The sequence below is a fragment of the Flavihumibacter fluminis genome (assembly GCF_021491375.1).
Taxonomy (GTDB): Bacteria; Bacteroidota; Bacteroidia; order Chitinophagales; family Chitinophagaceae; genus Flavihumibacter; species Flavihumibacter fluminis.
In genome coordinates, this window is the sequence record NZ_JAKEVY010000002.1 from 689,750 (window position 1) to 747,420 (window position 57,671).

The following is a 57,671-nucleotide window of genomic DNA, read 5'->3' on the forward strand; positions in this document are numbered from 1 at the left end:
TCCAGTTAATGGAAGCGGATGCCTGGCTGCAGTTTCAGAATGCCGGACTGGAATTATCGAATTATTTATGGCTGGAAGAAAGCCAGCCTTTTGCCTGGAACGATCGCATTGTTCCGGATAGTAGCTGGATGACGATCAACGATTGGAATAATGACCTGCCTGCTTTAGATGAGCTGGTTCGGACCGCCAGCCTGGAGCATCCCAAATTACAGTCCTATCAATTTAAACTGGGAGTTCAGGAAATTGAGCGGCGTCTGAAATTTCAAAGTCTGTTACCAAAGGCGGATCTCAAATACAATCTCCTGAACAAAGGGTACAATGTGCTTGATAAAGTTGACCGTGCTTTTCTGGAGAACAATTATAAGGTCGGGATTTCTTTTCAGATGCCACTGTTTCTTCGCCAGGGCAGAGGCGCCTACCAGGCAGCGCAGATCAAGATCCGTCAAACCAATCTGGAAATTGACCAGGTTAGATTAGAGATCGAAAACAAAGTGCGAAACTATTATAATGAACTCATGACCTTGCGAAAGCAGATCGGCATCAATGAAAATTCGTACGAAAATTATCTTCGTTTGTTCCGTGGTGAAAGTCTGCGATTCGAAGTAGGAGAGAGTACTCTTTTCCTGCTGAATGCACGTGAAAACAAAGTGCTGGAATCACTCCAGAAACTGGTTGAATTAAAGACCAAGTGGTATAAGTCGAAAGCCAGCCTGGTATGGGCAGGTGGAAGATGGGGCGTGCTCCCTTACACCGCCGCTTCGGAATAATCCTGGATCACATTATACAAGGTATCACGCTCAACAGGCTTTCTTCTGGCCTGACGGATCAATTGAACCAGTTCATTGGTGGTCATGGTGGGCGTTTGTTCTTCTGAGCCTGCCATGGAATAGATCTTGGTAGAATCATCGATGGTTCCATCAATATCATTCACCCCAAATGAAAGCGTGAGTTGCGCATTGTTTCTTCCCAGCATAGGCCAGTAGGCTTTCAGGTGCGGGAAATTATCCATATAGAGACGGGCTATCGCGTACATCCGCATATCTTCCACAATAGTACTTTCAGGAACATGACTCATAGCATTGTCCTTATTGCGGAATTTAAGCGGGATGAAGGTGTTGAAACCACCAGTCTGGTCCTGCAATTGCCGCAGCCTTTCCATGTGATCGATGCGGTGATGAAAACGTTCGATATGTCCGTATAACATAGTGGCATTGCTGTGCATTCCCAGTTCATGCGCAATACGGTGAATTTCCAACCAACCTTCCGCATCTACCTTATCAGCACAGATCTGTTCCCTGATTTCAGGTGCAAAGATTTCAGCACCACCTCCGGGCAGGGATTGCAGGCCTGCTTCCTTCAGGAATTCCATGCCTTCTCTTCTGCTCATCTTTGCTTTGCGGAACATATAATCCAGCTCCACAGGAGTAAATCCTTTTACATGTAAATCGGGGCGATGCGCTTTGATCTTTTTCAGCAGGTCTGCAAAAAAATGAAGGGTCAGTTTGGGATGAACGCCCCCTACGATATGAACTTCCGTCACCGGCTGGCCATCGTATTTTTTTACAATATCCAGCATTTGCTCTGCTGTCAGTTCCCAACCTTCTTCCTTGTGCGCATACAGCCGCGAATAAGAGCAGAAATCGCAGCTGAATACACAGATATTAGTAGGTTCAATATGAAAGTTGCGATTGAAATAAGTGGTATCGCCATGTTTCTGTTCTCGTACATGATTGGCGAGTGCACCTAACCAGGGCAGACTTGCTTTTTCGAAGAGTTGTATACCTTCTTCCGGGCTTATTCTTTCTCCTCCAAAAACCTTTTCAGCTATGCGTTCCAGTTGTTTGTCTGACTGATTGCCATAAAGTTGTTCAAATACTGCTTGCGTCATCTTATCGGGTGGTCTTTATGATTTTCGTAGTACGAGCTCTGTTCGTGTAGATCAATCGCACATAGTAGGTACCTGCTGCCTGCCTGCGGATGTCCACCGGGATATAACTACTGGCATTTCCGTTATAGGAAGCGGACCAGACTGTTTGTCCCGCTGTATTAACAACTTCAATGCGGCGAAGGTTCTCAAGATCCCGATAATGCCGCACCACCAGCTGTCCGTCGGTAGGGTTCGGAACCACGAGGTACCCCTGCTCTTTTAATATCGGCGGCAAAGTTATGCTATAGAGCTGGATGTTATCCAGGTAAAGATTGTTGCCCTGCTGGTTGATATTCCTGAAAAATACCTGGAAAGGTTGATTCGCACTGACCAATCCTGTTAAATCAATGGAATCAGTTCGCCAGTGACTGCGTAGAGAAGGTACAAACTCTACTGTTCCGGGTGTATTGGGATCCGTTATGGTTTGGAGATCCTGGCCCCACTGGCTGAATAATAGCACGGAATCCCGCCCACAGTTGGTTGTCAGCCAGATTTCAAGTGTATCTGTAGGCGATCCTGCTGGTTTTGACGACAAGTAGGCAAGATCAAATTTCAGGAATACAGAATCAAAGTTTCCTGTAAGCATGGGCGGTAAAAAAAGTTCATCCCTGTCTCCCGGTACCGGGTTGATATAATTCCTCATAAGGGCGGATCTCAATCCGGTAGTTGCCGGCCCGGCTGCCACCTGCCACCCCGGAGTACCTTCCCGGCCTTTTACAGCCAGGTTGGGAGGTGGGAAATCGCCCTGTTCAAAGCTTTCTGTAACCGGTAAACTGGTTGTTTCAAACAGGAAGAAGTTGCTGACAAGCGTATCATTGGCCGGCAGCAGATCGGGCTGGTTATTGGGCCGGTCTGTATATACCACAAAGCGATTGTTTCCATTCGCAAACCCAATAAAACTGCTGTCATAATTCAACTGGAAACTACCTCCGGAGGGTATGTTGAGGCCGGTAATGGTTCGGCTGACCACGGTCTGCTGATTCAGTTGTAAGAAGATCCGGAAACTGTTAATGGCGGTACGTCCGCTGTTTACCAGTTCAATAACCGGACTAAATTGATCTGAACAGAGCCGGTCTTCAGGTTGCAAAATACTGCGTACCGAAAGATCACGCAAGGGCAAACTGAAAGGAGCCAACTGAATATCATCGAGGAAAATGTTCTGACCGAATTTATTAACGCTCACAAATGCAAAACGAACATTTCCGGCACCATTGAATCTACTAACCGGAATGCTGATTCGATTATTCCTCCATTCTCCTGCTGCCGGTATCCAGTTCAGATCACCGGTGGTTCCAGTGGTAGATGCCAATCCGGCTCCTCCTTCCTTCCAGACCAGTTCCGTGAAACTGTTTCCGCAATCGAGGGAAGCCATCAGCATCAGGGTGTCTGCAAATTCAGCAGAGTTGGAATAGGGTTTATAAGCATGCGCAAAACGAACAATGACGGAATCAACATTATTGAGCTGCATGGCGGGTGCGATCAGGTAATCCAGATCACCCGGACTGTTATAATTGAACACATTCAGAAAAGCGGAAGCTGTACCACTGTTACTGGCAAGTGTAGAGCGTGCCCAGGTTATACTGCCGGTGTTTGGATTCAATACATTCCAGCGGGCAGGAGGGAAGCTAGCCCCTTCAAATCCCTGCGTAATAGTACCAGTAACAGGTGGTTGTAAAATAAAATCAACCGAAAGACTGTCATTGAAACTACGCTCATCTGCCACACCGTTCGGCTGGCTTACAAATACCTGGAGCCGGTAATTCCCTTCAGTGCTAACAGTAATGGGTAGTTGAAGATTTACTGTTTGGCCAAATGCCAGGTTTCCATTGTAATTGATAAATTGAATCGCACCATTGTTGAGTCGCCAGTTAATACGGGCGCTGGTTAATGGCAGGTTTCCGCTGTTGGATAGCTGTATGGTTGCCTGGAATCCGGTGGCAGTACAAAAAATCTGACCGTTTAACGGAGCATTGATCGCTGCGAGTTTGGCATCGTTGTTTTTATTCGGCGCCAGCTTGATGGCGGCTACTTTTGTTTTCCAACCACCCTGGGAGCCGTACATGGAGGTGAGCCAGAAAATCGAATCTTCCAACGGATCGGGTGCAATCATGTTGTAATCGCCCCACCGCGATGAAAAGGTTCCATAACCGGATCCTGTAACGATGGATGTTTCATCCGCCGGCAGGGTGCCGGGAGCATCATTCTGATTTCTTCCGGTTACCCGAATAGAGGGCCAGAGTGTACTGGAAGATGCATTGTAAACAGCTGCAATTTGTCCCAATGCATTTATATTCATGGATGGGTAAAAACGATGAGTGGCATCAGGAGAATAGGTGCCCTCCTGGTGGAGGGTCCAGTTTGATCCGGATCGCCTGAGTTCATGCCAGCGAATGCCAGCCACACCCGGATTACCAGCGTTTACCGTATGATAAATCAGAATGGATTCATGGGTTGGGAAACGGCGGTAAATGGGTTTATCCATCACGAAATTGGTGGTGGCCATCAGGCGATTGTTATTACCGGGAGTGGTAATACAAGCCTGGAAATATCCTCCATCCTCGCAAATGGTGGTATTAAAGGGGGCAGTTAAAATAGAGCCTGCATTCGTTAACCGGCTGTTTGCTACGTTGTTGAAATCAACCTGAAAGGATAGCAGACCAATACTGTCGACATCCGATTGGGTGGTGCGGGCATCATCATTCCGGTAAGCAAATAAACCAGGGCTACCGGCATCCGGCATTTCTGCGCCGAATGCATTCACTGGCGCGATGCCATCATATTTATTCACATCCGCGAGGCGAACCCTTTGCATCTGGATATTGGTTTCCCCATTCAGCATCTGGTTTTTATTGAATGCAAAAAGGGAGTTCCCTGCAAATATGTTCTCGGGCAAACTGAAATCCCGGGATGTTGCATACCAGGCATCCGGCCAAACTGAAATTTTGGGGTAATCCGGAAAGAAACTGGCGTCGGTAAATTTGTAAATATTCCAGGCCCCCAGTGGGTCTGGGGTTTGAGAAACATAAAAAATCAGGGTGTTGATATCGCCGCTTCCAACGGGGGTGCCGAACTCCATCATCACAAAACGATTGGCATATTGATCGTACAAACAGATGCCATCACCCGCACCGCTGTAGCCCGAGGCTTGAGTAAGGTTATCAAGATAAACCGGCTCGGTCAATTGGGCTCCAGCTTTACTAAACACCTGGAAATAGGCGCCTGATGGGCCATTTACCATCTGGATAATATGATTGGGACCTACACAAATTGTAGGATCAGCCGGGGTAAGTTCTGCGGCTGACATGCCTTCACTGTTCACACTTATTTCCGGCGACAATATGATGGAGGAGGAAAGCGGTTGGGGTTGCCTACCGGGTTGCCCGAATCTCAAAGGATCTTCCTTGAGGTAGAGCGCAGTAGGGTCTTTTGGAGGGCGGGGGCCTTTGCGTTTACCCCGGTTCCAGAGTAGTCCGTGCCGGTCGCGAACAACCGTATTTTGCTTGCCGGGAGGGATGACCAGGTTGCGTATGGTAGGCGTATTTCCGATCTTCTGGCCCATGCCCGATCGGATCACGGGTTGCTGCGCCTGAAGGGAAGCAAATAAACCCTGAATACAACAAATAATAATAAATAAATTCTTGAGCATGAACAGCTTTTCCCTTGGCCGAAATACAAATATAACTTACAGAAGCCAAGGATTGAAAAAACATATATCTTGCTGCCACTAAAAACTGCTGTTCATGCATCGATTCCAGGGTCTCATTGGTATCGTTCTCATTTTAGGGATCGCTTATTTATTCTCCAATAACAAAAAGAAGATCAATTTACGGGTGGTAGGCAGCGGAATTGCCTTGCAATTACTGATTGCCATCCTGGTTTTGAAAGTGCCGGCTGTTACCCGGTTTTTTCAGTTATTGGGGAAAGGCATGGAAAAGATAGAAATATTTGCCAGGAAGGGGGCATCCTTCGTATATGGCGGAATTGCTACCTATCAGCCAGATGGCACAGTTGGAAATTATGTGGCAGGCGGATTTGTTTTTGCCTTTAATGTTACGGCCACAATCATCCTGGTTTGCGCACTGGTAGCCGTTTTTTATCATTTCGGGGTCATGCAGCGTATTGTGGCTGTGATCGCCAAAGCCATGAATTTTGTGATGCGGGTAAGTGGTGCGGAAGCCTTGAGTAATGTGGCTTCTGCATTTGTTGGCCAGGTAGAGGCACAAGTTATGATCCGTCCTTATCTACAAACCATGACCCGAAGTGAACTGCTGGCCAGTATGAGTGGAAGCCTGGCCTGTATTGCGGGTGGGATTCTGGTTGTTTATGCCAACATGGGGGCACAGGCCGGATTGGATCTTGCTCCCAAATTGATTATGGCAAGTCTGATGGCAGCTCCCGGCGCACTGGTGATCTCTAAAATTGTATTCCCCGAAACCGAAGAAAGCCAGACCATGGGTAGGGTGAAACTGGAGGTTAAAAGCCATTATACTAATGTGGTAGATGCTATTTCGCATGGTGCAGGTGATGGATTCAAAATTGCCATGAATGTTATTGCCATGCTGATTGGGTTTATTGCCGTGATTGCCTGTATTGATTGGGTACTGATCAAAATCGGACATATTTTCAACCCGGAGTTTGAACTCAGCCTGAATTATATTTTCGGAAAGATTTTCTATCCTTTCGCATGGGCCATGGGAGTACCCCTGGATGATGTTGACAATGTGGCTACCTTACTGGGACAAAAACTTACCATCAATGAGTTCGTAGCCTTTCAGAACCTGACCAACCAATCTGTGCCAGTAGTATCTGATAAAGGATTGCTGATCGTAAGTATTGCAATTTGTGGTTTTGCTAATTTCAGTTCGGTTGGCATGCAGATCGGTGGTATCGGTGAAATTGCTCCGGGAAGAAGAAGTGATCTCGCTAGGCTGGGATTAAAAGCCCTGCTCTGCGGAACCCTGGCCTCTTACCTGAGTGCTACCATTGCTGGCATCCTGATGTAAACCTTACTGGTTTCGGATTACTTTGAACCGAAAATTAAAGGGCAGGGTACGATTGCTGCTTAGATCACGCATATTCCCGTTTGCAGTTCCTTCAATGTATTCTCCCACCTTTCCGAACTGGGTGATTTTAACCAGCCAGGTACCTGCACTGGTAAGCTGTGTTTTATTCTGGCTGAACTTTAGTGTAGTTACGGGGTATTCACCGGGGTTTTCATTACCTGAAAAACTCAGGCTGAAAGCAACAGCAGTTGGATCATTTGCTTTGTAACAGTTGATCACATAGGTTCTCTCACCATTCGCTTTAGCCTGAACCAGTGAATCGGTTGGAGCTTGCAAGAGATAATTGGTTCCGTTCAGCGTATAGCTGATATACTGCATGTTTCTTTTATTACAGGTGCTCAGTAACCCGAGGTCAACCGATCCTGTAGAAACTTCCATCATGATTGAATTACTTTCCTGGTTGCCCTCTTCATCCACTGCCGTTATTTTCGCATAGGTATTGGTGTTATAGCAGCGATTCAAGTTCAATTGAAAATTGCCGTTGTTGATACTGGCTTTGTATTGCTGACCATCAATTACCACATTCACCCAGCCCTTGTAAACCGGAGCTGCTTTGCAGTTTTGCACTTTGCCTGAAAGTACCAGGTTGTTTCTGCCAGTAGTACCGGCCTTAATAGTGCCGAGCCAGTTGTTGGAAGAACCGGTATTGATTTGCTGACTTGCCAACACTTCATCACAGGAATTAATGATGCGGATTTCCATTGCCTGGTTGCTCGGCGCATTCATTAAAAGATCCCCTTTATTGTTCGTGTGAACAGGGCTGCCAAGCAGTTGTTTTCCATCCGCCGTATACAATTGAATTCGGGCAAAAGAAAATGCTTCACCGGCTATATCGGTAACAGTAGCCTTAAGAGGAGCAGCAGGAAGTGCTGTACCTACAGCCCATGTTGAAAAATGCGGAACCTGGGCGATATAAAAATTTCCATCGCGGCGGGCTTTCCCTTCTTCTTTCCACTCGGTGCTGATGGGGTCATAGGACCAGAGAGAAACTGCTCCTGGCAGATTCATCTGCCTGGTTGCGGGAATGGGGAAACGCACAGTTGCAGCTTTACCTGTTTTCAACTGAAGTTGTTGACCTGCGTCACCGGTTAATTCGGTTACCACTGCGCTTATAAATTGGATAGATACTGCTTTGTTTTGTAAGTCTCTGCCCTTGGACCCAGGAATTACTCCATAAAAGGTTGGGTCATCTGAATCTTTACTGAAGGCGTTTGCCTGTACGTTTCCTGAATACTGCTGCCCATTTGCTGCTTCTGCAATAGCATCCGGACCAAACTCAATCCCTGAACCGGATGGCAAGGTATAGGATCCACCACTGGCGGCTGCAAAACGTACACCGCTGTTCAGGGGCTCCAACTGCATCCGAACATAATGTTCTGTTTCCGGCATCACCTCAAACCCTTTGTACTCGCGGAAAAAACCGTTTACCGAAACCTCCACCAATCCGCTGTTGGGTTTTACCCGAATGGACGAAAACCGATAATTTCCATTGATATCAGTGGTGGTTACATGATTTCCGGAACGTACCACTGCGCCAGCTACCGGGGCAGTCTGCTGATCCGTAATCCTCCCCTGAAGGGATATAGTAACCAGTTCCGTTTCTGTGGATTTGCCTACAGGCGGGAGATCTGCCTGTTGATCGGGCTTTGTACAGGCATTTAACAGGACAGCGCAAAAAAGCACAATCCAGCCTTTACGGATGATTGGATTTGACATAGGGTATGAATCTTAATCTTGAACGACCTTAAACTTCAAATAGTATGCCGTAGACGCCAGTTTCCTGCCATTCGTCGAATAAATTCTGCGGTCATTGACCCGGATCAATAAAAACTAAGAGGTCCCCCTTATGGAAGACCTCTTATTATCCCTGGTATCTGAATTTTATCAGATATGAGCTTCGATTTTCTTTACAAAATTGGACTTTGGTTGAGCTCCAACCAGCTTGTCAACCACCTGGCCGTTCTTCACGAACAGGATTGCCGGAATGGAAGTAATGCCATAATTAATGGAAAGTTGCGGGTTATTGTCCACATTTACTTTTCCGATCTTAACCTTTCCATCGTACTCTTTGGAAAGTTCTTCGATAACCGGACCAATAGCGCGGCAAGGGCCACACCATTCTGCCCAAAAGTCAATAACACTTAATTTATCAGACTCCAGTACTTCAGTCTGGAAATTGGAATCGGTGAATTCTAAAGCCATGATTCTGTATTTTATGATGTTTATTTGATAACTCTTTAAACGCAAAAATAGTTCCGTTGGTTGAAAGGGGCTGTTATGACATAGCCAATTGTTAAGTACTGTTAAGTTGTGTCAATTTTTACCTCGATTTCAGGTCTGCCCTGAATCCAAACCGCCAATTCGTCATTCATATTGAGTCCCGGCCCAAGGCTGTACAAACTTGTTAACCGCTGGTTCTTTACATCCATCAAATTGATTCTCAGTGAAGTGCTTCCGCCTTTGTACTTGACCAGGTTTCCTTCGAGGAAACTGATCATTTCCTCCGTTACATGCCTTGGTTCCACAAAGAGCGTTACCTGCTTGGTCATACCATGTTTGATGGATTCCAAAAGGCTGATCCGCTCCACTTTGAACTCATATTTATCGGAATTGAATCGGTTTTTAAAGGACCCTACTACAAAGATAATCTTGCCCTTTTCAAGGTAGTCCTTGAATCGCATGTAATCATCGCCCCATAACATGATCTCCGTTTTGCCGGAGTAATCTTCCACACTCAAAGATCCAAAGCTTCTACCGGTTCGGGTTTGCCGGTGTTGACCGTCCAGTACGAGACCTGCCAGACGGTATTGCTTACCGCTTGCCTGAAGGGTAGTGCTTTCGAGCACTTCCAGGAATTCCGAAATCGGTGTAATGCCGTAATGTTTCATCTCGAACCGGAAATTATCCAGGGGATGTCCACTCATGAAGATGCCCGTTACTTCCTTTTCCTTCTCCAACCGGTCTGTCAGAGACCAGAGATCACAGGCTGGGATTTTGGGGGCCGGGATGTCCAGTACAGCAGGCAGATCACCAAATAAGGTGTTGGTAGTACCCTGCGACTGAGCCTGGTAAATATTCCCGTATTTGATGATCTTTTCGAGGCCCGTGCTGGTATCGCCCTGCGGGATAAAAAAATACTGGGCCCGGTGCAGTTCGGGGAAACAATCAAAGGCACCCGCGTAGGCCAGACTTTCCAATGTTTTTTTGTTTACCGAACGCTGATTGATACGTTTGATCATATCGAAGATCGAAATGTATGGACCGGCCTGTGCTCTTTCACTGATAATGCTGTCTACCGCTGCTTCTCCAACGCCTTTCAATCCTCCCAGGCCAAAACGGATGGCACCTTCCCTGTTCACAGCAAATCCCTTTTTGGATTCGTTGATGTCCGGTCCCAATACCTCCAGTCCCATACGCTTACACTCTTCCATAAAGAAGGTGATTTTTTCAATACTGCCGGCGTTATTTAATACGGCCGCCATGTATTCAGAGGGATAATGGGCTTTCAGGTAAGCGGTCTGATAAGCCACAAATGCATAACAGGTGGAATGCGATTTATTGAATGCATATTGAGCAAATGCTTCCCAGTCTGTCCAGATCTTTTCCAGTTTGTCTTTGGGATGGCCTTTTTTCATGGCGCCTTCCACAAACTGGGCTTTCATTTTGTCCAGTACTGCTTTCTGTTTTTTACCCATCGCTTTTCGCAGTACATCGGCATCCCCCTTACTAAATCCGGCAAGGCTCTGGGCCAGCAACATTACCTGTTCCTGGTAAACGGTGATACCATAGGTTTCCTGGAGGTATTCGGCCATTTCCGGCAGGTCATAAGCAATTTCTTCCCGGCCATGTTTTCGGTCGATGAAATTCGGAATATAAGCCAAAGGTCCCGGTCGATACAGGGCGTTCATCGCAATCAGGTCAGCAAACTGGTCGGGTTTCAGATCGCGGAGGTACTTCTGCATACCCGGACTTTCAAATTGGAAGGTCCCGATCGTGTCTGCCCGTTGATAGAGTTCAAAAGTGGCTTTATCGTCTAATGGAATATCGTCGATCACAATATCCACCCCATGATTCTCTTTGATCATGGCGAGGGCATTTTTGATAATGGTCAGGGTTTTCAATCCCAGGAAGTCCATTTTGATAACCCCTGCATCCTCAATGATGCTGCCTTCGATCTGGGTTACCAGGAGATCAGAGTCTTTGGCGGTACAAACCGGGATGATGTTCATCAAATCATCCGGTGCGATGATGATACCTGCTGCATGCAACCCGGTGTTTCGGACAGATCCTTCCAGGCGTTCCGCTTCCTGCAAAACATGTGCTCTTAAATCGGTGCCGCTGTAAATCGCACGAAGTTGGCGCACATTCTCCATGTCTTCCGGCGCCAACTGTTCCTTTGCTTCCAGTGATTTTTCTCCGTCTTTTTCCGTGAGCGGTGCTTTCAGTACCCGACCCAGTTCAATGCCCGGTTTATCCGGCACCAGTTTGGCCAGGGCATTCGATTCCGAAAGTGGCAGATCCAAAACGCGTGCTACATCCTTTATACTCATTTTGGCGGCCATGGTACCATAAGTAACGATTTGTGCTACCTGGTTTTTGCCATATTTCTGAACCACGTAGTCAATCACTTTCTGTCGGCCGTCATCGTCGAAATCGGTATCGATATCGGGCATGCTCTTACGATCCGGGTTCAGGAATCTTTCGAACAGCAGGTTGTATTTGATTGGATCAATATTGGTGATCCCGATACAATAGGCTACCGCACTACCGGCTGCTGAACCGCGGCCCGGTCCCACAAATACGCCGAGATCTCTTCCCGCACGGATGAAATCACTTACGATCAGGAAGTAGCCGGCAAACCCCATGGTCTTGATTGTAAACAATTCAAAGTCGAGCCGTTCCTGGATATCAGGGGTGATATCCGTGTATCGCATCTTTGCACCTTCATAGGTCAGGTGACGGAGGTATTCCCACTGGTTGAGATTGGAATCTGCGTGCACCTGAAATTCTTTTGGAATCGGGAAGGCAGGTAGCAGGATGTCTTTCTTGAGGTTCAGCAATTCTACCCGGTCAACGATTCTATTGGTGTTGTCAATCGCTTCCGGAATATCGCTGAAAAGCGCCGACATTTCTTCCGTGCTCTTAAAGTAAAACTGATCGTTGGGAAATTTAAAACGACGGTTTTTTACTGCTGCATCATCGTTCACAAAGTCATCAAAGCCAGGCGTGCTCTGCTTTTCACCTGTGTTGATGCAAAGCAGGATATCATGCGCATTTGCATCGTCCTTATCCGTATAGTGGCTATCATTGGTTGCGATAACCGGAACATTGTATTTTTTTGCAAACTTCAGGAGTGTCTGGTTGATCTGTTCCTGCTCCTTCATATTATGGCGCTGCAGTTCGATGAAGTAATCTTCGCCAAACATATCGAGCCACCATTTGAATTCTTTTTCTGCCGCTTCTTCTGATTCGTGCAAAATGGTTTGCGGTACATAGGCGCCAATGCAACAGGTGGTAGCGATCAGGCCTTCGTGATACTTCTCAATGAGTTCCTTATCGATGCGTGGATATTTGGAATACATGCCTTCCGTATATCCGAGAGAAGTTAATTTGATCAGGTTTTGATAACCCACTGCGTTTTTGGCCAGCAATACCTGGTGATACCGTTCGTCTTTCTGTTCTTTGGTAAAGGTTTTACGATGACGGTCCTTCACTACATAGAACTCACATCCCACTACGGGTTTTACAAGCGGTTTGCCATCCTCACCCTTGTGCTTATAGGCTTCGGATACAAATTCAAAAGCACCGAACATATTGCCGTGATCTGTAATGGCAATAGCGGGCATATTGTTCTTGATCGCTTTTTTATAAAGTGACTGGATATTGGCCGCACCATCCAGCAGGGAATATTGGGTATGGCAATGAAGATGTGAAAACCTGGACATAGTCCTGCAAGTAACAAATTTTTACCGCCCGCCCGTAAAATACTAATTCGTTATTTTTGCACAGTTGTTTTTAAAATTGATATTCTTGAGTAAAATTGTTTATATAATCAGCGCTGCATTTCTTATGGTAAGTTGTGGTGCTACGAAGTCTCCGCAAACCAGTGGGGCATCGCCAACCGTAAAGCGAACCAAACCCAGTGTCCCCGGAGATCCACGCTTTATTGATGGTATTACAATGACGCCGGGAGAGGAAGGTCCTTCTGATCCCAATCATCCCAATACCGGCTGGTTCGGATCTCCTGCTGAGGCAAGGTCTACTGGTGTATACGGAAACATTGAAAACAGTACAGAACTGCATTTTAAATATGCTGTATTACTGGATCAACCGGTGGAATACCTGACCAATTTATCCTTATTGCAATTTATAGAAGACTGGTATGGAACCCGTTACAGGTTTGGAGGCAATACTAAACAGGGTGTGGACTGTTCAGGATTTACCTGTAATCTGTCCAATTCCGTTTTTGGTAAAACCCTTCCACGTACTGCCCGTGAGCAATACGATGCTGCACAAAAGATTCCCGTTGAATACCTGCAGGAAGGTGATCTGGTTTTCTTTAATACAAGGGGTGGGGTTTCACATGTTGGCATTTACCTGGCCAATAACAAGTTCATTCATGCATCCACATCCAATGGGGTTGTCATCAGTGATCTGAATGAAGAATATTACCGTAAACGATTTATTGGTGCAGGGAGACTTTGATCAGGGAATTTGTTTTACCGTGATATAAAAATTGGAATCCGGCAATAGTCCGGATTTTATTTTACCCGGATGTTTTTTCCATCCGGTGCCCGGATGAATCCAATGCTGTTTTTCATTGAACTCCACTTTTATGGGCATGTCAAAACCAGCCACGCAGTTGGTCCAGCGATAGGAGAGGTGTCCTTTATGGATTTTGTATTCCAGTACCGGTATTTGGATGGTACGCAGGTACTGATCGAAAATTTTATTAAAATCCTTGCCTGCAAAGCGATTGATATATGCTTCAATTTCAGCGGAGGTCGTGGTCTGGTGGTAATAGGTTTTATTCAGGCTCCGTAACAGTTGCCTGAATTTTTCATCATCACCCATGATCTGGCGGATGGTATGAATTACGCTGGATCCCTTTGAATACATATCACCGCTACCTTCTTTGTTTACGCCGTATGGACCAATAATTGGAATATCGTTGTCAATATTTTTTCTGCTGCCAATCTGGTATTCATTCCCTGCCTGCGCATTATTCTGGCATTGCGTGAACAGGGTTTCACTATAGTTGGTAAAACCTTCATGCACCCACATGTCTGCAATGTCTTTGGTGGTGATATTGTTGCCAAACCATTCGTGACCGGTTTCATGAATGATGATGAAATCCCATTTCAACCCCCAACCGGTGCCCGAAAGATCATTTCCCAGATAGCCATTTTTATATTGGTTTCCATATGCAACAGCACTTTGGTGTTCCATGCCCAGGTGGGGCGATTCCACCAGTTTGTAACCATCTTCATAGAATGGATAGGGGCCAAACCAGTGCTCAAAACACTGAAGCATGGGTTTCACCTGCTGAAATTGTTTTTTTGCTTTTTCCAGGTTTTCTTCGAGTACCCAATAATCGCAGTCCAGTTTTCCTTTTTCACCATCAAAGGTTTCCGAGTAATGTGCGTATTTGCCAATGTAAGGAATGATGTTATAGTTATTGATCGGGTTTTTAACTTCCCAGGTGTAGACTGTCCGACCGCTATCCAGGCTCGATTGGTTGATCAACCGGCCATTCCCAACCGCGGTTAATCCCTCTGGTGCAACAATCCGCAATTCTGCACCTAGCTCCGGTTCATCACTCTGGTGATCTTTGCAGGGATACCATACCGAAGCACCCAGCCCCTGGCAGGCCACACTCATCCAGGGATTTCCGGACTTATCCTTTCTCCAGATCCAGCCACCATCCCAGGGGGGACGGATGGCTTCAGTGGGTTTGCCGGAGAAGTGTACCACAATTGTCTGGTGTGTTTTTTCCGGAAATCCACCTGGAATGTTTACAAAAAAATGATTGCCATCCCGGGTATAGGTAAATTGCCGGCCATTTGATTCGATGCGATCAATCTGCATGGGTTGTTGCAAATCCAGTTGCATCAGGGTATGATTTTTTACTACCTCTATATTGAGTTGTACATACCCTTTAATGGTTTTAGCGGCATAATTGGGTTCCACGTAAATCGTATACTTTTTCACATCCCACCAGGTGCGGTTTTCGTTTAAGCTTCCCCGTAAGCTATCCTGGCGTGTGATGGCCTGGTTACCGGATAAAGGTTGTGCAAAAAGGAAAGTGGAATTGGTAACAGTTGCCGCCAAAAGGAGAAAAAATATACGCTTTAACGTAAGTTGCATAGTGAACCGAATTTTCAATAAATATACTCGCTTCAATCCGGATGCGCACATATAGGAATTACCGTTTATGTATTTGGATCTTCCTGATAAGCCTGTGTTGCTGGTCATGTAGTTCCAGGGATGCTGGAGACGCCGGTTATTTTTGTTACAATGAATCAACCGGCATCGCTAGCCTGGATCCTGCATTTGCCAAAAACCAGAGTATCATGTGGGCGGTGCACCAATTATACAACACACTGGTGGAGGTGGACAGCAATCTGCAAATCAAACCTTCATTGGCAATCCGGTGGGAGATCAGTGAAGATGGGTTGGTGTATCGGTTTTTTTTAAGGCCCGATGTCGTTTTTCACGATGATCCCTGTTTCCCGGGAGGTAAAGGCAGGAGGATGCTGGCATCAGATGTGGTGTATAGCCTGCAGCGGATTATGAACCCGGCAACAGCCAGCAGCGGAGCCTGGATATTTAATGACCGGGTTAAAGAGAAAGATGGTTTTCTAGCTGTAAATGATACTTTACTCGAAGTGCATTTGATCGCACCTTTTCCCCCAATACTTGGCATTTTAAGTATGCAGTATTGCTCTGTATTGCCAAAGGAGGCGGTGGATTTTTATGGCCCTGATTTCAGATCGCATCCGGTTGGAACCGGGCCGTTTCAGTTTGTTGCACTGGAAGAGGGACAGGCTCTTTTAATGAAGCGAAATTCATCCTATTTTGAAACGGATGAAAGGGGCAGACAGTTACCCTATCTGCACGGCATCAAAATAAGCTTCAATGACAGTAAGGCAACTGAGTTTTTATTGTTCCGCCAGGGTAAACTACATTTTGTAAATGATATTGATGCTTCCTTCAAAGATGAGATACTGACAAAAACAGGACTCCTGCGAAAAGACTGGGAAGGGAAAATCACACTTAATAAACATGCTTACCTGAATATTGAGTACCTGGGTATATTGGTGGATAGCAACAATGCTCTTGTTAAAGTTTCTCCACTTCGTTTAAAAGCTATCCGACAGGCTCTGAACTATGGTTTCGATCGGCGTAAACTGATGCTCTACCTGAGAAACTCCATTGGTATTGCCGCTGAATCAGGGTTTGTTCCAGCGGGCCTTCCCTCTTTCGATTCACTGGAAGTGCGGGGTTACAGGTTTGATCCGATAAAAGCACAAAAACTATTAGAAGAAGCTGGATTTCCGGGCGGAAAGGGATTGCCTGAAATAAGATTACTTACTGTTCCTATTTACAGTGAACTGGCAAGTTATATTGTTCGCGAATGGCAGGAACTTGGCATACCCGTTAAAGTGGAAGTGGTACAGAAAAGTTTTCTGTTGGAGCAGACGGCTCAATCACAGGCATTGTTTTTCAGGGGCAGCTGGATTGCCGATTATCCGGATGCAGAGAATTACCTCAGTGTTTTTTATGGAAAAAATCCTGCACCACCGAATTATACGCGTTACAATAATCCTGCATTTGATCGGTTGTATGAAAAAGCACTAACAGAAACGAACGATAGTTTGCGTTTTGAGCTCTACCGGCAAATGGATCGGATGATTCTGGAAGATGCGCCCGTGGTGCCACTTTGGTACGATGAGGCGATTCATCTTGTTCAACCTTTTGTTAAAAATTTTGAACCAAACTCACTCAATTTACTGGAACTCAGAAGGGTGGAAATTAACGAAAACTGATTTCAAATTAGTGTATCTTTGACCCTCAATATTTTCAACATTCAGAGATGACGGTTATTTTAATTTTCTTTTTTTCTCATTGGTTTTTGTCCCTGTTCTTTCACACATTCTTCCTGCATCGGTTCGCTTCCCATCAGATGTATACTACCAGTAAAGGTTGGGAACGCATGTTTTACCTGATGACCTGGTTTACCCAGGGATCTTCCTACCTGGTTCCGCGTGCTTATGGTGTTATGCATCGTATGCATCATGCCTACAGTGATACAGAAAAAGATCCGCACAGTCCGCACTTCTTTAAAGATGTTTGGGGCATGATGATGCATACCCGGAATATATACAACAGTTTTGTTACTCGTACAAATATGCCGGATGCGGAGTTTACCAGCTCCTATCTGCCGGTTTGGGAAAAACTGGACCGTTTTGCGGATCACTGGCTAACCCGTTTAAGCTTTGGAGTAGCGTATACATTGATCTATGTGTATTTCGCACCCAGCTATTGGTGGTTCCTGTTGTTGCCTATCCATTACCTGATGGGACCCGTGCAGGGCGCTATCGTAAACTGGTGCGGTCACAAGTATGGTTATGCGAATTTTAAAAATGGGGATCATTCAAAAAATTCAGAACCCTGGGGTATTTTCTTGCTGGGAGAATTGTTTCAGAACAATCACCATAAGGATGGAGAGAATCCCAACTTTGCCCGCAAATGGTTTGAACTGGATCCTACTTTTTACGTGATGCGGTTCATGAACTTTATTGGTATCATTAAATTGAAACCTGCTGTTATTGAACGTGGTCATCACCACCATCATTAATAAAGATATCATTCAATAAAAAAGCCGGGCTTCTTCAGGAGCCCGGCTTTTTTATTGAATGATAAAATCTTATCTGTTCTTCGTTTGTACCTGTGTGTTACGTTTTAATTTATCCTTAAATACTTTTTCGAATTTCTCCAGTTTAGGACGTATTACAAAATAACAATAGGGTTGTGATCCGTTGTTCAGATAATAATTCTGGTGATAATCTTCGGCCACATAGAAAGCTTTGAACGGAGCAATTTCAGTTACGATTGGTTTATCCCAGGCGCCGCTTTTTTCTAATTGCTCTTTATAATAAAGTGCTTTCTTTTTCTGATCATCGTTATGGTAGAAAATGGCACTTCGGTACTGCGGTCCAACATCATTTCCCTGCTTGTTCAGCGTAGTTGGATCATGGGTTTGCCAAAATACTTCCAGCAATTCATCAAAAGTGATCATGGAGGGATCAAACACCACCTGGATTACTTCTGCATGACCAGTATTCTTTTCTGAAACCTGCTCATAAGTAGGATTGACTACATGTCCGCCAGAGTACCCGGAAGACACTTTGAGTACACCCTGTAATTGCTGGAATACAGCTTCCACACACCAGAAACAACCGGCGCCAAGGGTAGCGGTGTCAGTTACCTGCTGGTAACCAGCATAAACTACATCATTGCTCATAGACCTGTTAGGGTTTTCTTTCTGCGCGCAACTGCTGCTTAGTAGCAGGTAACAGGACAGTAAAGAAAACGTTGTAAAAAGTTTCAAATGCGACATTTTAGTTCAACACGATTGGACCTGCAAGTTACAACCGCAAGTGCTGTTGGGGTATGGATAAAACGTTAAATTACCTCAAAGACAACCAGGAGGGCCAAACCTGCTGCAAGCAGCCAGAAGAAAGGCAGGGCGGAAAATACGATCAGTCCGGTTGCCAGCAATGCAATACTTGCCCAGAAAGGCCAGCCAAGGGTCCGTTCCTTCAGGTATATAGCAAGTGGTGGTACCAGAATACCCAGAATAATCAGCAGAACCTGGCTGGCATCTGCCTCATCTGCCTGGCCACGCCGGAGGTCTTTCCTGTACTCACGCAAAACCGATTTGGCTGCTTTAAAACGTGATTTACGCTCTTTTCGGTCAAGTGATCTGAAGGCGTCCAGCTCCTTTTTAAGATCCGGGGCTGAAGAGGTTGCGGTTACCTCATTGGGTTCCGAAAGGGAGGGATGGGCTGCTGAAAGAGGTTGTACGAATAGAGTGGTCATGCCGGTCAAAAGCATGATAACAGCTGATTTCCAATACATAAAATAGAATTGAAGGTATGAAAATAGGACTTTTAGCATATACTCTTATCTTTGCGCGCTATGACACAGGAACAATTGAAATCATTACGGGAACGGGTTACTGTTCTAAGGAGGTTTCTTTGACGTCGCTAACCGCGAAGCAAAGATCCAGCAGGATAAACAACTGACCCTGGCTCCTGGTTTTTGGGATGATAACCAGCGGGCCACTGCCATTTTAAAAGAAATCAAAGTTCACGAATACTGGCTCGAACTGTTTCATTCTGTTGAAACAGCGGTAGAAGATTTTGCCGTTTTGTTCGAATTCTGGAAAGCCGGTGAGGCTTCAGAAGAAGAAGCACGGGAAGCCTACGACAAAGCGCTTGAAAACATTGAAGAGGCAGAGTTCAAAAGTACTCTTAATCAGCCCGAGGACGAACTGCCGGCGGTGGTTCAGATCAACAGTGGAGCCGGCGGAACCGAAAGCCAGGACTGGGCCCAGATCCTTTCCCGTATGTACCGAATGTATGGTGAAAAGCAGGGTTGGACAGTTACTGAGCTCGACTGGCAGGATGGGGACGGCGCAGGCATTAAAAGTGCCACTTTCCAGTTTGACGGTCCTTTCGCATACGGTTTTCTCAAAGGAGAAAGCGGCGTTCATCGACTGGTGCGGATATCGCCTTTTGATTCCAATGCGCGCCGCCATACTTCTTTCGCTTCCGTATTTGTTTACCCGCTGGTTGATGATACCATTGAAATCGAAGTGAAGGACAGCGAAGTGAAAATGGAAACTGCCCGAAGTGGTGGTGCCGGTGGGCAGAACGTAAACAAGGTGGAAACCAAAGTAATGTTGACGCATATCCCAACTGGTATTGTTGTAATCTGTCAAACGGAGAGAACCCAGTTAGGCAACCGGGAGAAAGCCATGCAGATGCTGAAAAGCCGTTTGTATGAAGAAGAATTGAGGAGGAGAGAAGAAGCCAAAAATTCAGCCAATGCCAGCAAGAAAAAAATTGAATGGGGAAGCCAGATAAGGAGTTATGTATTCCATCCGTATAAAATGATTAAAGATCACCGGACTGATTTTGAAGTAGGTAACGTGCAGCCGGTGATGGACGGAGAACTGGATGGATTCATCAAGGCTTACCTGATGAGTCAGAAAGAAGAAGAACCTGCCAGCTAACACAAAAACACATACCATGAGTATTGGAACTTTCTCTTATCCACTACCCGTGAACGAGCCCGTTTTAAATTACGCGCCCGGATCACCGGAAAAGCTTCGCCAGAAAAAAGTACTGGAGGAGCTCAAGAAAAAAGAAGCAGATATTCCCATGTATATCGGAGGAAGAGCAGTTAGAACCGGTATCCGGATCGCCATCAATCCTCCGCATGAAAGAGCTCACGTGCTTGGCTATTTTCACCAGGGAGATAAAAAGCATGTGCAGCAGGCCATTGATGCAGCACTCAAAGCGAAAGCTTCCTGGGAAGCGATGAGTTGGGAAAACCGTGCTGCCATCTTTTTGAAAGCGGCCGATCTGATTGCTACCAAATACCGTCCCTACCTGAATGGTACTACCATGCTGGGACAAAGCAAAAATATTTACCAGGCTGAAATCGACAGCGCCTGCGAAATCATCGATTTCCTACGCTTTAATGTTCATTTTTTAAGTGAGATATACAAGCAACAGCCTATAAGTGCTCCGGGTATCCATAACCGTTTGGAATGGCGCCCTCTGGAAGGATTTGTACTCGCGATTACACCGTTTAACTTTACAGCTATTGGCGGTAACCTGCCAACATCTGCTGCCATGTGCGGAAATACCGTTGTGTGGAAACCAGCCAACACGCAGGTGTATTCTGCACAAATGTTCATGAAAATCCTGATGGAAGCCGGTCTGCCGGATGGAGTAATCAATCTGATTTATGTAGATGGACCAACTCTTGGAGAAGTATGTTTCCAACACCGCGATTTTGCAGGTGTACATTTCACCGGATCCACTGGTGTATTTAATCAGATCTGGACAACTGTTGGAGCCAATATTAATAAATACAGAACCTATCCCCGTATCGTTGGTGAAACAGGTGGTAAAGATTTTGTACTGGCGCATCGTTCCGCAGATCCGGATGTGGTGGCAACTGCCCTGGCAAGAGGAGCTTTTGAATTCCAGGGACAGAAATGTTCCGCAGCCTCCAGAGCCTACCTGCCTTCCAATATTGCGGATGCGGTGAAGCGTAAACTGATCGCGCAGATCGAAACTATGAAAATGGGTAGCGTGGAGGATTTCAGCAATTTCATCAATGCGGTGATCGATGAGAAGAGTTATGATAAGCTGAAAAAATATATTGATAATGCGAAGAAAGATCGAAAAGCAAAAATCCTGGTGGGTGGGAACTGCGACAAACGTAAAGGATTTTTTATTGAGCCAACCGTTATAGAAGTGCGTGATCCGAAATACGTAACTATGTGTGAGGAACTGTTTGGGCCTGTACTTACTATATATACCTATGATGCGGATCAGTTTGAAAAGGCATTGACCCTGGTGGATACGACATCAGATTATGCACTGACTGGTTCCATAATTGCACAGGACAGAGCCGCGGTTGAATTGGCGGTGAACCGGTTGAGAAATGCTGCAGGTAATTTTTACATCAATGATAAACCAACCGGTGCAGTTGTAGGTCAACAACCCTTTGGTGGTGCCCGTGCCAGTGGAACCAATGATAAAGCCGGTTCTATGCTGAACCTCTATCGTTGGTTAAGTGCAAGAACAATCAAGGAAACGTTTAATCCTCCTACAGATTATCGGTATCCGTTTTTACAGGAGAGTTGATTTATCAGATATATTTGATCCGGCTGCTGTTACAGGCAGCCGGTTTTTTTTAACGGGGTTGAAGCCTTATTTTAGCGTAAAATTGAGCGAGTGAAAACCATACTCAGTGAAGATCAGATCAATTTAACGGTAAAAAGACTGAGTCATCAGATTTTGGAGAACTGTCCGGATTTGAGCAAAGCCTGTATCATAGGGATACAACCCAGGGGTAAATGGTTGAGCGACCGGATCATTCGGGAAATCCGATTGATTTCTCCGGCTTCATCTGTTTCGTATGGAATCCTGGATATAACTTTTTACCGGGATGATGTTCGCAATGAGATACGCCTTGCCAACGAAACGGATATTCCGTTTTCCATTGAAGATAAACAGGTGATCCTGGTGGATGATGTATTGTATACTGGCCGCACGATCCGTGCCGCCATGGATGCGCTCCTGGATTTCGGTCGCCCGGCCAAAGTGGAACTCTGTGTTTTGATAGATCGGAGGTTTAGTCGCGAGTTGCCCATCCAGCCTGATTATGTAGGTAAATCCATAGACTCCATTATTACCGAAAGGGTGAAAGTAGGCTGGAAGGAAAATGAAGGAAAGGATGAAGTGGTATTACTCTAACAATTAACTTTGCACCCTAATGCAACTAAGTACAAAACATCTGCTGGGCATTAGAGAGCTGGTTCCACGGGACATACAACTGATTTTAGACACGGCCACCCAATTCAAGGAAGTTTTACAGAGACCTATCAAAAAAGTTCCCTCGTTGCGTGATGTAACGATTGTGAATCTTTTTTATGAAAACTCCACGCGTACAAGAATTTCATTCGAGTTAGCCGAGAAACGCCTGAGTGCGGATACCATTAATTTTTCAGCGAGTGGTTCTTCGGTGTCCAAAGGAGAGACGCTGCTGGATACGGTGAACAATATCTTAAGTATGAAAGTGGATATGGTGGTGATGCGGCATAGTGCCAGCGGAGCACCCCATTTCCTGGCCAAACATATTCCGGCTGCTATTGTGAATGCAGGGGATGGTATCAACGAACATCCAACACAGGCATTGCTGGATGCATTTTCCATTCGGGAAAAATTGGGAACCCTGGAGGGTAAAAAAATTGCCATCATCGGTGATATTATGCATTCCAGAGTGGCTCTCAGCAATTTATATCTATTAAAAAAAATGGGTGCGGAAGTAATGGTTGCCGGTCCGCCCACCCTGATCCCCACCTACATGAAAGAAGCCTTTGATGTTCGGGTGGAATATAATCTACAAAAGGCATTGGAATGGTGCGATGTTGCCAACGTATTGCGCATCCAGTTAGAGCGGCAGAACCAGGTATTGTTCAGTTCACTTCGGGAATACAACCTGGCTTATGGAGTAAAAAAATCACTTTTGGACCGATTGGATAAAGAGATAATCGTTATGCATCCCGGACCTATAAACAGAGGTGTTGAACTGGACAGCGATGTGGCGGACAGTAAACAATCCATCATTCTGCAACAGGTGGAAAATGGAGTAGCCGTTCGGATGGCTGTACTCTACCTGCTCGCGGGAAGGGGAGAATCACAAAACAATTAATCACCATGAAGATCTGCCTCTTTCCCGGGACGTTTGATCCCATTACACTGGGCCATGTGGATATTGTAACGAGAGCCTTGCCGTTATTTGATAAAATCATCATTGGTGTGGGCCTGAATGCTGCCAAAGCGCCGATGTTTTCAGCGGAGCAAAGACTTTTGTGGATTAAAGAGATTTTCAAGCATGAACCCAAGGTGGAGGGCGCTTCTTACGAGGGCCTAACCGTAAAGTTTTGCCAGGAGATCGGTGCCAACTTTATATTAAGAGGTATACGATATGTAAGCGATTTTGAATATGAAAAAACAATCGCAGACGCGAACCGTACCCTGGATAAAAATATTGAAACCATTTTTCTGACGGGAGAACCCAAATATACATCGGTAGCTTCTACCATTGTGCGGGATATCATCCGTAACAACGGCGATGCCTCTCCCTTTATACCAGCTGCAGTATTTAATAGTTTACAACAAAACAGTTGAGCATGCCTGTTATATGGTTTAATCCAGAATTGCGCCTGGCTGATTTGTTGCCGCTTGGCCAGGGTACAATGGGTGAACACCTGGGTATTGAGTGGATGGAGCTTGGGGAAGACTTTATCAAAGCCCGGATGCCTGTTGACCATCGGACCAAACAGCCTTATGGTTTGCTGCATGGCGGCGCCTCTGTTGCACTGGCGGAAACCCTGGGCAGTGTAGGAGCTGCATTATCAGTTGATCCAACCCGTTATATAGCCGTGGGAATGGAAATCAATGCGAATCATATACGATCCGTTCGCGATGGGTTTGTAATTGGTACAACCCGGCCGGTTCATAGGGGTGCAACCACACAGGTATGGGAAATCCGGATTGATGACGAGCGAGGCAAGTTGGTATGCATAAGCCGCCTGACGGTTGCGATCCGAAAAATCACGGGTTGAGTTTTTCAAGCACGTCCAGGATGGAAGGGAAGCTGTTTTCTTTGACCTTGTCCCACTGATCAGTCGCCAGCCAATTGATTTCGGTGATCTGTTCTTCCTGTTGCGGGATCAGTTGCTGTTGTCCCCCTGCTTTCATTTCATACCAATAGGATTCTTTCAGTATGTGTTTTCCACTTTCATGGTAGGTATGATAGGTGGTAAGCAAATGGCGAATCAGGTGGGGCGCTTTTATGCCGGTTTCCTCTTCTACTTCCCTGACAGCGCATTCCTCAATGGTTTCTCCATCGTCTAATTTTCCTTTGGGCAAATCCCATTTACCCCGACGGAAAATAAAGAGCAACTCTTTCTGATCGTTCCAAACGGCACCCCCTCCGGCTTTCAGTACGGTGAATTTTTTCCAGAATGTATGTTGAAGGGAATTAAGGTCGGAGTGCAGCAGGATACCTGCCTTAAATTTCGGCAATTCAATTTCATGAATCAGGGATCTTATCGCCGGGGCGCTGTTTTCTTCAAGGAAAATAACATCATCCTTGTGCAACAGGGGCTCCAGCTCAGCGCTTATCGAATCACACAAAAAAACAGGTTTATTCCCGAAATAGATTTTGATGTACATAACTTTACAGGTCAGGCAGGTTTAGCTCGTCCAAATATAATCAGATCATTGAACCAAGCCTGACCGACACCTAAATTGTTGACATGAAATCAAATGAAAAGGCGATAGCCGAGAAATTGTTACAGACGAATGCCGTTCGATTGAGTCCGGAGCAGCCCTTTACCTGGGCAAGCGGTTGGAAAAGCCCGATTTACTGCGATAACAGAAAGGTATTATCTTTTCCTTACATCCGGGATTTTATCAAGTCTGAAATGTGCAACCTGATATTCGAACGTTATCCGGATGCGGAGATGCTGGCAGGTGTGGCAACAGCAGGGATTGCCTGGGGCGCAATGGCCGCAGATCAGTTGAAGCTGCCTTATATCTATGTTCGCCCCAAGCCGAAAGAACACGGACTGGGAAATCAAATTGAGGGGGCTTATGAACCCGGACAAAAAGTTGTAGTGATTGAAGATCTGATATCTACCGGAAAAAGCAGTCTGCAGGTAGTGGATGTGTTGAAAGCGGCCGGGTTAGAAGTGCAGGGTATGGTATCTATTTTCACTTATGGATTTCCGGTAGCCGATGAAGCGTTTGCAAAGGCGGAAGTTCCTTTTCAATCGCTCACGAATTATAATCAACTGATCAGCCTGGCCCTTGAAAAGGGAATGTTTGACCGGAAGTTGGAGCCGATACTGTTAAAATGGAGGGAAGATCCCGCAAACTGGACAGGAGTTTAGTAAATTAGTACATATAAAAAATCGAATATGAAGAAACTATCCGTAATGCTGTTATTCCTTTTTGGTATTTCAGCCGGACTTCTGGCTCAGTCTAAAAAAGCGATCCAGACTGTAACCATTAAAACTCCAAGTGTGCAGTGTGAAAGCTGTAAAAAGAAAATTGAATCCTTCCTGGCCAGGGAAGAGGGAGTTGAAAAATCTGTGGTAGATTTTAAACGCAAGACAACCAAAGTCACTTTTTATACGGATCGCACCAATATTGAAAACATCAAAACGGCGATTGCCAATGCAGGGTATGATGCCGATGATGTAACCGCTAATGAGGAGTCTTATCAAAAATTACCGAAGTGTTGTAAGAAACCTGAAGATGGTGGTGGGATGAAAAAACAGTAGATAGTATTTATTCTAATATATCCGGTTCCGTTTGGAACCGGATTTTTTTTTCCCTCCTTACGCCGGCGTGAATGCCACCTTCAAGTGGACGATGTATCACCATTCGATTTTTTGCTTGCCCTGGTAATTGACCGGAATATTCATAAAGAAGCCGGATCGTCCCATCCGGATGGTGCCATTCACTTTAATATCCAGTTCATCATTCATGAGCAATGTCAGTGCATTACCAAGCAGTTGCTTCAGATTGACCTTCATCTGAACTGGCACATAAAACGTATCCTTTTTTGGAATTCGGATCAATGTGTCCAAAACTGTATTACCAACCGCCCGGTCATTAATGGCAATTGCGAGGTCTGCCCTCCGAAATTGTAACTCATAATTATTTGGGTTGTAATATTTCAAATCTGCCGAAACGACAGTTTCCTTCATTCCAATTTTTCCCAGACTAAAGTTTTCCAGTGCCTGGTATTCCGGAATCTCGGGTTGCCGGCAAGCCATCATGCCTGAAAAGGAGAGGATCAGAAAGACCATTAAAGGCGATTTAACGCCGGATTTAATTGAAGGTATCATTTGCAGGCAAAATAGGGGATTTGCCGTTTATGCGCAAATTCAATTGATTGAATTAACCTATCTTTAGTGCCAAATAAATTGGCATAGAACCTATCTATCTGCAGATTAAATAAGGATAATAAGCGCTATTAATTTTAGCTAAATTAATTTTATTTAAATAATTGTTTTACAGTTTATTACATATATTATATTCTGATTAAAAATAGTTATTCAAAGTACATTAATTGCAATTAGGCCATTGAAATAGTAAAATTCCATATTGTATTGTTATATATTTAATATGAATTCATTAAAAATTGATTTACAATATTTTGCAAATGTTAATTGGTATAAAAAAGCATATAAATATAAATATGTTTATTTATCATCATGTGATATGCACACTAAAATGAGTTTTCGTAACCGTACTATGATTGCGGGGGCTACCGGACCACTCCGTTTATCTGTTCCGATTGTGGATGGAAGGAATGAACGACAATTTTATAAGGAGGTAAAACTGGTGGATGGAAGATGGAGGATGGAGCATTTCAGGGCGATTGTTTCCTGTTATAACCGTTCGCCCTGGTTTGAATACTATCGAGACGAAATGTCAGAATTATTCCAACACCCTTTTGAATACCTGTTCGATTGGAATTTGCACTGCCATGAGTGGGTAGTAAAAAAGTTGGGCTTGGAAAATCCTTTTAAGATTACGAACGGGGATGAATTAATCACTGGTGACTTTGAAAATGCCGTCAATGAATTTGCGCCCGGTACTTACTCCAACCAGATTAATCTGCCTGTTTACACGCAGGTATTCAAGGAAAAAACCGGCTTTATAGCCGGTTTATCCATACTTGATCTGTTATTTTGTGAAGGGCCATCGGCCGTTGTATGGTTAAAAGAACCTTAGATGTGAACGATTTTGTGCTTTTTACGTAGCTCTGCTTCTTTCTTTCTTAACTGTTTTTCTTTGATTTCCAAGGCCTTTTGTAAAGACTCTTCCAGTTTCTTCAGCTCCTGATCCAATTGCTCCAGTTGCTGCAGCGCCTGTTGGTAAGAAGCCGCAAGTTGCTGTTGGTTGGCCTGTTTCTGAAGCATTTCCTGGCGGATTTGATTTTGTAATACTCGTTCGGCTTCCTGCTGAACAGCTGTCCAGTTGATCTTTGCCAGTTCGTTTTCCAGCAAGGATTTGATTTCTTTTTCAGATCCGGACTGATGGCCAAGCTCCAATAATTGCTGCTGAAGGTTTACCCAATTGATTTTATTTAACGCCAATTGAGTCTGAAGGGCGGCTTCCATTTCCTTTCTTTCTGCAAGTAGTCTTGCCTCAAGCGCTGGCAACGTGTCGATGGCGGCAACTATTTCGAAACTCTTTTTTGGTACATAGGGCAACATATAAAAGCTGGCTGCTTCTTCGGGAATGCTCAGGGTTGCCTGCGACCTTTCGAAGGAGAAAGCTTTCATCTCCTCTATTACTTCAGCAGCTGCAGAATGCATAACAGGGGCTGCATCCGTTTCCTGGCTTACCCATGTTAATTCATTGGGAGGCAGTTTATCGTCTATTTGAATTACAGTTTCAATTAATTGATTATCAGTTTCTGAAATAGATTTATCGGTATTTTTTAAAACTTGAACTTGAACAGATTCTGGGCGTTCAGCGGATTGCTTTTCAAATATCGTAAGGTAGGTAGGTTCTGCAGGAAAAAGCTGGTTCCAGGAGGAGATCCCGGCATTCCATCCGTTCAAAATTTTTGCTTCAGCCTGCTTTTTAGCCACAGTCCCGGTATCGGTCCTTCCGGTAGAAGGAAAAAACGGACCAATGAATGTGCTAGCCAGGATCAAAAACAGGAGACCGGCTGAGAGTTGTTTTTGTTGATTTTTAAACGGAAGTTGAAGCATTCGTTTTACCCGGTTCAACAATAAAGTGCGATGGGAGCCACCGGCTGCCAAAACCAGGCTCAGGGATTTGCTGTTGCGTTTTTGCTCAAGGAGCAATAAGGCTTCTGCATATTCACTGGGAGTAAATGGAAACTGTAATACCCAATCATCGCATGCATGCTCCCTTTCCTCCCGAATAACAGAAATAAATAATTTGACAAATGGATTGAAAAAAAACAGATTTTCTAATATAGAAACTATCCAATTAAATATATAGTCATTTCTCTTTATATGTGCTAATTCATGAATCAAAATAGCTTCTATCTGTGCTGGACTTAGTTGATTAATGGCTGAAACAGGGAGCAGCACGATGGGTTTTATCCAGCCCATGATCTGGGGGCTGTCGATTTTATCAGAAAGCCAGATCTCCACTTTTTTGCCCAATGTCATACGACTGCTCATCGTATCAACAAATATCCTCAAGGTAGCAGGTGATTTGTGAAGTCCCATACGTGCATCTCTTCTCAGATCCTGGTATTGAAACGCCAGCTGGGTAAAACGATAAGCCAGCCAAACCAGGTAAAAAAGAGAGATAAAGGAAAATAACTGGTAAAAACCCCTTTGCAGTTGCTCCCACCAGGATATCCCAAGAAGAGCAGAATTGTCTTGTGCAAGACCTGAATACAATTGGTCACTGGCTTCAAAGGTGAATCCAGTTGAAACAACCCAGGCAGAGCCAAGCAACAGTAGCGCCATTGCCAGGTTATATTTTGAAGCGGCTGAGGGTAGGGGCCAGAGTTTTTGAACGAGCAACCAAACAATCCACAGAATTCCAAACTGCCACCAGCTGTTAACTATAGCCCATCCCAGTGCCTCTAACCAGGCATTCTGGGGGAGCAGGTCCATATTATTGTTTTTTAAGATTATTCAATAAACGCTGGATTTCCTCCAGTTCCGCCTCAGAGGCTTTGTGATTACCCAATGCCTGCAGTACAAGCTGGGTAGGGGATCCACCAAACAAGCCGTCAATCATTTTATTAAGGAGGTGCTTTTGCGTCTTTTCCCGACTTACCGCGGCCTGGTAAATATGGGTTTTTACTGAATCGTCTCTTCTAACAAGTCCCTTCTCATTCATAATCTGCATCAACTTCAGCGTAGTGGTATATCCCACATCCTTGGTTTTTGAGAGTTCTTCATGTACTTCCCGAACACTGGCTAACTCCTTTGTCCAGAGTACCTGAAGAATCTCCAGTTCACTTTCGGTAGGTTTGATATACTTGGTTGAAGCCATGGTAAAAGATTTGAATCCGAATATACGATTGTTTTCGTAAAGCCTTGTTAAGGTGGTGAAAATTTTATTCATGGCGATTTCTTTGAATCAAATTTAAGTCATAATATTGATATATCAAATAATGATTTATCAATATTATTATGACAGAAAAACTGAATGCGACTTTTTTTTACATCCTGGAAAAATCAATCAAATCCTACCGCCAAATGGCTCAGCGTACTATTTCAGACGAGTTCGGGAGCATCACAGTTGACCAGCTCCTGGTTTTGCAAACGATGAAAGACCAGCCGGAGTTGACGCAGCAGCAGATTGCTGCAGCGGTATTCAAGGATTTTGCATCCATCACCCGGATTATTGACTTGCTGGTTCGAAAAGGATTTCTGAAACGTTCAGATCATCCTACCGACCGGCGCCGTTTTGAACTGACTTTAACCACTGAAGGGATTGATCTGCTGGAGCAGGTTAGACCAAGAATTCTTAAAAACAGACGAGTCGCATTAGAAGGAGTGGAAGAGGAGGAAATGGCAATCGCCCGGAAAGTGCTGGAAAAAATTGTTGAGAATTGTTCTAAATAAAAAAGCCCCGGCGTAGACACGTCGGGACTTTTGGTATTTGGATCTGATTAGTTTCTGTGGTAAAGATAGAATAAATATCTATCTGGTTGTCAGCTTATCCATTTTCTTGATCAGAATTAAGAAATTTTAGTCTTTCTTAACGAGTACCTTGGGCGCTTCGCTTACGGTAACTTCAATTTTCTGTTCAACCGGACCAGCATGGTTCTGAGATTTCGTGTCGAACATATCGGCCAGGGTAGGCGCAATAACCAGGGACACAATACTCATCAGTTTAATCAAAATATTCATAGAAGGACCAGATGTATCCTTGAATGGATCACCTACGGTATCACCAGTAACAGAGGCTTTGTGCGGCTCAGATTTTTTATAATACATCTCGCCATTGATTTCAACGCCTTTCTCAAAGGATTTCTTTGCATTGTCCCATGCACCACCGGCATTGTTCTGAAACATTCCCATCAATACGCCACTCACGGTTGCACCTGCCAGGAATCCACCAAGTGCTTCGGGGCCCATCAGGAAACCAATGATCAGCGGAGAAACAATCGCGATAGCACCCGGCAACATCATTTTTTTGATGGAAGCTTCGGTTGAAATGGCCACACATTTATCGTATTCCGGTTTACCGGTTCCTTCCATGATGCCAGGGATGGATTTGAACTGGCGACGCACTTCTTCCACCATTGCCATGGCTGCTTCACCCACTGCGCGAATAGCCAGGGAAGAGAAGATGAAGGGTATCATGCCGCCTACAAACAGACAGGCCAGTACATCCGCGTGGTAAATATCAATTCCGCTAATGCCGGATACACCTACGAAAGCGGCAAAAAGTGCAAGAGCTGTAAGGGCTGCAGAGGCAATAGCAAAACCTTTACCGGTTGCAGCAGTAGTATTACCAACGGCATCGAGTACGTCGGTTTTTTCGCGAACTTCTTTGGGCAGTTCACTCATCTCGGCGATACCACCTGCGTTATCAGCAATCGGACCGAACGCGTCAATTGCTAGCTGCATTGCAGTAGTGGCCATCATACCGGCGGCGGCAATAGCCACACCGTATAATCCGGCAAACCAGTAAGATCCATAGATACCACCTGCCAATACGAGGATGGGAAGGAACGTAGATTCCATACCCACTGCGAGACCACCAATTACGTTTGTGGCGTGACCGGTTGCAGACTGGCGAATGATACTTAATACCGGACGTTTTCCCATTGCAGTAAAGTATTCGGTAATAATACTCATCAGGGTTCCTACCACCAGGCCAACAACAATGGCGTAGAATACATCCATACGGGTGAATTCAAAACCACGGAGGCTCATGGTAGTTTCCGGTAAAATATATTGAACCAGGAAGAAAGAAGCGATAGCTGTAAGAATAATGGAACCCCAGTTACCCATATTCAGTGCCTTCTGTACGGCATCGGTACTGATACCGGCGCTATCAGAGATTCTGACAAACCAGGTACCAACAATGGAAAAAAGAATTCCTACACCGGCAATTAGCATCGGCAGCAGGATAGGAGAGAAACCGTTATAGGCATCTGCTGCGATGGTTTCCTGTCCAAGTACCATGGTTGCCAATACGGTTGCAACGTACGAACCAAACAGATCGGCACCCATACCAGCCACATCTCCTACGTTATCACCAACGTTATCCGCAATGGTTGCCGGGTTACGGGGATCGTCTTCGGGAATGCCCGCTTCCACTTTACCTACGAGGTCAGCACCCACGTCAGCAGCCTTGGTATAAATACCACCACCTACACGGGCAAAAAGAGCGATGGATTCTGCACCCAGTGAAAACCCGGTCAATACTTCAATGGCTTTGGCAACCAGCATATCGTTTGCTGCTACTCCAGGAGCAAATGCCTGAACCAGCACAATGAAGAGTCCGCCAAGTCCCAGCACTGCCAAACCGGCAACACCGAGTCCCATTACAGAACCTCCGGTGAAAGATACGTTCAGCGCTTTTGATAAACTGGTTCTTGCCGCCTGTGCAGTACGCACATTGGATTTGGTAGCGATACGCATGCCAATGTATCCGGCAAGTGCACTGAATACGGCACCAACCACAAAAGCAAGCGCGATGGTCCAGTGTGAATGTTCATTTCGGCTGGCCATAAAACCTAAAAGAATGCCTACAATCACTACGAAGTAGCCAAGGATTTTCCATTCTGCCTTCAGAAAGGCCATGGCACCTTCAGCGATGTAATTACTGATTTCTTTCATGCGGTCGGAACCTGCATCCTGTTTGGATACCCAGGCAAATTTTACAAAGGTGTAAAGCAAGCCTATCACACCCATTGCCGGAACCAGGTAAAACAATTTGTCCATAATGAAGTACTTGTTAACAAAATTTTAGAGTGGGCAAAAATAGGGGAGAAAACGCAAAAAAGCGACCCCGAAGGCTTTCGGGAGCGCCTTTTATTTTCACCCGACCGGTGCCACCGGTCGGGTAAACAGTATCTTATTGATTTTTTGTAGTGTCTGAGGCGGGCTTTTTCTTTTTCCTGAGTAGGTCATTCAGAATACCTTTTGCAGCCTCTTCGGCCCTTTTTGGGGTACTCGTTTTTGCGGAATCGCCGGCTGCGGTGGAATCTTTCGCCCCCAGCAATTTTTTGGTAAGCTCTTTTTGAGCATCTTTCAATACCTCCGCTTTGATCGCGGCAAGACTGTCTTTAGCCCGCTGTTTAGCAACATCCAGGGCGGAATCCGCTTTGGCTTTCTGTTCAGCGGCAATGTCCTTCACTTTAGACTCGAGTTCGCTGGCAAGGCTGGTGCCCGCTTGCGAAAGGTTATAATTCAATTGCGGATTGGTCAGAGAACCACCCATATTCACTTTCAGATTTACGGTTTCACCCGGATTAACTGCCAGCCCTTTTTTTGTCAGTTCTGCAGCCAGTCCGTTGATCAACTGATTGGCATCTGTTCCCAGTTTCGCACGTGGAACTTTCATATTGACCAGGTAATCCATGCTTTGGTCAAAGCCATGCATACCCCCAATCTCCATTTCGATGTCTTTGATCTTAACTGTAAATGGCTTGACCAGCACTTTCCCGTTTACGAATTCGAAATATTGTTTGATGTCTTTGACACTGATCTTTTCCAGTTCCGTAAGCTTCAGTTTGCTGGCCAGCATTTCCACTGGTTTGAATTTGGCAAGAAAACCTTCGATCAGCATCACAACCCCGTTCCCGGTAAGTGAACTCAGTTCGGGCATCATTTGCTCACCCAGCCGGCCATTAACCGTTAAACTTGAATTCAGTTTTCCGGAAATGAATTCTCCAATTGGCATCAGGTATTTTACGGTATTAAAGGCCTGAAAGGTTTTGGCTACATCCAGATTTTGCAGATTGTAAGAAAAACTGATGGCAGGTTTTAGTTTGTTATCCCGGGTGGAGTAGGAACCGTTGAGCCCGATTGTACCATCCAGTGCCTGCATACTCAGGTTCTGCAGCGTTACGGTTTCATTGGCGATATTCAACTGTCCCTTTACATTATTATAATTGACTTTGTCATAGACTACCTGGTCAACATTGGCATTTACACCGAAGCGAATATTGGAGGGAACAGCAAAGGGTTGGCTGCTGCCGGCGGTTGGTTCTTCTTCTGAAGCGGTCCCCATCCATTTATTCAGATCCACTTTATCAGCTGTAAGATTCAAACTTCCGGCAAGTGGTTCGTCCTTAATCGCATAGCCAATAGCGTTCGTGATTTTTCCATTTGCTGTAAAATTGGTTTGCTGAAAACTACCGGTTGCATTTTGAATAGCGATATCCTTCGGTGTAAACTCCAGTTTAGCTGATTGTAAAGCCAGGCCCTCCGGATAATCAGGTGTTTTAAAAACGATGTCCTGGAGGTTAACTACCCCGCTTGATTGAATAGCATCATATTGCTCTTTATCTATCTGGGATTTTTTCCCCTTGATGCGAACATCAGCATCCAGACGACCTGCCAGGCTGGTGCCGGGATCAAAGCTATAAAATTGCTTAACCCTGCCAAGATCAAACCCTCCTTTAAGTCCTGCATCAAAATTGGGATCAGAAGCGGGTTGTGTAAGAATCAGGTTAAAATCCAGTTTGTCTGCTCCAAATTCAGCGTGGCCAACCGGAATCCGAACAACAGTATGATCAGGTACCCCATCCGGGTTGCTCACTTCAATAGTAGCACTTGTGTTTTGTATGGGTTGAGGGAATTCTTTGGATGCATAGTAAATATTCGAAAGTTGAACCAACCCTTTTGCCTGGAATGGGCCAGGCTGTTGCTGCAATACAACGTTCAGGTTACCTTTTGCTTCGATATCGGCATTTACCTGGCCGCCAATTTTAGTGCCTTCCTCCAGTTTGATAAACTGTCCTACAGTTCCCAAATCCAATTTCCCTTTTGCGGCAGCATCCAGGTACTGAACAGTTTCCGGATTTTTATAAATAACCCGGAAGGAAAAGGGCTCTTTTCCAAACTGCAGGTTGGCCGTAGGGATTTCCAGAACCAGATTATCCGGTTGTCCATCTGCGTTAGAAGCTTTCAGGTCAAGGTTGATATGCTGAACTGGCTGGGGCAATTCCGGATATTGAAAAAATCCTTCTTTGATGATCGCTTCTACAGCATAAGCAGGCATCCTGTTAGGCGCATACTCACCCTTTACAAATCCTTTGAAAGCTGCAGTACCACTTGTTTTCAAAGAAGCAAAATCATTGGTATAGATTGCAGGAACGAGTGATAATATATGACGGAACTCATTTGAAGGAGTATTGAATTGAATATCCATGCCATATGTGGAATCGTTCACCAATTGGAAATATCCATCCGCATTAAGTTGCATTTCATTAAGAACGGCTTTCAGTTCTTTAAAGCTGTATTTGCTGGTAGCGGTATTGATATCAAAATTGGCATCCAGGCTGGTTTTGGTGCGGGCCAGATAGGGGATACCTTCATAGCTGAAACTAACTTCTTCCGCTTTTGTTTTGGTTTCTAAAAGAAATTGATCTGCATTGAAATTTCCGCTGCCTGTATGGTTAAGTCCGGTGATGGTAGCAAACATATTCCCCTGCTGATCACTGTATCGGACCAGTCCGTTTTTTATTTCATATTCTTTGAGGTCCAGGCTAAAGCTGCTGGAACTTGTATCAACCGCTTCCTCCTCCGTTGATTCTTTCATGATATCCCAATTCACTGATCCGTCTTTTCCGACAATGGCATGAATCCGTGGTTCATCAAGGACTACACGAGCTACTTTAATGGGACCGCTGCCGAGCAAACTGAAAAGATTTACGGCAACATCAATTCTTTTGGCACTCACAAGAGTATCGCTGGCATATTGTCCGGGACCGGTAATGTATAATTTATCCAATCCGACACTCAGCTTTGGAAAATTGCGGAAAAAGGAAACTGAAACATCTTCAAAACCGGAAGGGGCTTTTAATTGTTTATTCATTTCCTCTTTGGCGAGTGTTTTTAATTTGTCACCAAAAAGAAGGGGAATGGCAATTGCCGCGATCAACAACAATCCCAGTAGAATTCCTAAAATTGCCAGTATTCTTTTCAGCATAGTTGGAAAGGTTTTAGCTTAGCTTTAAAATATCGTGCCCGGCAAATATAAACTATCCGGGAGCAGCGTCCGGTTTATGAAAAATTTACTTTGTTTTTTACTCTTATGTTTTGTGTTTGGAATTGCTACTGCGCAATCCGTGAAAAAACTTTCAATAGACGAACTTGAAAACTATATCAATGCATCGCAAAAGCCGATGGTAGTAAATTTCTGGGCTACATTTTGCCGTCCCTGCATTGAAGAATTACCTCATTTTCTGGAGGCTCGTCAGCAATATCCACAGGTTGAGCTGGTGATGGTTAGTCTGGATCTGCCTGGATTTTATCCCGGCAAAATTGAACAATTTCTTAGTTCCAGGAACTTCGCTGGGCCCACACAATTCTGGCTCAATGAAACAAATGCAGATAGTTTTTGCCCCCGCATCGATCCTTCCTGGGATGGAGCGATACCGGTTACCCTCTGGATCAACCCGGCAAAGAAATACAGAAAATTTATAAACAGGGCCATGACTGATGCCCAGATCAAACTCGCATTCCAGGAACTGGCCTACTAATTATTTTCCTTTTCGTTTGATGCTGCATCCAATAGACCGACTTTTTTTGACTGTCACTTCTCTTCCTTCGGTCATTTCAGTAATGGCCAATTCCAGGTGTTTTCGTTTAATCTTGGTTTCATCTGCCGGGTTATCGTCTATTGCTCCCTGGTAGACAAGTTTTCCTTCGCTGTCAAACAGGTAACATTCAGGAGTTCTAGACGCTCCAAATGCATCCGCGAGTTCATTTTTACTATCTATGGTATAAGGCCAGGCGTATTGTTGTGCATGTGCATATTGCTGCATGTCCTTATAGGAATCATCGCTATCGCGAGAGCCTTCATTGGAATTCACAACAATAAATCCAATTCCTTTTTCCTGTGCGAAAGAGCCAATTGCCCGGGTACGTGCCTGGTTTTTCTCAACATAGGGGCAGGTGTTGCAACTGAACATAACCAGCAAGCCTTTGGGGGTTCGAACATCAGCAAGGGAAATTAGCTTGCCGGAAACATCCTTCATGCGAATGTTTGCTTTGGGAATGGAAGCTCCAAGCTCCAGCGGTTGAACCTGGGCTATCAAACCATGAGTAACCAGCAGTGCCAAAACAGTGGTAAAAATCAGTTTCATATGTGCAGGCATTTGGTAAGCAACTTAAAGTTCGGTTTTTTCTCTCAAACGGCCGATTGACTGGCTTCTTTTCTGGCTCTCTCGGCAGCCATCATTTTGAGTGAATGAATACTGACATTTAATTCATATCCAATCAATAAAACAAGTGAACTAAAATAAATCAGTAACATCAAAATGAGTATGGTTCCGATAGAGCCATAAACTTTATTGAAATTATCAAACCATTGTAACCAGAGCGAAAATCCTCCTGCTGTTAATACAACCAGTATGGTTGCCAGCGTTGTACCTGGAGAGGATAGTTGCCAGCGTTCATGGATGGCAGGAGCATATTTATAAATTACCGCGATGAAGTAATAAACCATTGCCAGGATAAAAACCCAGCGTAGGTTTTTGACCAGCCACCGGACCAGCGGAGTATTGATTTCCATTTTTGTGAGAGCCCAGTTAAGAATGGTACCCTGTGCAAGGATCAGGCCCATCGAAATAATGAAAAGCAGAATTAAGATGGTAGTTATGCGCACTGCTACCCATCGTTCCAGTAAGAAGTTTCGGTCGCGTGTGTACATAAGCGATTTATTGAAAGTGCGCATGATACCCAAAACGGCATTGGATGCATAAAATACTGCCAGGAAAAAACCGATGGAAAGCAATCCGCTGCGTGGCGTTTCCAGGAAATCCTCCAGGAAATCTTTAACCAGTAAAAAAGTATTCATGTTGGGGGTAACATCCCTTGTAACCAGTAAGAGTTGGGTTGTTATTTGACGGCTGAAAGGCATATAGGGTAGGAGGGTACAAAGAAATATGGTTGCAGCCGGAATTGCCATCAGCAGGTTGAAAGAGATGGCGGCGGCGCGGTCATTCAATCCTACCTTTTTTACCTGCTGCATAAAAAAGATCGTCACATCGTAAAGGGGAAGACCTTCAAATCCTGGCAGCACAATTTTCTTGCTTTTGGCAATGACCCACCGGATTACAGGTAGCTTACGAAGGATGTGATTTAAATTAAACATGTTTCAGTTAAATCAGCTGCCGGTATCCTCCGGTTGATTTTTCTTTTTGAGATAGATATCCAATGCCTTCTGATATACACGGGCATTTGCCAGGTGTTGCTGGTAATTCTCTGCAAAAATATGGGTGCCGTCAAATTTAGGACTGGCTACAAAATACAGGTACTTGGTAGTCGCAGGATTTAATACGGCATCTATGGTTACCTGTTGCGGTGTGCAGATTGGACCAGGTGGTAATCCCGCTACCCGATAAGTATTAAAGGGTGATTCCACAGCAAGGTGTTTATTATAAATCCTGCGTAAGGAAAAATCCTTCAACGCAAATTTTACGGTGGGGTCGGCTCCGAGTCGCATGTTTATTTTCAACCGGTTAAGGTATACTGAAGCAATGGTATCTTTTTCCGGGTTGTTATTGGTTTCTTCTTCCACGATGGAAGCCAGTGTTATTACCTGCTCCGGGGTTAGACCCAGTTTAGCGGCCTGTTGCTTCCGGGTATCATTCCAGAAATTTTTCCTTGCAGCCAGCAATTTTTCCATTACCCGTGCAGGTGTGGTATTCCAGAAATATGTGTAGGTATCCGGAATTACGGTGCTTATCAGGGTATTCGTGTCAAGTCCCCAGTGTTTCAGGGAATCCGGATTTAAAACGTATTGCATAAAAGCCGCGGAATCGATCTCCAGCTTTCTGCCTACCAGGGATGCAAAGTCTTCCCTGGTACGGAGTTTATTAATAACCAGGTTCACCGGATCCTGCTGCCCATTTCTTAGTTTACGTACAATGGTGAGTAGGGAACTACCCTTTGAAAGGGCGTAGCGGCCGGCTTTGATTTTTTCGGGGTAGTCGAGTCGGTTGGCTACAAAACTGAAAAGCGAAGGTGATTTTAGAACCGTATCCTTTTTCATAATTGCAAGTACATCTTCATAGGTACTGCCCGTCGGGATCTCGAGGTAATAAGTTTTTTTGCTGAAACCGGTGGCTGATCCACTGAAGAGCCAGAGGACAACAAGTAGTCCGATTGCAGCCACTGCAAGAAGGATGATCAGAGTTTTTTTCATGGATGCCTGATTGGAGGCTAAAGTAAGCAAAAACCCTGCTGGTAGAGCAGGGTTTTGAATATCGTAAAATGATGACTTGTATTAATTCGCGGGCTTGGCTTGACTGTCGGCAGGAGCCGGTGCAGGAGTCAGCGACTGATTACCAGGTGTGGCAGGAGTTTGGATCGGGGTAGTTACAGCCGGCTTGGTATTCAGTTCATCCAGCATGGTATTGGTATTGCCGGTTGAAGTTGGAATAAATACGGCCGAGAACAGGCAAAGCAGGGCAACTACAATCGCAAATGTCCAGGTACCTTTTTCCAACAGATCGGTTGTTTGTTTTACACCCATGAACTGGTTGCTTAATCCACCCACATTACCAGCCAGTCCGCCACCTTTCGGGCTTTGAACCAGGATGATAAATCCAAGAATTGCACTTGCCAGGATTATCAGAATCAGAAAAAAGAGGGTCATGATCGGTTATTTAATTGTTCAATTCGAGTCGCAAAATAAGCGGATTTGTCGGGATGAGCCAAACTTAATTTCCGGAAAATCTCTGCCGCCCGGGCTTTATCTCCCTGCTTCAGCAACACTTCCGCCATGGTTTCCGTTAGAATTTCCCTGGTTTCAATGGAATCAGCTGCCAGGGCTTCGATCGTTTCTCCATGTCCGGACTTGAGCAGTTTTTCTTCAATAGCCGTTTGGGGCAGTTTTTTCATGGTACGAATCCATTCCGTAAAGGATTTTAGCTGTTTACCGAGTTTATCCTTCGGTAATTCATTTCCAAGTTTGATTCCCTGGGAGGCGAAATAATCAATGGTATGGTAGGGTTCAAAACTGGGCATATCGTCGGTTACCGGTCCCAGGTCTTTCAAAGAAGGGATCCGGATCGGAGATTCTTTCAGGAGCAGGTCTTCCCGCAAAGCCGGCCCTTCATCTTCCAGGGAGGGCAGCTCCTGTTCTGCTGGAAGTGCAGTGAGGGATTCCGGTTCTGTCGCCGATTGGGCGATGGCTTTTGCCAGGGCCAATGCATCCGCCAGTTCAGTGGTGAGTTCTTTCACTAGCTTTTCCTTAACCGGTTCTGTGACAGAGTCAGAAGGTTCTGATTGTGGGATGTCAATATCTGCAGGTTCCGGAATCCTGGATGTTGGGGCTACTGGTTCAGCTTTTGATCGCTGCATCAGGGAGTGTAAATAATAAGGATTCTGAAAATAGAGCAGGGTTTTCTGCCACTGTTTGTCAAGGTCCCCTGATTTCTCCTCCTTCATTTTTTTCAGGAGCAGGTATTGCAGCGTACCAATATAAGGATACCGCGCCGCCAGTTGTTCCAGTTCCTGAACGGTTACTCCCTGCAATCCGGTCTGATGAAAATAATGTTGTATGGTTTTGTTAAGCTCCATGCCGCTGCCAAGATAAGGTATTTACCAGTTGGAGAAGATGCGGTTAAAAATTTCATCACTCAGGTTTCGAATGATTTCATCCTGTAACTGGAGTTGTGCCTGGTCGAGCGTGAGACTGGCACTGAAGTCGAAGTTTCTGGTTACGGAAGCTTCGAAATTTTTGGATTCATCCAGGCGGTTCTTGAATTCGATCTGTACAGTAATGTTTAAACGGTTACTGGCTGCCTGCTGATTGGAAATACCGGTTGTTGATACCGAACAATCTGTGATCGTTCCTGCGATATCATAATCTGCATCTTCTCCCTGCACCTGTGTAAGACGGGTTTGGCTTATTACTTTCTGACGAAGTTTATCCGTGAGGAGTGGACTTAATACCGGGTTAAACAGCCTTGCTTTGTTTTCGAAATACTGAATGCGTACGGTTTTAACTTCCGGGGGAATAGATACATCGCGGAATGAATAACAGCCGCTGAATAGCAGCATCAGGCTGATCAGCAGAACGCTGGCAAATGAAAGCGGATTGGATTTACTCATTGATATCATACTCCTTCAATTTACGATAAAGTGTACGTTCGCTGATGCCCAAATCAGCGGCAGCATCCTTGCGCTTGCCTTTATGTTTTTTCAATGCCTTTAATATGAGTTCTTTCTCTTTATCCATAATGTTCAGCGACTCTTCTACTTCCTCGTGTTCATGAATTTCATCATGTGTGTGAGGCATCAGAACGGAAGTTGCCGCAGCTGGTTGTACATAGGTTGCAGGTGAGGGCAGCACTGTAGCCGGAGCGGTATATTCTACCGGTGATGGATATTCGCGTAACAGGCTTTCTTTAGTATAGGCAGCCGCAGCAGCAGCTTCACCAGGGTTTTGAAGGATTTCAACGAACATTTTTTTCAGTTCGGTTACATCCTTTTTCATATCAAAAAAGAGCTTGTACAGGATTTCCCTTTCACTATTGAATTCATGACCACCTGACCCCTGGCTGTTACCAATGAGCATGGGTAATCGATTATTTGCCTGCTCGGGTAGAAAACGTTTTAATTCCAGTGCACTAATTGATTTGTCTCCCGCAAGCACACTGATTTGTTCTGCTATATTCTTTAATTCCCTAACATTACCCGGCCAGGAATAATTTATTAGTAATTGCCGGGCATCTTCTTCCAGTTGAACCGGAGCAGTTTTATAACGTTCTGCAAAATCCACTGCAAATTTCCTGAACAGGAGGGGAATGTCCTCTTTCCGATCCCGAAGTGCCGGAACCCGAATTGGCACTGTGCTTAATCTGTAATAGAGGTCCTCCCTGAATTTTCCTTTCTGCGTGAATTCAAGTAGTTCCCGATTGGTAGCGGCAATTACGCGAACATCCGTTTTCTGCACTTTGGAAGAACCTACCCGGATGAATTCACCGGTTTCCAGTACCCGAAGCAGCCGGGCTTGTGTACCCAGCGGCATTTCACCGATTTCATCCAGGAAAATGGTACCTCCGCTTACTGTTTCGAAATAGCCTTTTCGGCTGTCAACTGCACCGGTGAAGGCACCTTTTTCATGACCAAATAATTCGGAGTCGATGGTCCCTTCCGGAATAGCACCACAGTTTACAGCAATAAAAGGATTATGCTTACGGGCGGATAATGCATGAATGATTTGAGAGAATGCTTCCTTACCCACACCGCTTTCACCAACGATCAGTACACTCAGGTCTGTATTCGCTACCTGGGCAGCTACATGCAGTGCGTGATTCAATGAAGGCGCATTACCAATAATGCCGAATCTGTTTTTTATGCTTTGGATGTCCATTTTTTCTATTAGTTTTTCCTTTCTCCCCGTCTCAGGTTTCACTTCTCACGTTTCACATTTCCTATCAATGTCGCCTGCGTACAATCGGTCACTGTTACCTCCAGATAGTCGCCTTTTTTTAGTCCCGTTGGTTTTGGAAATACGATTACTTTGTTCTGGCTGTTGCGACCCATCCATTCATCCGGATTTTTTTTACTTGGCCCTTCAACCAGCACCTTGAATGTTTTGCCAAGATCTTTTTCATTGCTTTCCCGGCTTAATCTGCCCTGCAGGGCTACAATTTCACTAAGCCGTTGTTTTTTTGTTTCCAGCGGTACATCATCGGTATAACGGCGGGCTGCCAGGGTACCCGGCCGCTCGCTATAAAAGAACATATAACTCATGTCGTATTTGCTGTACTCCATGATGCTGAGGGTATCTTGATGATCTTCATCAGTTTCAGTACAGAAGCCAGCGATAATATCGGACGAAATACCACAATCGGGAAGCACTTCACGAATGCGATCCACTTTAGCCATATACCATTCGCGGGTATAGGTCCGATTCATGAGTTGTAATACACGGGAACTGCCACTTTGTACAGGGAGGTGTATGTATTTGCAGATATTTTCATATCGTGCCATGGTCTGCAATACCTCTTCGGTGATATCTTTTGGATGAGAAGTGGAGAAACGAACACGCAAATCAGGCGCAATCATCGCTACTTTTTCCAGCAGATGCGCGAAGGTCACAGCTTCTCCTATGGATTCATCAAAGTAGTGATAAGAATCTACGTTTTGTCCCAGCAGGGTCACTTCTTTATAACCCTCTCTGTACAGTGTTTCACATTCGGCAACGATGCTGGCGGCATCCCGGCTCCTTTCGCGGCCCCTGGTAAAGGGAACCACACAAAAAGAACACATATTGTTACATCCGCGCATGATGCTTACGAAGGCTGATACTCCGTTGGAATCAAGGCGAACGGGTGCGATATCAGCATAGGTTTCTTCGCGACTAAGCAGCACGTTAACGGCTTTCTGGCCTGTTTCCGCTTCTTCAATAAGCGCTGGAAGCGATCGATAGGCATCGGGCCCTACTACAATATCCACCAGCTTTTCTTCTTCCAGGAATTTAGCTTTCAGGCGTTCAGCCATGCAGCCCAGTACACCGATCAGCAATCCCGGGTTGGATTTTTTCGCCTTTTTGAAATCGGTCAATCGTTTACGGACGGTTTGCTCTGCTTTTTCCCGGATGGAGCAGGTATTGATAAAAATCAGGTCGGCCTGTTCCAGGTTTCGGGTTGCTCCGAAGCCCTGTTCCTGCAGAATGGAAGCCACTATTTCGCTGTCGGCGAAGTTCATCTGGCAACCGTAACTCTCAATATAGAAGTGTTTTTTGTATTGGTTTTCATCCACAGCGAAAGGCGCATACGCTTCTCCTTGCCTGTTTTCGTCATGTACTTTTTGCGTCAGAAAATCCAGCATCCCAATCAGTTTAAGGGAGCAAAATTAGCGAAAAACCAGCAATTGTGCCAAATTGACAGGAAGGATTACCAGATTGTTTTTCCCTGGTAAAAATCCAGCACCCTGGTTCGGAATACATATTCGTATTTGGCGATGATCAGGTTTATACTTGCCCTATCCAGGTTGTTCTTGGCGGTCAGGTATTCCACCGAATTCAGCACTCCTTCACTAAAGCGGGCTTCTGCCGTACGAAAGGATTCCTGGAACGCTTCAACCTGCAGCAGCAAGGTTTTGTATCGGTTATAGGTTGCGTTCATATTGAGGTAGGCCTGTTCCACCTGTTGTTGCAAACGTATCCGGGTGTTTTTTTCAACTAACTCGGCAGTTTTTAATTGAATTTTTGCCCGGTCGATCCGGTTGCGTGTTTGCAGGGAATTCACGAGGGGAATCCGAAGTGCCAGGTTGATATTGGTACCGTAGTTGTTTTTGAACTGATCACTGTAGGTGATTTTTTGCATGTCAAATTCTTCCCGCATGGTCAGAACCGGAGATTGTGTACCATTGATTTGAACATAGTCACCGGTAGTTGTTTCAACCGTGCGCAGAAACTGGGCTGTACGAGCTGCGCTGGAATAGTTCGTGTATAGTGCACCATTCAGGCTCAATGTTGGCCAGAGTTGGCTTTTCCAGGTTTTAACTCCTTTTTCAGCACTTTCAGTGCGAAGCCGGGCAGCTTTTACAACGGCCAGTTCATTAATCGCTGCCTGGTAAATGGTGGTGGCATCTCCCAGGTAGGATTGCAGAAAATCTTCTGGTCGGATTGGTTCGAGTTCCAGGCTGGGGTCGTACGGAATATTCATCCACTGACAAAGGGTAAGCCTGGCTGCGTCCAATTGATTTTGGGTATTGACAAGATTGATTTCGTCGTTGGCGAGTTGACCTTTCAGGTCGAAATACTGCGAGGGTTGAACGGCACCTTCCTTGTGTAGGATTTCCAGGCGCTCCACCTGCCGGCGGCTTAGTTCTGCCTGAAGGCGAATCTGCTGCAGCAGATCTTTAGTACTTAATACAAGCAGATAAGCATTCATAAGATTCAGGCTCAGGTTGTCTTTAGCCTGTTGAATCTCTTCCTTGCCGGCTGCAAGGGCAAGGCGTTGTTGCTGGATATTGTTCTGTGTTGCCAGTCCGTTAAAAAGCACTACGCCTCCGTTAACAGCATAGTTTGCATAGTCAATTTTCTGATTCAGGTAACTGTTGGTAAAAGGATCGATATTTCTACCCTGGTTGGAACCATGTTCAATCAGCCCGTTTACCTGGGGCAACATATTTTGTTTGGCCTGTCGGTAATCAATACCCGTGGTGGCCGCCAGCAGTTCTGCCTGTTTGAGTTCGAGGTTATTGGTATAAGCAATATCCAGGCATTCTTTCAGTGATAACTGCCGACTGCTGTCTGTCTGCGCCATCAGCCTGGTACCTGCCAGTAGCAGGACCAGACTTATCGCGCATATACATAGGAGTGAGGTTCTATTCTTCTTCATAAAAAAAGGTCGCTTATCGGTTGTGTTCAATTCTTCCATCTAATAAATGAATGATACGATTGCTGTAGGCTGCGTTTTTTTCCGAGTGGGTTACCTGGATTATGGTAACTCCGTCTTCTTTGTTGAGTTGGGTGAAAATGTCCATGATTTCCTCGCCTTGTTTGCTGTTCAGGTTGCCGGTTGGTTCATCTGCCAGGATCAGTTTGGGTTTTGCGATCAGGGCCCTTGCAATGCCTACGAGTTGCTGCTGTCCTCCTGAAAGTTGAGCGGGGAATAAATCTTTTTTACCCACGATATTGAACCGGTCCAGCATATCGGCTACCAGCGCTTTTCGGTCGGAGGATTTGGTATCCTGATAGAGCAGCGGTGTTTCAATGTTTTCGTAGACCGTCAGTTCATCGATCAGATGGTACGCCTGGAATACAAAACCAATATGTTGTTTGTATAATTGGGAGCGTTGTTTTTCTTTTAGCGTATGTACGGGCTGATCATAAAATTGATAGGAGCCTTCATCTGCTGTATCGAGCATACCGATCACGTTCAGCAGTGTGGATTTTCCTGAACCGGAAGGTCCCATTATCGAAACAAATTCTCCTTCTTCAATGCCAAGGTTGATGTCTTTGAGCAGGAAGATGCGATTGTTACCCTGGTTTACCCATTTTGAAATATGCTCCAGTTTAATCATGATTCGTCGGTTGAATTATCTGCTAAGACAAAATGAAATATTGTGCCAATTCTGTAAAATTATGATTATCAGTTTGTTGAGGCCTGTGTTTGACTTTTAACTGTCCGGTATTGATACAGTCATTGTTCGGTTGTGCCCTATCAATCAACAGGTAACCAATGGATAGATGTTCTGACTTAAGTTATTCCAGGTAGAAATACACCTGCAACAAACCTGCGATACCAAAAGCTTGCCTGCAACTGGTAGTACGCTGTTCACTTTGTTTTGTGTAATTAAGATGTGGATTATTCGGTTTTAAGGCTTTTAACGGGGTTTGCTAAAGCAGCTGAGATAGCTTTGTAACCAACCGTGAGCCAGGCGATAAAAAGGTTAATAACTACTGCGATTAAAAAAATCCACCAGGCTATTTCGATTCGGAATACAAAATTCTCAAGCCAACCATTCATCATATACCAGGCTACAGGAGCCGCCATTGCAAAAGCTATCAATATAAGAAGGGTGAACTCTTTTGAGAATAAAACCACAATACTGCCAACCGAAGCACCGAGTACCTTACGGATTCCAACTTCTTTTGTTTTCTGCACGGCCATAAAGGATATCAGTCCGTACAGCCCCAGGCAGGAAATCACGATTGCAAGTGCAGCAAATACTTTATATAATCTGCTGAGTCGTTCTTCCTGCTGGTAAAAGTTGTTGATGGTTTCATCCAGGAAACTGGCACGGAAGGCATATTCAGGATAAAACCGATTCCAGACTTTTTCAATTTTACGGAGCGCCTGTCCGGGGTTACTGGTTTCCAGTCGGATATTGGTTTGGGCCATATAATTCCCTAATTTACCAGGCGCATGGAAAAGAACAGTAGGTTTAATAGATTCCCTGAGTGAATTGTTTTTAAAGTCCTTTACTACACCAGCAATGGGCATCCATTCCGATATACCAAGCCGGATTGTTTTTCCGATGGCTTCCTCTGGAGTTTTTAATCCCAGTTTTTTTACCATTGTTTCATTAATAACCACTTTGAGGAGAGAGTCCTCCGATCTGTAAAATTCACCCGCTGCCATCTTTAATCCGAACGTTTCAACGTAGGATCCATCGGCCATCTTAATATGCGTATCAAAGGGGAGATCCTCATTAATCTGGTTGAATGCAAAATTCATTGTCCAGTTGTTATCACTGGACGGAGCATCCATGGAAAAGGAAACATGTTTTACTTCAGGTAATTGTTGCAGCGCAGCTTTGAATCCGGTGTGCTTTGCGATACTGGTACTATCCATATTTCCTGACAGCAGCAGTGTAGATTCTTTATTAAATCCCAGATCTGTATTTCGGATAAAATTCATTTGTGAAACAGCAATAATGGTCGCAATTACCAACAACTGTGCAAAAGCAAACTGAAGTACAACCAGTACTCTTCGTAGGGAAAGTCCGGCTATTGAATGAGCATGAATTTTGTTTTTTATAGCTTCTACCGGGTTGAATCTGCTTAAAACAAGTGCAGGGTAAAATCCGGAAAGTAAAACAGTTACCAATAATATAATTACTAAAAACAGGAGCACATTGGTTTGAAAAAGGGGAAGTTTTTCCTGAATATCTGTGATGTATTTAAGGTAAGGCAGGGTCAGCCAGGTTATAAGCAGCGCTATTATCAAAGCGAATAATACAAGCAAAAAGGTTTCCGCCAATAACTGAACGCGTAATTGGCCACGGGTGCTGCCCATTACTTTTCTGATTCCGATTTCTTTGCTCCTTTTTACTGCCAGAGCGGTGGAGAGGTTGATAAAATTGATGCAGGCCATCAGCAGGATCAACAAACCAATTAACTGCAATGTCATCAGGGATGATTTGCTGCTGATATGAGTGCCATTGTTTCCAAATCTGGTGTCGAAATGGATTTCTTTCATTGGGAGTAAAAAATGAAAAATTTTACCAACGGCTTCGGGACGGTAATATTTTTTTACAAAATCCTGCAATTGTTTATTTACCTGTTCCGGTTGAACTGATTGTGGCAAAAGTGCATATACCTGGTGGTTGGAGGTGGAAAATCCCCAGGATTCTTTGTTTTGCTCATAACCCCATAGATCCAGATTGGATTCTAAGGTGGCATAGGAGGGCAGCATTTGAAAATTAAAATCCGTGTTGGGAGGTGGATCCGCAAATACGGCTCCAACCTGTAATCTGACTTTGTTTTCAAATAAGAGCGATCGACCGACTGCATTGCTTTCGGAACCAAAATATTTGATAGCCTTGGAGCGTGATAGGGCGATCATATCAGGTTTACTGAAGATTTCCGGAGATCCTTCAATCCATGAAAAGGAAAAAAAATCTGCGATCCCCGGATCTACAAAAAATACACCCTGCTCTTCCAGGAATTTTTTATCGCTTACCTGATCGGCTGCATCCAATACGGTGAATTGCGCGCCGAATGAAGTAAATAACTCAGTAAACTGTACTGTCGGGAAATCATTGCTGAGTGCTTTTTTAGCCGGAAGGGCGATACCACCATAAAAATCTTCATTACCCGCTTTTACTTCTTTTTTTACTACCTGGTATATCCTTTCGGCATTCGGATGATAGGTATCGAAACTATATTCGTGTTGAACTACCAAAAAGATAACAAGACATGCTGCCAGCGCAATGGCCAATCCCGCAAGATTGAGGAATGAATTGGTCCCGTAACGGCGAATATTCCGGATGGCTATGGTAATATAGTTGCTGATCATGGAGTAAGTTTATTCTGATTTCAAACTTTTTACCGGATTGGAAACAGCAGCTTTTATTGCCTGGATGCTGGTGGTTAAGAGTGCTATCGTCAGACTTAAAAAACCGGTCGCCACAAACACCCATACATCTATGGAAGTTTTGTAAGCATACCCTTTCAACCATTGGTTCATTAGTATCCAGGCAATTGGTGAAGCAACGATGAAGGAGATCAGTACGAGTTTCAGGAAATCTTTGGACAATAAGCTGGTTATGGATGCAACAGAGGCGCCCAATACCTTCCGGATGCCAATTTCTTTGAACCGGGTGGCAGCCATATAAGTGGCCAATCCAAATAAGCCCATGCAGGAAATGAAAATAGTCAGACCGGCAAACAAGGCTGCCAATGAACCCATTTTTTTCTCTTCTTCAAATTTGGAAGCGTAAGCCTGGTCAACGAATGTGTAATCAAATGGATAGCTGGGATTGAATTTTTTGAATATAGTTTCGGCGTTTTTAAGATTCGTACTTACACTGTTAGTGGGATTCAGTCGGAAATGAATCACATTAAACCATCCGTGTGCACCTTCAATTACCATTGGTTGTGTTTTGGCAAAAGGAGAATGGAGGATAAAGTCTTTAATAACTCCGATCACGGTCCAATCCTGGCCATTATCCTGAATAACCTGGCCGATGGGATCGGAAAAGCCCATTGCTTTTACTGCAGATTCATTTAACAATACGGCAGCTGAATCAGCCGGATGTGCAGCCAGATCAAAATCCCTTCCTTTCACCAGTTCTAGTCCGGCTGTTTTTACAAATTGCTGATCAGCACAAAAGCGATCAAATAAGGTGCGATCGTCGGGCTGTTTTCCTTTCCAGCCTATTCCCCAGGTATTACTCCAACCTTCGGTAAGCGGGGCGCTTGTTTTAGTAACAGAGGTGGCTATACCTGAAGAGAGGAGCTCGTTTTTTATAAGATCATAATTTTTTTCAGCCGTGCCAGTCAGGAAATAATACAATAACTGGTCCTTGTTATACCCATTGTTCCGGTTTTGAGCATAATTGATTTGTTTTTTTATGACCAGCGTACTGATGATCAGAATAATGGCGAATGTGAATTGTAAAACCACCAGTACTTTTCTGGGATTTATAGCCGATTGTGTTTTTTTGAATGTCCCTTTTAATACTTTGGTAGGCTGGAAACCTGATAGAAAAAAAGCCGGATAGCTGCCTGCTATTAATCCAGTTAGCAGAATAAATCCAGCCCATAATGCCCAGGCTAGCGGATTGGTATAATCGATTTCAACCAGTTTGCCTGTAAAAGTATTAAAGGCTGGTAAGGTCACTTGTACCAGTAGTAGAGACAGTATTCCAGCCAAAAATGCAATCAGGATAGATTCACCCAGGAACTGTCCCATTAAATTATGGCGCATGGCGCCGATTACTTTACGGATACCAACTTCTTTCGCACGTTGCTCACTTTTGGCAGTGCTGAGGTTCATGAAATTTATGCAGGCAATTAATAAGATAATAGCACCAACGATGGTAAAGATTCGGATATATTCGATCATTCCGCCTTCTTCTACACCTTCTGTGAAACTGGAATAAAGTCTCCAACGCTCAATTGGATACAAAAAGAAACCTCCTGTAGGATCATCGCGATCGTATTTTTTGCGGAAATTTTCCAGTTTTGCATTGGCGCTCTCCACTTTTGATCCTGGTTTTAGTAAAGCATAGGTACGTGTAGAGTTATTCCCCCAGTAATCATCATCCCATCCCTGTGCACGCAGAAAAGCCCAGGGTAACAGGCATTCGAATTGAAAACGGGAATTATTGGGAGGATCCTGCACAACTGCTGTAACTATTAACTGGAATTTTTCATTCAATTCAAGGGTCTGGCCAATTGGGTTATCTGTTCCAAATAATTTGGCTGCAGTCGATGCTGTTAATACCACACCGGATGGATTCATCAGGGCATTTTGTATATCTCCTTTCAGTACCGGAAAACTGAATACCTGAAGAAAGGTTGAATCCACCATGGATGCTTTCATCATAATGGTCTTATCCCCAAATCGTGTAAGGTAATTGTCAGCCCAGTTTACTCTTGTAGTGGTTTCAATTTCGGGTATATCTGACTGTAAGGCGCTGGCCAGAATTTTAGGAGTAGTATTCCAGCAGGAAACCTTACCGTTGAAGCTGCCTTTATTCCAGGCCTCAAAAATCCGGTCTTTTTTTTCATGGAACCGGTCGTAGCTAATTTCATGACTAATCCAAAGAAAAATCAGAATGGCAGATGCCATTCCTACAGCAAGGCCCAGGATATTGATGGCCGAGAAACCCTTGTATTTAAGGAGGTTTCGGAAAGCGATCTTGAAATAATTAAATAGCATACAACTAGTTTATTCTGAACGAAGACTTTTGATCGGATTGGTGATGGCTGCTTTTATTGCTTGTCCACCTACTGTTACCAAGGCAATCAGGGCTGCAATGCAACCTGCCAGCAGGAATACCCACCAACCCAGGGATGTTTTGAAAGCGAAATTCTCCAGCCATTTGTTCATGGCATACCAGGCCAGTGGGAAAGCTATAATGGATGCAATACCTACCAGCTTCAGAAAGTCGCGCGTAAGCAGACTCACAATTTGTTGAACGGAGGCACCCAATACTTTTCGTACACCAATTTCCTTATTCCGTTGTTCAGCCATGAAGGCTGCCAGTCCAAATAAACCCAGACAGGCAATCAGGATAGTCAGGATCGCGAAGCTCAACGCCAGCTGTCCAACCCGCTGTTCTGCATCATACATGCGGGAGAAGGATTCATCGAGAAAGCTGTATTCAAACGGCATTCCCGGAGCCATCTTATTCCAGACTCCCTCAATCCGGGTTATTAATGGCTTGATTTGGCCAGTATTCACTTTGAAAGCAATTGACCAGTCGGCCGGATTAAGCCAGAAGGCAACCGGACCAATCTGCTGCTTCATAGACTGAAAATGAAAATTCTTTACTACGCCAATAATTGTGTAGGGGTCAGTTGCTCCACCGTTATTCCCAGCATATAATTTTTTGCCTACGGGATTATCCAATCCCATTAGGGCTGCTGTTGTTTCATTGATGATGATAGCAGCTGAATCCGTTCCAAATTCTTTTGAAAAATTCCTGCCGTATTTCATTTCCATTCCCAGCAGTGGAATATAGTTTTCGTCGATTCCCCAGATTTGCATGTTCAGTCCGGAACTGGAGGTCATTGCTGCCTGGGTAGAAAAAGTCCGGTCATTTCTTGCACTTTCTGCTACTGGCATAAAGCCGCTGTAAGTGCTTCCGGTTACGCCTGATAACTTCATAACTTCATTCCGGAATCCTTGCTTCTGTGTACCTAATGTATAGGTATTGTTGATTACCAATACCTGGTCTTTATTAAAACCAAGGTTTCTGGTTTGTATATAATTTAACTGCCGATAAATGATGATGGTTCCAACAATAAGGATGATAGAGGTAACAAATTGTACGACAACAAGTGTACTTCTCAGGCCAGCTTTGCTGCTTCCTGTACTGAATTTCGATTTCAATACCTGCAGTGGATGAAAAGAAGAGAGGAAAAATGCTGGATAAGTACCAGCGAGTAATCCGACCAGTAAAGGCAGAAGTAAATAAATACTGATTAATCCAGAAGTAAACAGGTCCTGAAGTATAAATTGTTTACCGGAAAGCTCATTGAACAGTGGAAGCAGCAATACTGCGCTCAGTAATGCAATTCCTATTGATACATAGGCCAGCAGTGTGGATTCAGTCAGAAACTGCTTTACCAATGCTCCTTTACCAGAACCCAGCACTTTGCGTATCCCAACTTCACGGGCACGGTTAGCCGATCTTGCGGTTGCCAGGTTCATAAAATTGATACAGGCGATCAGTAATATAAACAGAGCTACTGCGGAGAAAATATAAACATATTGGATATTACCATTTATCGCCAGTTCCGGAAATCGGTTGGAATGCAGGTGTATATCAGTCAGGGCTGTTAAGCTGTATTGTAATTTATTCCCGGACTGCTCAAATTCTTCAATACTTTTAATCTGCATTTCCTGTTGTGCTGCCGGTAACACATGGCGCATAATATATCCCGGGAATTTTGCTTCCAGGCTTGCCGGATTGGTACCTTTTTTAAGCAGCAAATAGGTCTGGAAATTATGGCTCAGGATTTGCCCAAACTTATAACCGCAGTTTTCCATGGCAAACAAAAAGTCTGGGCGATAATGAGATTGTTTGGGTACATCTTCCATTACTCCTGTAATCTTGTAGAGCGTGGATCCATTTTCATTGGTTTCGAGGTTTTTCCCGATTACATCCGTGGTTCCAAAATATTTTTCAGCCATTGAGCGGGAGAGGACTACTGTGTTGGGTTCATCCAAGGCATTTTTTAAATCTCCGGCCACAGCTTTTGCGGAAAAGACATCGAAATAAGTGGAGTCTACATGTGCTACATTAGTTTCATTTAAAAATGCCGATCCCTTTTTGATCATTTTGGCTCCTGAGCTATTATAAATTCGCGTATACTCTTCTATTTCGGGATAGTCTTTTTTTAATAATTCTCCCATGGGATCAGATGCAACTGCCAGATTCAATTCCGTTCCTCCCATAACAATATCTGAATTGATCCGATAGATACGATCGGCATTTTCATGATACTGGTCATATCTTAATTCATTGGTTACATATAACATGATCAACAGAAAACAGGTGAGGCCTGCTGCAAGTCCCACAATATTCAGTGTCGTAAAGAATTTATTCTTTACCAGGCTGCGATAAGCGATTTTCCAATGATTCGTCAACATGTTAATATTTTTATGTCGTTTCATCCACCGGTTGGGTGGCACTCACTATTCTGATCTCAAAGAGGTAACCGGATTTTTTAGAGCAGTACGGGAGGCATTGAGGCTTATGGTAATCCATGCAATGATTGCCACCGCAGCTGCCACCAGCAGAAATACAAAAGGATTGATACTAATACGGTACGCATAATTCGACAACCAGCCATTCATCATCCACCAGGTCACGGGTATGGCAATCAGGAAAGCTAATGCAATGAGAACGGCAAATTCTTTGGAAAGAAGGAGTAACAGTTGCTGTACAGAAGCTCCAAGGACTTTTCGGATACCGATTTCTTTCTTGCGGCGCTCGATTGCGAAGGAGACCAGTCCAAATAAGCCAAGGCAGCAAACAAAAATGGCTAATCCTGAAAATATTACAGCAAGGGTTCCCACCAGTTTTTCATTGTTGAATTTTTCATTGAAAAAGTCATCAATAAAACGGTATTCGAACAGGTAATCAGGGCTTAGCTGATTGTGCAGTTGTTCGATTTTAGCAACTGCTTTTTGAATATCTATGCCTTCCTTAAAGCGTATATTAATGCGGCCGGTCCATCCACCTTCTTGCACCAGCATCATTGGGTCGGGAGCTGCATAGGGTGAGTTGATCACCATATTATCAATGATTCCAACAATTCTTCTCGTTCTTCCAGCCCATTCAATTTCTTTACCAACAGGGTTTTTAATGCCCATTACTTCTATTGCCGCTTTGTTGAATATCACCTGGTGCGTGTCACTTGCAAGGAAGTCGCGACCATCCAGTAGTTTTGCCTGTACTGTTTTTACAAAATCCGCATCAGTGAACATGAAGCCTATAACCAGGTTATCCGATTGGGGCATACCACTCATTCGAATACCGGATGTATAACCGAAGATATCTGTTATCTGGTTACCGGTTCTGTTGACAGATTCCACCCATCCTGTTGCATACAATTCATTTTTAAAAGCAGAAAGTTGCCGGTCTAGCTGAGAAGAGGAGTTCACCATGAGCAGGTTTTCCTGTTTGTAACCAAGGTCTCTTTGCTGAACGAAGTTGATTTGCTGATAGATCAATAAGGTTGCAGAAATCAACAGGATGGATATCGTGAATTGTGCCGTAACCAATACTTTGCGTGGTGCGAGGTTGGCTTTCCCCACTGAAAAACTACCTTTCAGAACTTTTACCGGATTAAAACCAGACAGATAAAATGCGGGGTAACTGCCTGCAATGATTCCAGTTAACAATACAATGCCTCCTCCAAGTAACCACCAAAAGGGATCCTGAAATGGTAAACGGATGGGTTGATTCAAAAGGCTGCTAAAGGGAGGAACAGTTATCCATACTATTAAAATAGCGACCAGGAATGAAGCAATTGCCATTAGTACGGATTCTGCGATAAACTGAAATACCAGTTGGTTGCGCATAGAGCCCAAAGTTTTCCGGATGCCTACTTCTTTAGCTCTTTTTTCTGATCTGGCAGTGGAAAGGTTCATGAAATTGACACAGGCAATCAATAAAATCACTATTGCTATCCAGGTGAAAAGTTGCACATATTGAATCCGTCCGCCAGTATTAATACCCTCCCGGAATTCTTCGTATAACCGCCACCGCTCCATTGGATGAAGTATGATCTCTCCGCGTGTGGTAGGATTTTCTGAGCCGGTTTTCTCTTTGATCAATGCCAGTGTTTTGGCTTCCACTGATTTTTTATCAGCGCCCTCCCGAAGCAGAAAAAAGACACGGTTGCCGCAATTCACCCAATCAGATTGGGCTTCTTTTACCCATTGTGCAGAAGGATTAAAGGATTGGAGCAGGTCAAATTGAACCGTGTTGGTTCGTGCTGGATCTTTTACAACTGCTTTTACATAAACAGTACGGTCATTATTTAATTTCACCGCTTCGCCAACAATGTTGATACGGTTAAAAAGGCTGCGAGCGGTAGATTCTGTAAGCAAAATACCATCCGGATCCTTCAATCCGCCTGGTTCACCTTCCATGAATTCAACAGTGAAAATATCCAGGAACTCAGGAGTTGTGGTCACTGATTGCCGGTTCAATTTCTTTTCTCCAACAGTAAGCTGTACTGAAGAAGGAAAACCTGTCACACTTGCTTTTTCCACTTCTGGTATCGAACTCATTGCTGCTGCCGGAAGCGGAAACATCATATCACTTCCGGTATTAATCTCTCCATTAAAATTCCGGTTCACCATTACATGGTGAATCCGGTCGTATTTTTCATTGTCTTTGTCCCAGGAACGTTCGCTATACACCCAAAGGAAAATGAGCAGGGTAGCAGCCATTCCGATGGATAATCCTGTAATGTTCAAGAAGGTAAAGAACCTGTTTTTGAGCAGGTTTCTGTAAGCCAGTTTAAAATAATTGAAAAGCATATCAGAACTATGTTAGACCATGATATTTTCCATAACTGTCTGACCATCCAGCATCCGGACGATGCGATGGCTGTACCGGGCATCGTGCTCGGAGTGGGTTACCATGATGATCGTGGTGCCCTGCTCGTTCAGGTCTGTTAACAGTTGCATTACTTCATTACCATTGGAAGAATCGAGGTTTCCGGTCGGTTCATCCGCAAGTATCAGTTTGGGATTATTCACTACGGCCCTAGCTACCGCTACCCTTTGCTGTTGTCCGCCTGATAATTGCTGAGGATAGTGGTTACGGCGATGCATAATGACCATTTTGTCCAATACATCCTCCACGATCTTCTTTCTTTCGGCAGGTTTTACCCCGGTATAGATCAACGGAAGCTCAACATTTTCATATACTGTCAGTTCGTCTATGAGGTTGAAACTCTGAAATACGAAACCGATATTGTGTTTTCTGAGATCTGCCCGTTTGCGTTCGTTGAATCCGGCCACCTCAATTCCATTGAATAGGAAGGAACCTGCATCGGGGTCATCCAGGAGGCCCAGTATGTTAAGTAAGGTGGACTTACCGCAACCGGAGGGACCCATGATGGCAACAAATTCTCCTTCTTTAACTTCCAGCGAAAGTTTATTTAAGGCAACCGTTTCTACTTCTTCGGTGCGGTAAATTTTTTCGAGATTACTGATCTTGATCATACAAGGGATGATTTATTATATGGTTGTGAGAATAAAAAGAGGGGAGGACTCTTCCAGCGTGCTTTTAGATTCCTCCTGGACAAGGTTTAATGGTTCTGCCTTACAGGCTGTTTGTTTAAATGGATTTACCGTGCAACGTTCTCCACTCATAAGAGGAGCTGTGCTGGAAATCGCTAAGACCAGCAGCAGAAATATTTTTGTAAGCATGGAAGACATTGTATGGAATTATGAATTATGAATTATGAAGTTTGAAGTAGGAATTAGGAAATAGATGTATTAATTCATACTTCCTAATTCACACTTCTCACTTTAATATGAGTTCCTGGTTATCGCCGAAGTTTTCATAGCTGGAAGTGATTACTTTATCTCCTGGCTGTAGGCCTTCGAGCACTTCATACGTATCCGGACTCTGCATTCCCAACTGCACATTTACCTTGTATGCCATTGTCCCGGCCTCGTTCAGTTTATATACCCAGTTACCGCCGGTTTGCTGATAGAAACCACCTTTCGGTAGCAGAACAGCCTGCTTTTCATCAGAGAGCGCCAACCGGATCTGCAAGGTCTGACCGCGACGTATACCTTGGGGTACTTCCTTTTCGAATTCCATATCCACCTGGAACCGACCACCCGTAACCTGTGTATAAATCTTTTTGATCACCAGTGCATACTCTTTTCCCGCAAAGTTGAACGTTCCACGAAGTCCGGTGAAAATACGGGAGATATAGTGCTCATCTATATCCACCCGTACTTTGTATCCACTCATGACATCCAGTTGCCCGAGTCGCTCGCCTTTGTTTTTAGATTGACCGATTTCTGCATCCAGGGATGTAAGCTGTCCGTCTACGGGTGCTCTCACAATAAGGTCACCCACTTTCTTTCGCATTAATTGCAATGCGTTTTGCATGCGCTCAAAACTTTGCTGCATTTGTGAAAGTTGTTGACGGTTGGAAACAGAATCTTTATTTAAGATATCTACAGTCAGTGCTTTT

At 44.6% G+C, this 57,671-nt stretch carries 47 protein-coding genes (2 of these 47 running past the window's edge); 17 read left to right on the forward strand and 30 right to left on the reverse strand.

Annotation, left to right across the window (positions count from 1 at the left end; all coding sequences use genetic code 11):
• Window positions 1-767, forward strand: the 3' portion of a protein-coding gene (locus tag L0U88_RS09250; RefSeq protein ID WP_234865763.1) for a TolC family protein. 589 nt of this gene lie to the left of the window's left edge; only the last 767 of its 1,356 coding nucleotides appear in the window; its start codon lies off the left edge, out of view; the stop codon is at window positions 765-767.
• On the opposite strand, the gene mqnE is transcribed toward L0U88_RS09250, so the two are convergent.
• Both mqnE and L0U88_RS09260 read right to left on the reverse strand, forming a co-directional pair.
• Window positions 746-1,888, reverse strand: coding sequence for an aminofutalosine synthase MqnE (mqnE, locus tag L0U88_RS09255; protein WP_234865764.1), 1,143 nt, complete (start codon window positions 1,886-1,888; stop codon window positions 746-748). The two genes, L0U88_RS09250 and mqnE, sit on opposite strands and share 22 nt — an antisense overlap.
• A gap of 1 nt (window position 1,889) precedes the next feature.
• On the reverse strand, window positions 1,890-5,573 hold the full coding sequence (locus tag L0U88_RS09260; protein ID WP_234865765.1) for a T9SS-dependent choice-of-anchor J family protein: 3,684 nt from the start codon (window positions 5,571-5,573) through the stop codon (window positions 1,890-1,892).
• Window positions 5,574-5,667: 94 nt separating this feature from the next.
• On the opposite strand from L0U88_RS09260, the gene L0U88_RS09265 reads away from it, so the two are divergent.
• Window positions 5,668-6,930, forward strand: a complete 1,263-nt coding sequence (locus L0U88_RS09265) for a NupC/NupG family nucleoside CNT transporter (RefSeq protein ID WP_234865766.1) — start codon at window positions 5,668-5,670, stop codon at window positions 6,928-6,930.
• 3 nt (window positions 6,931-6,933) lie between these two features.
• Here the strand turns inward: L0U88_RS09265 and L0U88_RS09270 are convergent, their stop codons facing one another.
• The 3 genes from L0U88_RS09270 to dnaE form a co-directional block, all read right to left on the reverse strand.
• Window positions 6,934-8,706: a carboxypeptidase-like regulatory domain-containing protein gene (locus L0U88_RS09270; RefSeq protein ID WP_234865767.1), complete on the reverse strand. Its 1,773-nt coding sequence runs from the start codon at window positions 8,704-8,706 to the stop codon at window positions 6,934-6,936.
• A 168-nt stretch (window positions 8,707-8,874) separates the two neighbouring features.
• Complete coding sequence (trxA, locus tag L0U88_RS09275; RefSeq protein ID WP_234865768.1) at window positions 8,875-9,192, reverse strand: thioredoxin; 318 nt, start codon at window positions 9,190-9,192, stop codon at window positions 8,875-8,877.
• A gap of 101 nt (window positions 9,193-9,293) precedes the next feature.
• Entirely contained in the window at window positions 9,294-12,935 is a 3,642-nt protein-coding gene (dnaE, locus tag L0U88_RS09280) for a DNA polymerase III subunit alpha (protein WP_234865769.1), read from the reverse strand.
• A gap of 85 nt (window positions 12,936-13,020) precedes the next feature.
• On the opposite strand from dnaE, the gene L0U88_RS09285 reads away from it, so the two are divergent.
• The gene (locus L0U88_RS09285) at window positions 13,021-13,695 is read left to right on the forward strand and encodes a C40 family peptidase (RefSeq protein ID WP_234865770.1); all 675 of its coding nucleotides are present in this window, start codon (window positions 13,021-13,023) and stop codon (window positions 13,693-13,695) included.
• On the opposite strand, the gene L0U88_RS09290 is transcribed toward L0U88_RS09285, so the two are convergent.
• Window positions 13,696-15,357: a M1 family metallopeptidase gene (locus tag L0U88_RS09290; RefSeq protein ID WP_234865771.1), complete on the reverse strand. Its 1,662-nt coding sequence runs from the start codon at window positions 15,355-15,357 to the stop codon at window positions 13,696-13,698.
• Between the two features lie 41 nt (window positions 15,358-15,398).
• On the opposite strand from L0U88_RS09290, the gene L0U88_RS09295 reads away from it, so the two are divergent.
• Together L0U88_RS09295 and L0U88_RS09300 are read left to right on the forward strand one after the other, a co-directional pair.
• A complete protein-coding gene (locus L0U88_RS09295) occupies window positions 15,399-17,039 on the forward strand; it encodes an ABC transporter substrate-binding protein (RefSeq protein WP_234865772.1) in 1,641 nt (546 codons plus the stop codon).
• A 47-nt stretch (window positions 17,040-17,086) separates the two neighbouring features.
• Window positions 17,087-17,851, forward strand: a complete 765-nt coding sequence (locus L0U88_RS09300; protein WP_234865773.1) for an acyl-CoA desaturase — start codon at window positions 17,087-17,089, stop codon at window positions 17,849-17,851.
• Window positions 17,852-17,920: 69 nt separating this feature from the next.
• Here the strand turns inward: L0U88_RS09300 and msrA are convergent, their stop codons facing one another.
• On the reverse strand, window positions 17,921-18,604 hold the full coding sequence (msrA, locus tag L0U88_RS09305) for a peptide-methionine (S)-S-oxide reductase MsrA (protein ID WP_234865774.1): 684 nt from the start codon (window positions 18,602-18,604) through the stop codon (window positions 17,921-17,923).
• A 74-nt stretch (window positions 18,605-18,678) separates the two neighbouring features.
• On the reverse strand, window positions 18,679-19,134 hold the full coding sequence (locus L0U88_RS09310; protein WP_234865775.1) for a YqaE/Pmp3 family membrane protein: 456 nt from the start codon (window positions 19,132-19,134) through the stop codon (window positions 18,679-18,681).
• 60 nt (window positions 19,135-19,194) lie between these two features.
• Here L0U88_RS09310 and prfB point away from each other — a divergent pair.
• From prfB to L0U88_RS09340, 6 genes are all read left to right on the forward strand, one after another.
• Window positions 19,195-20,293 (forward strand): peptide chain release factor 2 gene (gene prfB, locus L0U88_RS09315; protein WP_353620644.1). Its coding sequence is split into 2 segments (ribosomal slippage): window positions 19,195-19,245 and window positions 19,247-20,293, totalling 1,098 coding nucleotides; the frame shifts between segments, so codons are not numbered across the junction.
• 16 nt (window positions 20,294-20,309) lie between these two features.
• Complete coding sequence (gene pruA / locus L0U88_RS09320; RefSeq protein ID WP_234865777.1) at window positions 20,310-21,941, forward strand: L-glutamate gamma-semialdehyde dehydrogenase; 1,632 nt, start codon at window positions 20,310-20,312, stop codon at window positions 21,939-21,941.
• 90 nt (window positions 21,942-22,031) lie between these two features.
• Window positions 22,032-22,553: a bifunctional pyr operon transcriptional regulator/uracil phosphoribosyltransferase PyrR gene (gene pyrR, locus L0U88_RS09325; RefSeq protein WP_234865778.1), complete on the forward strand. Its 522-nt coding sequence runs from the start codon at window positions 22,032-22,034 to the stop codon at window positions 22,551-22,553.
• A 19-nt stretch (window positions 22,554-22,572) separates the two neighbouring features.
• Window positions 22,573-23,511 carry an aspartate carbamoyltransferase catalytic subunit gene (locus tag L0U88_RS09330; RefSeq protein WP_234865779.1) on the forward strand — a complete coding sequence of 313 codons (939 nt, stop codon included), beginning with the start codon at window positions 22,573-22,575 and terminating at the stop codon, window positions 23,509-23,511.
• A gap of 5 nt (window positions 23,512-23,516) precedes the next feature.
• Window positions 23,517-23,990, forward strand: a complete 474-nt coding sequence (gene coaD, locus L0U88_RS09335) for a pantetheine-phosphate adenylyltransferase (protein ID WP_234865780.1) — start codon at window positions 23,517-23,519, stop codon at window positions 23,988-23,990.
• Window positions 23,991-23,992: 2 nt separating this feature from the next.
• Window positions 23,993-24,427, forward strand: coding sequence for a hotdog fold thioesterase (locus L0U88_RS09340; protein ID WP_234865781.1), 435 nt, complete (start codon window positions 23,993-23,995; stop codon window positions 24,425-24,427).
• Here the strand turns inward: L0U88_RS09340 and L0U88_RS09345 are convergent.
• On the reverse strand, window positions 24,417-25,001 hold the full coding sequence (locus L0U88_RS09345) for an NUDIX hydrolase (protein ID WP_234865782.1): 585 nt from the start codon (window positions 24,999-25,001) through the stop codon (window positions 24,417-24,419). The genes L0U88_RS09340 and L0U88_RS09345 overlap by 11 nt on opposite strands.
• A 122-nt stretch (window positions 25,002-25,123) precedes the next feature.
• Here L0U88_RS09345 and pyrE point away from each other — a divergent pair, with 122 nt between their 5' ends.
• Both pyrE and L0U88_RS09355 read left to right on the forward strand, forming a co-directional pair.
• A complete protein-coding gene (gene pyrE / locus L0U88_RS09350) occupies window positions 25,124-25,759 on the forward strand; it encodes an orotate phosphoribosyltransferase (protein WP_234865783.1) in 636 nt (211 codons plus the stop codon).
• 27 nt (window positions 25,760-25,786) lie between these two features.
• On the forward strand, window positions 25,787-26,152 hold the full coding sequence (locus L0U88_RS09355) for a heavy-metal-associated domain-containing protein (protein ID WP_234865784.1): 366 nt from the start codon (window positions 25,787-25,789) through the stop codon (window positions 26,150-26,152).
• A 96-nt stretch (window positions 26,153-26,248) separates the two neighbouring features.
• Here L0U88_RS09355 and L0U88_RS09360 read toward each other — a convergent pair whose 3' ends face one another.
• Complete coding sequence (locus L0U88_RS09360; protein ID WP_234865785.1) at window positions 26,249-26,683, reverse strand: LEA/WHy family protein; 435 nt, start codon at window positions 26,681-26,683, stop codon at window positions 26,249-26,251.
• A gap of 427 nt (window positions 26,684-27,110) precedes the next feature.
• Between L0U88_RS09360 and L0U88_RS09365 the strand changes: the two genes are divergently transcribed.
• Entirely contained in the window at window positions 27,111-27,614 is a 504-nt protein-coding gene (locus L0U88_RS09365; protein ID WP_234865786.1) for a WbqC family protein, read from the forward strand.
• Here L0U88_RS09365 and L0U88_RS09370 read toward each other — a convergent pair.
• Window positions 27,611-29,488, reverse strand: coding sequence for a M56 family metallopeptidase (locus tag L0U88_RS09370; RefSeq protein ID WP_234865787.1), 1,878 nt, complete (start codon window positions 29,486-29,488; stop codon window positions 27,611-27,613). The two genes, L0U88_RS09365 and L0U88_RS09370, sit on opposite strands and share 4 nt — an antisense overlap.
• Window position 29,489: 1 nt before the next feature.
• Window positions 29,490-29,873, reverse strand: coding sequence for a BlaI/MecI/CopY family transcriptional regulator (locus L0U88_RS09375; RefSeq protein ID WP_234865788.1), 384 nt, complete (start codon window positions 29,871-29,873; stop codon window positions 29,490-29,492).
• 140 nt (window positions 29,874-30,013) lie between these two features.
• Between L0U88_RS09375 and L0U88_RS09380 the strand changes: the two genes are divergently transcribed.
• Window positions 30,014-30,448, forward strand: a complete 435-nt coding sequence (locus L0U88_RS09380; RefSeq protein ID WP_234865789.1) for a MarR family winged helix-turn-helix transcriptional regulator — start codon at window positions 30,014-30,016, stop codon at window positions 30,446-30,448.
• A 126-nt stretch (window positions 30,449-30,574) separates the two neighbouring features.
• On the opposite strand, the gene L0U88_RS09385 is transcribed toward L0U88_RS09380, so the two are convergent.
• Both L0U88_RS09385 and L0U88_RS09390 read right to left on the reverse strand, forming a co-directional pair.
• Window positions 30,575-32,782, reverse strand: a complete 2,208-nt coding sequence (locus tag L0U88_RS09385; RefSeq protein ID WP_234865790.1) for a sodium-translocating pyrophosphatase — start codon at window positions 32,780-32,782, stop codon at window positions 30,575-30,577.
• A 133-nt stretch (window positions 32,783-32,915) separates the two neighbouring features.
• Complete coding sequence (locus L0U88_RS09390) at window positions 32,916-35,996, reverse strand: AsmA-like C-terminal region-containing protein (protein WP_234865791.1); 3,081 nt, start codon at window positions 35,994-35,996, stop codon at window positions 32,916-32,918.
• Between the two features lie 76 nt (window positions 35,997-36,072).
• On the opposite strand from L0U88_RS09390, the gene L0U88_RS09395 reads away from it, so the two are divergent.
• Entirely contained in the window at window positions 36,073-36,549 is a 477-nt protein-coding gene (locus L0U88_RS09395) for a TlpA family protein disulfide reductase (RefSeq protein ID WP_234865792.1), read from the forward strand.
• Here the strand turns inward: L0U88_RS09395 and L0U88_RS09400 are convergent, their stop codons facing one another.
• From L0U88_RS09400 to L0U88_RS09470, 15 genes are all read right to left on the reverse strand, one after another.
• Complete coding sequence (locus L0U88_RS09400) at window positions 36,550-37,155, reverse strand: thioredoxin family protein (protein ID WP_234865793.1); 606 nt, start codon at window positions 37,153-37,155, stop codon at window positions 36,550-36,552.
• A 44-nt stretch (window positions 37,156-37,199) separates the two neighbouring features.
• Window positions 37,200-38,165, reverse strand: a complete 966-nt coding sequence (locus L0U88_RS09405; RefSeq protein ID WP_234865794.1) for a YihY/virulence factor BrkB family protein — start codon at window positions 38,163-38,165, stop codon at window positions 37,200-37,202.
• Window positions 38,166-38,177: 12 nt separating this feature from the next.
• A complete protein-coding gene (gene mltG / locus L0U88_RS09410; protein WP_234865795.1) occupies window positions 38,178-39,218 on the reverse strand; it encodes an endolytic transglycosylase MltG in 1,041 nt (346 codons plus the stop codon).
• A gap of 81 nt (window positions 39,219-39,299) precedes the next feature.
• Window positions 39,300-39,671: a preprotein translocase subunit SecG gene (gene secG, locus L0U88_RS09415; protein ID WP_234865796.1), complete on the reverse strand. Its 372-nt coding sequence runs from the start codon at window positions 39,669-39,671 to the stop codon at window positions 39,300-39,302.
• Window positions 39,668-40,597: a DUF8458 domain-containing protein gene (locus L0U88_RS09420; protein WP_234865797.1), complete on the reverse strand. Its 930-nt coding sequence runs from the start codon at window positions 40,595-40,597 to the stop codon at window positions 39,668-39,670. The genes secG and L0U88_RS09420 overlap by 4 nt, the downstream gene beginning before the upstream one ends.
• 21 nt (window positions 40,598-40,618) lie before the next feature.
• Window positions 40,619-41,140 carry an LptE family protein gene (locus L0U88_RS09425; protein ID WP_234865798.1) on the reverse strand — a complete coding sequence of 174 codons (522 nt, stop codon included), beginning with the start codon at window positions 41,138-41,140 and terminating at the stop codon, window positions 40,619-40,621.
• On the reverse strand, window positions 41,124-42,395 hold the full coding sequence (locus L0U88_RS09430) for a sigma-54 interaction domain-containing protein (protein ID WP_255723010.1): 1,272 nt from the start codon (window positions 42,393-42,395) through the stop codon (window positions 41,124-41,126). The genes L0U88_RS09425 and L0U88_RS09430 overlap by 17 nt, the downstream gene beginning before the upstream one ends.
• Before the next feature lie 38 nt (window positions 42,396-42,433).
• Window positions 42,434-43,858: a tRNA (N6-isopentenyl adenosine(37)-C2)-methylthiotransferase MiaB gene (gene miaB / locus L0U88_RS09435; RefSeq protein WP_234865799.1), complete on the reverse strand. Its 1,425-nt coding sequence runs from the start codon at window positions 43,856-43,858 to the stop codon at window positions 42,434-42,436.
• Between the two features lie 65 nt (window positions 43,859-43,923).
• Window positions 43,924-45,375 (reverse strand): TolC family protein, encoded by a 1,452-nt coding sequence (locus L0U88_RS09440; RefSeq protein ID WP_234865800.1) that lies wholly within the window; start codon window positions 45,373-45,375, stop codon window positions 43,924-43,926.
• A 13-nt stretch (window positions 45,376-45,388) separates the two neighbouring features.
• Window positions 45,389-46,060 carry an ABC transporter ATP-binding protein gene (locus L0U88_RS09445; protein ID WP_234865801.1) on the reverse strand — a complete coding sequence of 224 codons (672 nt, stop codon included), beginning with the start codon at window positions 46,058-46,060 and terminating at the stop codon, window positions 45,389-45,391.
• Between the two features lie 284 nt (window positions 46,061-46,344).
• Complete coding sequence (locus tag L0U88_RS09450; RefSeq protein ID WP_234865802.1) at window positions 46,345-48,780, reverse strand: ABC transporter permease; 2,436 nt, start codon at window positions 48,778-48,780, stop codon at window positions 46,345-46,347.
• A gap of 9 nt (window positions 48,781-48,789) precedes the next feature.
• A complete protein-coding gene (locus tag L0U88_RS09455; protein ID WP_234865803.1) occupies window positions 48,790-51,150 on the reverse strand; it encodes an ABC transporter permease in 2,361 nt (786 codons plus the stop codon).
• Between the two features lie 9 nt (window positions 51,151-51,159).
• The gene (locus L0U88_RS09460) at window positions 51,160-53,589 is read right to left on the reverse strand and encodes an ABC transporter permease (RefSeq protein WP_234865804.1); all 2,430 of its coding nucleotides are present in this window, start codon (window positions 53,587-53,589) and stop codon (window positions 51,160-51,162) included.
• Between the two features lie 45 nt (window positions 53,590-53,634).
• The gene (locus L0U88_RS09465; RefSeq protein ID WP_234865805.1) at window positions 53,635-55,992 is read right to left on the reverse strand and encodes an ABC transporter permease; all 2,358 of its coding nucleotides are present in this window, start codon (window positions 55,990-55,992) and stop codon (window positions 53,635-53,637) included.
• 12 nt (window positions 55,993-56,004) lie between these two features.
• Complete coding sequence (locus L0U88_RS09470) at window positions 56,005-56,682, reverse strand: ABC transporter ATP-binding protein (protein ID WP_234865806.1); 678 nt, start codon at window positions 56,680-56,682, stop codon at window positions 56,005-56,007.
• 25 nt (window positions 56,683-56,707) lie between these two features.
• On the opposite strand from L0U88_RS09470, the gene L0U88_RS09475 reads away from it, so the two are divergent.
• The gene (locus L0U88_RS09475) at window positions 56,708-56,920 is read left to right on the forward strand and encodes a hypothetical protein (protein WP_234865807.1); all 213 of its coding nucleotides are present in this window, start codon (window positions 56,708-56,710) and stop codon (window positions 56,918-56,920) included.
• A 66-nt stretch (window positions 56,921-56,986) separates the two neighbouring features.
• Here the strand turns inward: L0U88_RS09475 and L0U88_RS09480 are convergent, their stop codons facing one another.
• On the reverse strand, window positions 56,987-57,671 hold the 3' portion of the coding sequence (locus tag L0U88_RS09480; RefSeq protein WP_234865808.1) for an efflux RND transporter periplasmic adaptor subunit. It continues 566 nt past the right edge of the window; the window shows 685 of its 1,251 coding nt (coding positions 567-1,251); the start codon falls outside the window, past its right edge; its stop codon occupies window positions 56,987-56,989.

Coding starts and splice junctions, on each gene's coding strand:
- mqnE (WP_234865764.1), bottom strand. CDS start 1,888: ATGACGCAAGCAGTATTTGAACAACTTTATGGCAATCAGTCAGACAAA.
- L0U88_RS09260 (WP_234865765.1), bottom strand. CDS start 5,573: ATGCTCAAGAATTTATTTATTATTATTTGTTGTATTCAGGGTTTATTT.
- L0U88_RS09265 (WP_234865766.1), top strand. CDS start 5,668: ATGCATCGATTCCAGGGTCTCATTGGTATCGTTCTCATTTTAGGGATC.
- L0U88_RS09270 (WP_234865767.1), bottom strand. CDS start 8,706: ATGTCAAATCCAATCATCCGTAAAGGCTGGATTGTGCTTTTTTGCGCT.
- trxA (WP_234865768.1), bottom strand. CDS start 9,192: ATGGCTTTAGAATTCACCGATTCCAATTTCCAGACTGAAGTACTGGAG.
- dnaE (WP_234865769.1), bottom strand. CDS start 12,935: ATGTCCAGGTTTTCACATCTTCATTGCCATACCCAATATTCCCTGCTG.
- L0U88_RS09290 (WP_234865771.1), bottom strand. CDS start 15,357: ATGCAACTTACGTTAAAGCGTATATTTTTTCTCCTTTTGGCGGCAACT.
- L0U88_RS09295 (WP_234865772.1), top strand. CDS start 15,399: ATGCGCACATATAGGAATTACCGTTTATGTATTTGGATCTTCCTGATA.
- L0U88_RS09300 (WP_234865773.1), top strand. CDS start 17,087: ATGACGGTTATTTTAATTTTCTTTTTTTCTCATTGGTTTTTGTCCCTG.
- L0U88_RS09310 (WP_234865775.1), bottom strand. CDS start 19,134: ATGTATTGGAAATCAGCTGTTATCATGCTTTTGACCGGCATGACCACT.
- pruA (WP_234865777.1), top strand. CDS start 20,310: ATGAGTATTGGAACTTTCTCTTATCCACTACCCGTGAACGAGCCCGTT.
- L0U88_RS09330 (WP_234865779.1), top strand. CDS start 22,573: ATGCAACTAAGTACAAAACATCTGCTGGGCATTAGAGAGCTGGTTCCA.
- coaD (WP_234865780.1), top strand. CDS start 23,517: ATGAAGATCTGCCTCTTTCCCGGGACGTTTGATCCCATTACACTGGGC.
- L0U88_RS09340 (WP_234865781.1), top strand. CDS start 23,993: ATGCCTGTTATATGGTTTAATCCAGAATTGCGCCTGGCTGATTTGTTG.
- pyrE (WP_234865783.1), top strand. CDS start 25,124: ATGAAATCAAATGAAAAGGCGATAGCCGAGAAATTGTTACAGACGAAT.
- L0U88_RS09355 (WP_234865784.1), top strand. CDS start 25,787: ATGAAGAAACTATCCGTAATGCTGTTATTCCTTTTTGGTATTTCAGCC.
- L0U88_RS09360 (WP_234865785.1), bottom strand. CDS start 26,683: ATGGTCTTTCTGATCCTCTCCTTTTCAGGCATGATGGCTTGCCGGCAA.
- L0U88_RS09365 (WP_234865786.1), top strand. CDS start 27,111: ATGAGTTTTCGTAACCGTACTATGATTGCGGGGGCTACCGGACCACTC.
- L0U88_RS09370 (WP_234865787.1), bottom strand. CDS start 29,488: ATGGACCTGCTCCCCCAGAATGCCTGGTTAGAGGCACTGGGATGGGCT.
- L0U88_RS09375 (WP_234865788.1), bottom strand. CDS start 29,873: ATGGCTTCAACCAAGTATATCAAACCTACCGAAAGTGAACTGGAGATT.
- L0U88_RS09380 (WP_234865789.1), top strand. CDS start 30,014: ATGACAGAAAAACTGAATGCGACTTTTTTTTACATCCTGGAAAAATCA.
- L0U88_RS09385 (WP_234865790.1), bottom strand. CDS start 32,782: ATGGACAAATTGTTTTACCTGGTTCCGGCAATGGGTGTGATAGGCTTG.
- L0U88_RS09390 (WP_234865791.1), bottom strand. CDS start 35,996: ATGCTGAAAAGAATACTGGCAATTTTAGGAATTCTACTGGGATTGTTG.
- L0U88_RS09395 (WP_234865792.1), top strand. CDS start 36,073: ATGAAAAATTTACTTTGTTTTTTACTCTTATGTTTTGTGTTTGGAATT.
- L0U88_RS09400 (WP_234865793.1), bottom strand. CDS start 37,155: ATGAAACTGATTTTTACCACTGTTTTGGCACTGCTGGTTACTCATGGT.
- L0U88_RS09405 (WP_234865794.1), bottom strand. CDS start 38,165: ATGTTTAATTTAAATCACATCCTTCGTAAGCTACCTGTAATCCGGTGG.
- mltG (WP_234865795.1), bottom strand. CDS start 39,218: ATGAAAAAAACTCTGATCATCCTTCTTGCAGTGGCTGCAATCGGACTA.
- secG (WP_234865796.1), bottom strand. CDS start 39,671: ATGACCCTCTTTTTTCTGATTCTGATAATCCTGGCAAGTGCAATTCTT.
- L0U88_RS09420 (WP_234865797.1), bottom strand. CDS start 40,597: ATGGAGCTTAACAAAACCATACAACATTATTTTCATCAGACCGGATTG.
- L0U88_RS09425 (WP_234865798.1), bottom strand. CDS start 41,140: ATGATATCAATGAGTAAATCCAATCCGCTTTCATTTGCCAGCGTTCTG.
- L0U88_RS09430 (WP_255723010.1), bottom strand. CDS start 42,395: ATGGACATCCAAAGCATAAAAAACAGATTCGGCATTATTGGTAATGCG.
- miaB (WP_234865799.1), bottom strand. CDS start 43,858: ATGCTGGATTTTCTGACGCAAAAAGTACATGACGAAAACAGGCAAGGA.
- L0U88_RS09440 (WP_234865800.1), bottom strand. CDS start 45,375: ATGAAGAAGAATAGAACCTCACTCCTATGTATATGCGCGATAAGTCTG.
- L0U88_RS09445 (WP_234865801.1), bottom strand. CDS start 46,060: ATGATTAAACTGGAGCATATTTCAAAATGGGTAAACCAGGGTAACAAT.
- L0U88_RS09450 (WP_234865802.1), bottom strand. CDS start 48,780: ATGATCAGCAACTATATTACCATAGCCATCCGGAATATTCGCCGTTAC.
- L0U88_RS09455 (WP_234865803.1), bottom strand. CDS start 51,150: ATGCTATTTAATTATTTCAAGATCGCTTTCCGAAACCTCCTTAAATAC.
- L0U88_RS09460 (WP_234865804.1), bottom strand. CDS start 53,589: ATGTTGACGAATCATTGGAAAATCGCTTATCGCAGCCTGGTAAAGAAT.
- L0U88_RS09465 (WP_234865805.1), bottom strand. CDS start 55,992: ATGCTTTTCAATTATTTTAAACTGGCTTACAGAAACCTGCTCAAAAAC.
- L0U88_RS09470 (WP_234865806.1), bottom strand. CDS start 56,682: ATGATCAAGATCAGTAATCTCGAAAAAATTTACCGCACCGAAGAAGTA.